Origin of the sequence: Rhodococcus sp. A14 (genome assembly GCF_011603105.1) — a bacterium.
Lineage (GTDB): Bacteria > Actinomycetota > Actinomycetes > Mycobacteriales > Mycobacteriaceae > Rhodococcus_F > Rhodococcus_F opacus.
The window spans coordinates 1-57671 of sequence record NZ_JAAOQS010000025.1; the positions used below are offsets into that span (position 1 = coordinate 1).

At 67.6% G+C, this 57671-nt stretch carries 53 protein-coding genes (1 of these 53 running past the window's edge); 18 read left to right on the forward strand and 35 right to left on the reverse strand.

What is annotated here, in order from left to right; translation table 11 throughout:
• Window positions 1-227 precede the first annotated feature (227 nt).
• A complete protein-coding gene (shiA, locus tag G9373_RS15545; protein ID WP_167115647.1) occupies window positions 228-1586 on the reverse strand; it encodes a shikimate transporter in 1359 nt (452 codons plus the stop codon).
• A gap of 257 nt (window positions 1587-1843) precedes the next feature.
• Here shiA and G9373_RS15550 point away from each other — a divergent pair, with 257 nt between their 5' ends.
• Window positions 1844-3259 (forward strand): amino acid permease, encoded by a 1416-nt coding sequence (locus G9373_RS15550; RefSeq protein ID WP_007297623.1) that lies wholly within the window; start codon window positions 1844-1846, stop codon window positions 3257-3259.
• A 51-nt stretch (window positions 3260-3310) separates the two neighbouring features.
• On the opposite strand, the gene G9373_RS15555 is transcribed toward G9373_RS15550, so the two are convergent.
• From G9373_RS15555 to G9373_RS15595, 9 genes are all read right to left on the reverse strand, one after another.
• Window positions 3311-4846: an alkaline phosphatase family protein gene (locus G9373_RS15555; protein ID WP_054247304.1), complete on the reverse strand. Its 1536-nt coding sequence runs from the start codon at window positions 4844-4846 to the stop codon at window positions 3311-3313.
• Between the two features lie 56 nt (window positions 4847-4902).
• Window positions 4903-5769: a TauD/TfdA family dioxygenase gene (locus G9373_RS15560; RefSeq protein WP_005258949.1), complete on the reverse strand. Its 867-nt coding sequence runs from the start codon at window positions 5767-5769 to the stop codon at window positions 4903-4905.
• Window positions 5770-6039: 270 nt separating this feature from the next.
• Window positions 6040-6801: an SDR family oxidoreductase gene (locus G9373_RS15565; RefSeq protein ID WP_005258951.1), complete on the reverse strand. Its 762-nt coding sequence runs from the start codon at window positions 6799-6801 to the stop codon at window positions 6040-6042.
• Window positions 6801-7283 carry a nuclear transport factor 2 family protein gene (locus tag G9373_RS15570; RefSeq protein WP_005258953.1) on the reverse strand — a complete coding sequence of 161 codons (483 nt, stop codon included), beginning with the start codon at window positions 7281-7283 and terminating at the stop codon, window positions 6801-6803. Before G9373_RS15570 ends, G9373_RS15565 begins: the two co-directional genes overlap by 1 nt.
• Before the next feature lie 103 nt (window positions 7284-7386).
• Complete coding sequence (locus G9373_RS15575) at window positions 7387-8217, reverse strand: mycofactocin-coupled SDR family oxidoreductase (protein ID WP_037204455.1); 831 nt, start codon at window positions 8215-8217, stop codon at window positions 7387-7389.
• Between the two features lie 2 nt (window positions 8218-8219).
• A complete protein-coding gene (locus G9373_RS15580) occupies window positions 8220-9020 on the reverse strand; it encodes a mycofactocin-coupled SDR family oxidoreductase (RefSeq protein WP_167115649.1) in 801 nt (266 codons plus the stop codon).
• Window positions 9021-9032: 12 nt separating this feature from the next.
• A complete protein-coding gene (locus tag G9373_RS15585; protein WP_005251194.1) occupies window positions 9033-9287 on the reverse strand; it encodes a hypothetical protein in 255 nt (84 codons plus the stop codon).
• Window positions 9288-10955, reverse strand: a complete 1668-nt coding sequence (locus G9373_RS15590) for an FAD-binding protein (protein WP_167115651.1) — start codon at window positions 10953-10955, stop codon at window positions 9288-9290.
• A 92-nt stretch (window positions 10956-11047) separates the two neighbouring features.
• Window positions 11048-11563 carry a flavin reductase family protein gene (locus tag G9373_RS15595; protein ID WP_005258963.1) on the reverse strand — a complete coding sequence of 172 codons (516 nt, stop codon included), beginning with the start codon at window positions 11561-11563 and terminating at the stop codon, window positions 11048-11050.
• A gap of 130 nt (window positions 11564-11693) precedes the next feature.
• Here G9373_RS15595 and G9373_RS15600 point away from each other — a divergent pair, with 130 nt between their 5' ends.
• The gene (locus G9373_RS15600; RefSeq protein WP_167115655.1) at window positions 11694-12431 is read left to right on the forward strand and encodes a PadR family transcriptional regulator; all 738 of its coding nucleotides are present in this window, start codon (window positions 11694-11696) and stop codon (window positions 12429-12431) included.
• On the opposite strand, the gene G9373_RS15605 is transcribed toward G9373_RS15600, so the two are convergent.
• From G9373_RS15605 to G9373_RS15625, 5 genes are all read right to left on the reverse strand, one after another.
• Entirely contained in the window at window positions 12428-13381 is a 954-nt protein-coding gene (locus G9373_RS15605) for an alpha/beta hydrolase (RefSeq protein ID WP_167115656.1), read from the reverse strand. The two genes, G9373_RS15600 and G9373_RS15605, sit on opposite strands and share 4 nt — an antisense overlap.
• A gap of 20 nt (window positions 13382-13401) precedes the next feature.
• Window positions 13402-14193, reverse strand: coding sequence for an IclR family transcriptional regulator (locus tag G9373_RS15610; protein ID WP_167115657.1), 792 nt, complete (start codon window positions 14191-14193; stop codon window positions 13402-13404).
• Window positions 14194-14363: 170 nt separating this feature from the next.
• Window positions 14364-15269 carry a biphenyl-2,3-diol 1,2-dioxygenase gene (gene bphC, locus G9373_RS15615; protein ID WP_065492253.1) on the reverse strand — a complete coding sequence of 302 codons (906 nt, stop codon included), beginning with the start codon at window positions 15267-15269 and terminating at the stop codon, window positions 14364-14366.
• Between the two features lie 37 nt (window positions 15270-15306).
• Window positions 15307-16488: an acyl-CoA dehydrogenase family protein gene (locus tag G9373_RS15620; RefSeq protein ID WP_005251181.1), complete on the reverse strand. Its 1182-nt coding sequence runs from the start codon at window positions 16486-16488 to the stop codon at window positions 15307-15309.
• 29 nt (window positions 16489-16517) lie between these two features.
• Complete coding sequence (locus G9373_RS15625; protein ID WP_167115658.1) at window positions 16518-17678, reverse strand: Rieske 2Fe-2S domain-containing protein; 1161 nt, start codon at window positions 17676-17678, stop codon at window positions 16518-16520.
• Window positions 17679-17903: 225 nt separating this feature from the next.
• Here G9373_RS15625 and G9373_RS15630 point away from each other — a divergent pair, with 225 nt between their 5' ends.
• Window positions 17904-18410 carry a hypothetical protein gene (locus tag G9373_RS15630; RefSeq protein ID WP_120660400.1) on the forward strand — a complete coding sequence of 169 codons (507 nt, stop codon included), beginning with the start codon at window positions 17904-17906 and terminating at the stop codon, window positions 18408-18410.
• A gap of 73 nt (window positions 18411-18483) precedes the next feature.
• On the opposite strand, the gene G9373_RS15635 is transcribed toward G9373_RS15630, so the two are convergent.
• The 3 genes from G9373_RS15635 to G9373_RS15645 all read right to left on the reverse strand — a co-directional run bounded on the left by G9373_RS15635 (window position 18484) and on the right by G9373_RS15645 (window position 25611).
• Window positions 18484-20106 (reverse strand): NAD(P)/FAD-dependent oxidoreductase, encoded by a 1623-nt coding sequence (locus tag G9373_RS15635; protein ID WP_346842826.1) that lies wholly within the window; start codon window positions 20104-20106, stop codon window positions 18484-18486.
• 155 nt (window positions 20107-20261) lie between these two features.
• Window positions 20262-21038, reverse strand: a complete 777-nt coding sequence (locus tag G9373_RS15640) for an RsiV family protein (protein ID WP_005258985.1) — start codon at window positions 21036-21038, stop codon at window positions 20262-20264.
• Between the two features lie 31 nt (window positions 21039-21069).
• Complete coding sequence (locus G9373_RS15645) at window positions 21070-25611, reverse strand: non-ribosomal peptide synthetase (protein ID WP_167115660.1); 4542 nt, start codon at window positions 25609-25611, stop codon at window positions 21070-21072.
• Window positions 25612-25810: 199 nt separating this feature from the next.
• Between G9373_RS15645 and G9373_RS15650 the strand changes: the two genes are divergently transcribed.
• Window positions 25811-26794 (forward strand): LLM class F420-dependent oxidoreductase, encoded by a 984-nt coding sequence (locus G9373_RS15650; protein WP_005570385.1) that lies wholly within the window; start codon window positions 25811-25813, stop codon window positions 26792-26794.
• A gap of 109 nt (window positions 26795-26903) precedes the next feature.
• Complete coding sequence (locus G9373_RS15655) at window positions 26904-27908, forward strand: LLM class flavin-dependent oxidoreductase (protein WP_007297605.1); 1005 nt, start codon at window positions 26904-26906, stop codon at window positions 27906-27908.
• Window positions 27909-27942: 34 nt separating this feature from the next.
• Here G9373_RS15655 and G9373_RS15660 read toward each other — a convergent pair whose 3' ends face one another.
• The 6 genes from G9373_RS15660 to G9373_RS15685 form a co-directional block, all read right to left on the reverse strand.
• Window positions 27943-29055 carry an NDMA-dependent alcohol dehydrogenase gene (locus G9373_RS15660; RefSeq protein ID WP_005258992.1) on the reverse strand — a complete coding sequence of 371 codons (1113 nt, stop codon included), beginning with the start codon at window positions 29053-29055 and terminating at the stop codon, window positions 27943-27945.
• 25 nt (window positions 29056-29080) lie between these two features.
• Window positions 29081-30589, reverse strand: coding sequence for an aldehyde dehydrogenase family protein (locus G9373_RS15665; RefSeq protein ID WP_167115663.1), 1509 nt, complete (start codon window positions 30587-30589; stop codon window positions 29081-29083).
• 116 nt (window positions 30590-30705) lie between these two features.
• Window positions 30706-32361 carry a helix-turn-helix domain-containing protein gene (locus G9373_RS15670; protein ID WP_005572316.1) on the reverse strand — a complete coding sequence of 552 codons (1656 nt, stop codon included), beginning with the start codon at window positions 32359-32361 and terminating at the stop codon, window positions 30706-30708.
• Between the two features lie 157 nt (window positions 32362-32518).
• Window positions 32519-33661 carry a lipase family protein gene (locus tag G9373_RS15675; RefSeq protein WP_120660397.1) on the reverse strand — a complete coding sequence of 381 codons (1143 nt, stop codon included), beginning with the start codon at window positions 33659-33661 and terminating at the stop codon, window positions 32519-32521.
• A gap of 93 nt (window positions 33662-33754) precedes the next feature.
• Window positions 33755-35083 carry an MFS transporter gene (locus tag G9373_RS15680; RefSeq protein ID WP_167115666.1) on the reverse strand — a complete coding sequence of 443 codons (1329 nt, stop codon included), beginning with the start codon at window positions 35081-35083 and terminating at the stop codon, window positions 33755-33757.
• Window positions 35080-36324: a M20 family metallopeptidase gene (locus G9373_RS15685; RefSeq protein WP_133985173.1), complete on the reverse strand. Its 1245-nt coding sequence runs from the start codon at window positions 36322-36324 to the stop codon at window positions 35080-35082. Before G9373_RS15685 ends, G9373_RS15680 begins: the two co-directional genes overlap by 4 nt.
• Before the next feature lie 128 nt (window positions 36325-36452).
• Between G9373_RS15685 and G9373_RS15690 the strand changes: the two genes are divergently transcribed.
• Both G9373_RS15690 and G9373_RS15695 read left to right on the forward strand, forming a co-directional pair.
• Window positions 36453-37472: an Lrp/AsnC family transcriptional regulator gene (locus G9373_RS15690; RefSeq protein WP_005572320.1), complete on the forward strand. Its 1020-nt coding sequence runs from the start codon at window positions 36453-36455 to the stop codon at window positions 37470-37472.
• Window positions 37473-37513: 41 nt separating this feature from the next.
• Window positions 37514-38053, forward strand: a complete 540-nt coding sequence (locus G9373_RS15695; protein ID WP_005259007.1) for a DinB family protein — start codon at window positions 37514-37516, stop codon at window positions 38051-38053.
• A 1-nt stretch (window position 38054) separates the two neighbouring features.
• Here G9373_RS15695 and G9373_RS15700 read toward each other — a convergent pair whose 3' ends face one another.
• Entirely contained in the window at window positions 38055-38816 is a 762-nt protein-coding gene (locus tag G9373_RS15700) for a class I SAM-dependent methyltransferase (protein WP_167115669.1), read from the reverse strand.
• An 83-nt stretch (window positions 38817-38899) separates the two neighbouring features.
• Here G9373_RS15700 and G9373_RS15705 point away from each other — a divergent pair, with 83 nt between their 5' ends.
• Window positions 38900-39241, forward strand: a complete 342-nt coding sequence (locus tag G9373_RS15705) for a TraR/DksA C4-type zinc finger protein (RefSeq protein ID WP_005259009.1) — start codon at window positions 38900-38902, stop codon at window positions 39239-39241.
• On the opposite strand, the gene G9373_RS15710 is transcribed toward G9373_RS15705, so the two are convergent.
• Entirely contained in the window at window positions 39238-39522 is a 285-nt protein-coding gene (locus G9373_RS15710; protein ID WP_005259010.1) for an ANTAR domain-containing protein, read from the reverse strand. The genes G9373_RS15705 and G9373_RS15710 overlap by 4 nt on opposite strands.
• A 358-nt stretch (window positions 39523-39880) precedes the next feature.
• Between G9373_RS15710 and G9373_RS15715 the strand changes: the two genes are divergently transcribed.
• Genes G9373_RS15715 through G9373_RS15725 form a run of 3 tightly spaced genes read left to right on the forward strand, consistent with a single transcriptional unit; the run spans window position 39881 to window position 42676 of the window.
• Complete coding sequence (locus G9373_RS15715) at window positions 39881-40099, forward strand: ferredoxin (protein ID WP_005572322.1); 219 nt, start codon at window positions 39881-39883, stop codon at window positions 40097-40099.
• Window positions 40089-41453 (forward strand): FAD/NAD(P)-binding oxidoreductase, encoded by a 1365-nt coding sequence (locus G9373_RS15720; protein ID WP_167115672.1) that lies wholly within the window; start codon window positions 40089-40091, stop codon window positions 41451-41453. Before G9373_RS15715 ends, G9373_RS15720 begins: the two co-directional genes overlap by 11 nt.
• Before the next feature lie 14 nt (window positions 41454-41467).
• Complete coding sequence (locus G9373_RS15725; RefSeq protein WP_167115675.1) at window positions 41468-42676, forward strand: cytochrome P450; 1209 nt, start codon at window positions 41468-41470, stop codon at window positions 42674-42676.
• Here G9373_RS15725 and G9373_RS48185 read toward each other — a convergent pair.
• From G9373_RS48185 to G9373_RS15735, 3 genes are all read right to left on the reverse strand, one after another.
• Complete coding sequence (locus G9373_RS48185; protein WP_346842827.1) at window positions 42573-43556, reverse strand: DUF222 domain-containing protein; 984 nt, start codon at window positions 43554-43556, stop codon at window positions 42573-42575. The genes G9373_RS15725 and G9373_RS48185 overlap by 104 nt on opposite strands.
• Window positions 43469-44101, reverse strand: coding sequence for a DUF222 domain-containing protein (locus G9373_RS46445; protein WP_346842825.1), 633 nt, complete (start codon window positions 44099-44101; stop codon window positions 43469-43471). The genes G9373_RS48185 and G9373_RS46445 overlap by 88 nt, the downstream gene beginning before the upstream one ends.
• Before the next feature lie 66 nt (window positions 44102-44167).
• The gene (locus tag G9373_RS15735) at window positions 44168-45115 is read right to left on the reverse strand and encodes an AraC family transcriptional regulator (protein WP_005566284.1); all 948 of its coding nucleotides are present in this window, start codon (window positions 45113-45115) and stop codon (window positions 44168-44170) included.
• A 239-nt stretch (window positions 45116-45354) separates the two neighbouring features.
• Between G9373_RS15735 and G9373_RS15740 the strand changes: the two genes are divergently transcribed.
• The 4 genes from G9373_RS15740 (at window position 45355) to G9373_RS15755 (ending at window position 49300) form a co-directional block, all read left to right on the forward strand.
• Window positions 45355-45927 (forward strand): flavin reductase family protein, encoded by a 573-nt coding sequence (locus tag G9373_RS15740; RefSeq protein ID WP_167115677.1) that lies wholly within the window; start codon window positions 45355-45357, stop codon window positions 45925-45927.
• A gap of 21 nt (window positions 45928-45948) precedes the next feature.
• Entirely contained in the window at window positions 45949-47565 is a 1617-nt protein-coding gene (locus G9373_RS15745; protein WP_005566288.1) for a 4-hydroxyphenylacetate 3-hydroxylase N-terminal domain-containing protein, read from the forward strand.
• 20 nt (window positions 47566-47585) lie between these two features.
• Entirely contained in the window at window positions 47586-48434 is an 849-nt protein-coding gene (gene catA, locus G9373_RS15750) for a catechol 1,2-dioxygenase (RefSeq protein WP_005566289.1), read from the forward strand.
• Between the two features lie 71 nt (window positions 48435-48505).
• Complete coding sequence (locus G9373_RS15755) at window positions 48506-49300, forward strand: alpha/beta hydrolase (RefSeq protein WP_005566291.1); 795 nt, start codon at window positions 48506-48508, stop codon at window positions 49298-49300.
• A 4-nt stretch (window positions 49301-49304) separates the two neighbouring features.
• Here G9373_RS15755 and G9373_RS15760 read toward each other — a convergent pair whose 3' ends face one another.
• The 6 genes from G9373_RS15760 to G9373_RS15785 all read right to left on the reverse strand — a co-directional run bounded on the left by G9373_RS15760 (window position 49305) and on the right by G9373_RS15785 (window position 55816).
• Window positions 49305-50540, reverse strand: a complete 1236-nt coding sequence (locus tag G9373_RS15760; protein WP_005566293.1) for an acetyl-CoA C-acetyltransferase — start codon at window positions 50538-50540, stop codon at window positions 49305-49307.
• A complete protein-coding gene (locus G9373_RS15765) occupies window positions 50533-52239 on the reverse strand; it encodes an AMP-binding protein (RefSeq protein ID WP_167115679.1) in 1707 nt (568 codons plus the stop codon). The genes G9373_RS15760 and G9373_RS15765 overlap by 8 nt, the downstream gene beginning before the upstream one ends.
• Window positions 52236-53084 (reverse strand): alpha/beta hydrolase, encoded by an 849-nt coding sequence (locus tag G9373_RS15770; RefSeq protein ID WP_043789624.1) that lies wholly within the window; start codon window positions 53082-53084, stop codon window positions 52236-52238. Before G9373_RS15770 ends, G9373_RS15765 begins: the two co-directional genes overlap by 4 nt.
• Window positions 53081-53884, reverse strand: coding sequence for a hypothetical protein (locus G9373_RS15775; RefSeq protein ID WP_065492271.1), 804 nt, complete (start codon window positions 53882-53884; stop codon window positions 53081-53083). The genes G9373_RS15770 and G9373_RS15775 overlap by 4 nt, the downstream gene beginning before the upstream one ends.
• Window positions 53881-55074: an acyl-CoA dehydrogenase family protein gene (locus tag G9373_RS15780; protein ID WP_167115682.1), complete on the reverse strand. Its 1194-nt coding sequence runs from the start codon at window positions 55072-55074 to the stop codon at window positions 53881-53883. The genes G9373_RS15775 and G9373_RS15780 overlap by 4 nt, the downstream gene beginning before the upstream one ends.
• A 136-nt stretch (window positions 55075-55210) precedes the next feature.
• Window positions 55211-55816 (reverse strand): TetR/AcrR family transcriptional regulator, encoded by a 606-nt coding sequence (locus G9373_RS15785; RefSeq protein ID WP_050998621.1) that lies wholly within the window; start codon window positions 55814-55816, stop codon window positions 55211-55213.
• Between the two features lie 203 nt (window positions 55817-56019).
• On the opposite strand from G9373_RS15785, the gene G9373_RS15790 reads away from it, so the two are divergent.
• The 3 genes in view from G9373_RS15790 to G9373_RS15800 are tightly spaced (each overlapping or abutting the next) and all read left to right on the forward strand, a layout consistent with a single transcriptional unit that may run on beyond the window.
• Window positions 56020-56499, forward strand: coding sequence for a nuclear transport factor 2 family protein (locus G9373_RS15790; protein ID WP_005259034.1), 480 nt, complete (start codon window positions 56020-56022; stop codon window positions 56497-56499).
• The gene (locus G9373_RS15795; RefSeq protein WP_005566301.1) at window positions 56496-56849 is read left to right on the forward strand and encodes a DUF485 domain-containing protein; all 354 of its coding nucleotides are present in this window, start codon (window positions 56496-56498) and stop codon (window positions 56847-56849) included. The genes G9373_RS15790 and G9373_RS15795 overlap by 4 nt, the downstream gene beginning before the upstream one ends.
• A protein-coding gene (locus G9373_RS15800; protein ID WP_005566303.1) for a cation acetate symporter crosses the window boundary here: on the forward strand, window positions 56846-57671 show its 5' portion. Its footprint extends 779 nt past the window's final position; only the first 826 of its 1605 coding nucleotides appear in the window; the start codon lies at window positions 56846-56848; its stop codon lies off the right edge, out of view. The genes G9373_RS15795 and G9373_RS15800 overlap by 4 nt, the downstream gene beginning before the upstream one ends.

The window sequence follows — 57671 nt, forward strand, 5'->3', positions numbered from 1 at the left end:
GCCATGAACTGATTTTACTCCACGGCTACCATAGTGGCAATCATTTTAGTGACTACAGAATGGGTGTGTCTCATGCTTCCGCTGCAGCTCAGCCGTAAATACCAGGACAAACCCATCGCAACTTCGGCCTAGGGCGACGGCGACTCCGGCACCACCGGCCCCGACCTGCACGACGCGGTCGAGGCTCGCACCCGGCAACTCCCGGAGCACCGACCGCGCCGCCATGTTCAGTGCGAGTTCTCGAGCTCGGCTCGAGTGGCGGCGTCCGACGCGTCGGCACTCGCATCGGGCTGCAGTCGCCACGCGATCAGGGCGCTGACGATGCAGCCGCCGGCGAGGTACACGGCCACGAGGTGCCAGGACCCGCCGCTGGCGGTGACCAGGGCTGCCGCGATGAACGGGGTGAAGCCGCCGCCGATCGCGCTGGCCACCTGGTAGCCGACGCCCGCGCCGCTGTACCGGTACTCGGCCCCGAACATCTCGGTGAACAGGGGCTGCTGCACGCTGACGACCATGTCGTGCGAGATGTTGACGAGGAGCACGGCGAGGATGACGGTGCCGATCATCGACCCGTTCTCGAGGAAGATGAAGAACGGGAACGCGCACACCGCGCCGATCAGTGCGCCGAGGACGTAGACGCGTCGCCGGCCGTGCTTGTCGGACAGCCACGCGAACAGCGGGATGGTGCCGATACCCACGGCGCCGACGAGCAGACCGACGTTGAGCATGAAGTTGCGCTCCATCCCCAGTTCCTGGGTGGAGTAGCTCAACGCGAACGTGGTCACGATGTACATCGAGAACAGTTCGGCGAAACGCAGGCCGATGATCTGGAGGAATGCCTTCGGGTGGTTGCGCAGTGCTTCGACGAGGGGAATCCGCTTCTTGTCCTGCGCGGTCTGCTCCTCCTCGACCTTCTCGACCTTCTCGACGAACTCGGGGCTCTCCTGCACTCCGGCGCGGATCCACAGGCCGATTCCGACCAGGACGATGCTGGCGACGAACGGAACACGCCAACCCCACTGGCTGAACGCGTCGTCGGTGGTCAGGTTGCTCATGAGCATGACGAATCCGGTGGCGAGGATGAGCCCGACCGAGTAGCCGACCTGCACTCCGCTGCTGTAGAACGCCTTTTTCTTCGGCGGGGCGCTCTCGACGGCCATCAACGCTGCCCCACCCCACTCGCCGCCGACGGCGAAGCCCTGGATGGCGCGCAGCGTGACGAGCAGGACCGGAGCCCACCAGCCGATCGACCCGAACGACGGCAACAGTCCGATCAGGGCGGTGCTCGTTCCCATGATCAGCACGGTGAGGATCAGCATCCGTTTGCGTCCGATGCGGTCGCCGTAGTGGCCGAACACCACACCGCCGAGCGGCCGGAACAGGAATCCGACGCCGAACGTCGCGAACGCGGCGAGCGTTCCGATCGCCGGGGTGACATTCGGGAAGAACTCCGAGTTGAAGACCAGTGCGGCGACCAACCCGTAGAGCAGGAAGTCGTACCAGTCGATGACTGCGCCGACGAAACTGCTCAGCGCTGCTCTTCGCGCCTGCTTCTCGGCTGCCGGGGTGAAGGCGTGATCGCTCATTCCGATGTCCCGTCTAGGTTGGTGCCGGACAGATCCTGTTCGCATACCGAACTCATGTCCGCTGGTTGAATAATGTGACGGTAGCCATAGCGTTTCCGCGTTGTCAAGAAGGCGCAGATTCGTGGTACTGCCGTTTCGTCCATCTCAGCCGCACCAATTTCACCGAATCGGCGATTCCGGAGCCCCCACGCCTCGTACACACTTTTCCGAATCAGCGACGCACATCACACCCGGAGTAGCGCCGAAGGGATTTCTCCATGTCAGGAACCACCGATCCGCAGCTTCAGCACACACTGAAGAAGCGGCACCTCTCGATGATCGCTATCGCGGGGGTGATCGGCGCAGGCCTCTTCGTGGGCTCCGGGGTCGCGATCCGCGAGACGGGCCCCGGCGTACTCGTGGCCTACGCACTCGCGGGCATCGTCGTCATCCTGGTGATGCGCATGCTCGGCGAAATGTCGACCGCCAACCCCGAGACGGGATCGTTCTCGGCGTACGCCGACCGCGCGATCGGCCGATGGGCCGGCTTCAGCATCGGCTGGCTCTACGCGTGGTTCTGGATCATCGTCCTCGGCATCGAGGCGACGGCAGGCGCCGTCATCATGAACCGCTGGATCCCCGACGTCCCGCAGTGGAGTTGGGCACTGATCCTGATGGTGTTGCTCACGCTGACGAACATCGCGTCCGTGAAGTCGTTCGGCGAGTTCGAGTTCTGGTTCGCGTCGATCAAGGTCGCGGCCATCGTCATCTTCCTGGTGCTCGGCGTCCTCGCGATCTGCGGAGCCCTGCCCGGAGTCGAAGCCCCCGGCCTCAGCAACCTCACCGGTCACGGCGGGTTCTTCCCCAACGGGGCAGGTGCCGTGTTCGCGGCGGTCCTCGTCGTCGTGTTCTCCTTCTTCGGCGCCGAGATCGCCACCATCGCCGCCGGTGAATCCGCCAACCCCGTGGCGGCAGTGCGCAACGCGGTGCGTTCCGTCGTGTGGCGCATCCTCATCTTCTACATCGGCTCCATCGCCGTCGTCGTGACGCTGCTCCCCTGGGACGATGCCTCCGTCGCGCTGAGCCCGTACGTCGCCGTCATGGACTCCTTCGGCATCCCGGCAGCCGGCAACATCATGGACGTCGTCGTGCTCACATCGGTGCTGTCCTGCCTGAACTCCGGCCTGTACACGGCGAGCCGCATGATCTTCTCGCTCTCCCGCCGCGGCGACGCCCCGGCCTCGTTGTCGAAGATCGGATCGTCGGGAGTTCCCCGCCAGGCCGTGCTCGTCTCGACGGTCGTGGGATTCCTGACCGTGGGCCTCAACTACCTGTACCCGGACACCGTGTTCCTGTTCCTCGTCAACTCCTCGGGCGCGATCGCCCTGTTCGTGTGGCTGGCGATTTCGGTGTCGCAGCTACGCATGCGGCGCAGCCTCGAGGCGGAGGGCAAGGACCTGTCGCTGAAGATGTGGCTGTTCCCGTACCTGACGTGGTGCACGATCGCCGCCATCATCGCGCTCTGCGTCGGCATGCTCGTGTTGCCGGAGACCAGGAGCCAGATGTACGTCTCGATGGGACTCGCCGTGGTCGTGGTCGGAATCGGGATCTACCGCCAGCGCACGCGCGGGACCACCGACGAGACGCCGGATCCCTCGACCTCCGGCGAAGAGGTCGACGCCCTCCGCCCCTGAGCTCGGATCGGCCGCCGCCGTTCGCTCATCGAGCAGGAGTCAGAGAGTCCGCTACATGATCAGCCCGCTGGGGCGACGCCGCAGCGGCGACTGTTCCTGCACGGGCATCGAATTCGGCGGGACGGGGTAGGGCGTACCGGCGTTGAGCGTCCCCGCGGCCACGTTCGGCCCGCACTGCGCGATCGCCGCCTGCAGGCGTGGCCCGGGGTCCGTCATCACGGGAATGCCGGCGTTCGGCGCCGACGAGAAGTCGAACGCGGACGTCATGTCGCCGACGGCGCCGCGGCGCCAGTCGGTGAGATTGGGGACGGGCACGCCGAATCGCTTCTCCAGCAACCGGAGCTGCGACGTGTGGTCGAACGTGTCGGAGGCGACGAGGCCGCCACGACTGTACGGCGAGACGATCAGCGACGGCACCCGGAAACCGAGGCCGATCGGTCCCGGGTTGTTCTCGCTCTCCGACACGGTGTTCAGCGGAACCGTCAGATACTCGCCCGGGGTGCCCGGCGGCGGCGTGGGCGGGGTGACGTGGTCGAAGAAACCGCCGTTCTCGTCGTAACTGATGATCAGCGCGGTCTTCTCCCAGATCGCCGGGTTCGACGTGAGAATGTCGAGTACCTCGACGATCCCGACCGCGCCCGCGGCCGGGGGCAGCGCCGGATGCTCGCACGTGAAGATGTTGGGCACGATCCAGGACACCGCGGGCAGCGTGCCGTTCGCGACGTCGGCCCGGAAGTCGTTCGGATACGTCGGATCGAGACCGCGGCGAGCGAGTTCCGAATTCGGGTCGCTGTACTGCGTGAAGCAGCCGAGCATCCCGTCGAGTGCGACACTCGACACAGGACCGAGATCCTTGTTGGCGTACACCTTCCAGCTGACGCCGGCCTCCTGCAGGTTCTCCGGATAGGTGCGCCAGGAGTAGACGAACCTGGGGATCACCGTCGGCGTCTCGACCAGCGGCCCACCGGCCAGCCCGTCCGGGTCGATCGTTCCGGTCATCCAGTACAGCCGGTTCGGGTCCGTCGGTCCCAGCACCGAGCAGAAGTAGTGGTCGCAGATCGTGAAGGCGTCGGCGAGGTCGTAGTGCACCGGGATGTCGGCTCGCGTGTAGTAGCCCATCGTCGCGGGACCGTTGAGCGGCCCCTCGTGCGCGATGTGCACCGGCATCCACCGGTCCATCGCGCCACCGTTCCACGCGTCGTGCTGCGGACCCCACGAATGGGTGGGGTCGTTGATGCATTCGCCGTCGAGGTGTGTGCCCTGCGTGGTGTCGAGCCGGAACGGGTTGAGAAACCCGGTCGGGGTGGGCCCGGCACCCGGAGTCCAGCCGTACTGCTGCCACGCCGGTGACGGGTCGTCGAACCCGCGCACCCCCGACAGGGTGCCGTAATAGTGGTCGAACGAGCGGTTCTCCTGCATGAGGTAGACGAAGTGCTCGATGTCGTTCAGCGACCCGCTGCCGCCCGGGTCCTGCGCGTAGGCGCGGTCGATGACCGGGCCCGCCCACGAGCTGAGGAAGGCGGCACCGCCGGCCGCCGCGGCGGAGGCGAGGAACTTGCGTCGTGAGATGTCCGATGCCGGGGTCACGGATCGTGACGGTAGTCGCTGCGGACGCCGCGCGCCCGGCGAATGCGCAGGTTGCTCTATTGCGGGCCGAACGGCACGTCACCTTCCAGCGTGATGCGGTGCATGACGCGGTGCTGGGTTCCGTAGTCGCGGTTGGCGTAGTGCGCGGTGCTGCGGTTGTCCCACAGCACGAGGTCGCCGAGGCGCCAGCGGTGCCGCACGATGTGCTCGGGTTTGGTCAGGTGGGCGTAGAGGAAGTCGAGGATTCCCCGGCTCTCCGCCTCGGACACTCCGGCGATGTGGGACGTGAAGCCCGGGTTCACGAAGATGCCCTTGCGTCCCGTCTCCGGGTGCACCCGCACGACGGGATGCTCGACGGGCACGAGCGCGGTGACTTCCTCACCGTCCCAGACGTTTCCCTTGCCGCCCCGCTTCTGCGCGAGGTAGTACCCGAACTCGCGGTTGCCGTCGTGCACCGCGGTCAGCTGATCGATCATCTGCCGGATCGGCAGCGACAGCGACTCGTACGCGAGTTGACTGTCAGCCCAGTTGGTGTCGCCGCCGTGCGGTGGGAGGACGACGGGGCGGAGAATCGACCCCAGCGGCGGTCGCTTCATGAACGTCACGTCGGTGTGCCACACGTCGGCGAAACCGTTGTCCTGGCTGTCGAGTGCGTACACCTCCTGCGCGACGTCGCCGCTGTCGTGGACGGGGTGCCCCGCGGTCAGCCGGCCGAGCCGGCGACCGAACTCGATGTGACTCGTGTCGTCGAGTGACTGACCCCGCAGGACCAGCACCTTGTGCTCGGTCAACGCCGAACGGATCGCGGCGACCTCGTCGTCGGTGGCGGACGCGACGTCCAGGCCGATGATCTCGGCCCCGAAGTGGGGGCCGAACTTGTCGAGCGTCAGCGACGCAGTTCTGGTTTCGAATGCAGTACTCATGGTGTCTTTCCGCGAAGGTGATGGTGCCTGGGTACGGGCGCACCGGCCCGGACCTGCGAACGCGGAGAATGCGTGAGGAATGACCGGATGCCGGAGGCTACCGAGGAGTGGACAGCACGCGGTACGCGCGCCGGACCATCAGCAACAACAGATGTTGGCGCACGTACGGCACAGGTCGACGGTGAGGCGTCGCACCAGGTGAGTCGTATGCACGACGCAATTCCTACCGGATGGGAGGGAAATGAGCAAGCTCGGGGCAATCGGCGGCGATCAGCTCCAGCGCGCCTGACCACCGTCGAGCGGGATGGTGGCACCCGACAGGTAACCGGCGTCGGGGCCCACGAGGAAGACGACGGCACGTCCGATGTCCTGCTCGCAGTCACCGATCCGGCCGAGCGGGATCGACTTCACGAACTCGGCGGCCTCCTCGGGGTTGTTCTCCGTCCACCATTTCAGGCCCGGTGACAGTGCGTGCGGCGCAATCGCGTTGACGCGGATTCCGTCGGGACCCCATTCGCTGGCCGCGGTCCGGGTGAGCGAGCGCATCGCTTCCTTGGTGGCCGCGTAGAGGCCGTAACCGCTGGTGTCCCACCGCACCGCCGAGGAGCTGACGAGGTTGATGATCGAGCCGCCGCCGCGCGCCTTCAGGTGCGGGTAGCACAGCTGCATGAGGAACAGGGTGGCCACCGGACCGACGGCCATGGCACGGTCCAATAGTTTCGGAGTGATGTCCAGGAGCGGTCCGAGCGCGCTCGCGTTGGCGTTGTTGACGAGGATGTCGATGCCACCGAATGCGTCCACGACTCGGTCGACCATCGGGCCCAGCTGATCGCGTTTGCTGACGTCGCAGACGATCGGCTCGGCGACGCCGCCGAAGTCGGCGATGGCGGCGCACGTGTCGACGAGTTTCGACTCTGTTCGCCCGACCACCGCGATCCGGGCGCCTTCCTTGGCCAGCGCGAACGCCATGCCGGCGCCCACGCCCTGACCGGCGCCGGTGATCAGTGCGACCTTGCCGTCCAGTGTCCCCATCACGAGTCTCCTTTGCCGGGTTCCGTGTCGGCTGCCCACCGGTTGGACGTCAGCCGGAAGCTGGGAATGTCGGCCAGCGACATCACCGCCTCGTATGTGCGCTCGTATCCGGTGTGGGCGATCCGCCATCGGCCGTCCGGTCCGCGGACGTAGCGGTCGGAGTAGAACGCCGCCCCGCGCAGCACCATGTCGTGCTCCGGGATCAGCACGATGTCGGAGAGGTACCAGCGTCCGGTCGCCGTGTCGCCGTCGACGTCGATCTCCGGGTGACCGCAGTGGTGTTCGGTGATGGTCTGCGGCCCCAGATTCGACTTCATGAATTCGACGAGCGCGTCCCGCGACTCGAACGCGAGATGCTCGCCGTAGTTCGCCGTTGCGTCGGGAAGAAGCGTGTCGGCGAACTCGTCCCAGCATTTCGTGTCCAGGGCCCGCAGATACGCGTACTTGAGCCTGCTGATCGCGGCGACGGCCTCGAGATCCACGGAATCACCCTTCGTCCGCCCCCAAAACTGACACCTGTTCTACCACGGATCGTCAGGTGTGGGGGCGGACTCGGAGATTACCGGCCAACGCCGCCCGCGGCGGTCATCGGCTGACGCTGCCCGCGTCGACCGGCAGGGCGACGGACGTGATGTACCGCGCCTCGTCCGAGGCCAGGAACAGCGCGGCATTGGCCACGTCGACCGGCTCGATCCACGGAATCGACAGCATATTCATCGTCACGGCCGCCGCCGCGAACTCTTCGCGGGTGGGGTGCTCGAGGTCGGGCCGGAACGCCCGCCGCACCATGTCGTTCTGGATCATGTCCGTGTCCACGTTCGTGGGATGCACGCTGTTGACCCGCACCCGGTGCGGCGCGAGCTCCTTGGCCAGCGACCGCATCAGGCCCACCACCCCGTGCTTGGCCGCGGTGTAGTGGGCGACGCCGACGAGCCCGCGCAGCCCGGCGATGGAACTCGTCAGGATCATCGCCCCGCCGCCCCGCTCGATCAGGTGCGGCGCCGCCGCCTTGCACGTCTGCCACACCCCCGTCAGATTGACGTCGAGCATCGTCTGCCATGTCTCGGCGTCGAGGTCCAGCGCGGCACCCGAGGACGTGATGCCTGCCGTGGCGCACACGAAGTCCAGCCCGCCCAGTTCGCCGGCCGCCGCGGTGACCGCCTCGGCGAGCACCGTGCCGTCGCGCACGTCCACCTGCGCGGTCACGATCCGGCGGCCGGTGTCCCGGACCAGTTTCGCGGTCTCCTCGAGATCCTCCGGGCTCGCCGGTGGCGTCACCACCGTGCCGACCGGGCCACACAGGTCGACGGCCACGACGTCCGCGCCCTCCTGTGCGAACCGCAACGCCTGCGCCCGGCCGATCCCGCGTGCGGCACCGGTGACCAGGACGACTCTTCCGTCCACTCGACCTGTCATCTCTACACCTTCTGGGTCAGTCCGGCGTCGACCACGAGTTGTGTGCCGGTGATGTATCGCGATTCGTCCGAGGCCAGGAACAGCAGCGCATTGCTGACATCCCGCGAGTCCAGCCACGGAACGGGCAGCATGTGGTTCGCCGCGAGGACGGGGACGACGTCGTCCCGGGTCGGATTCTCGAGGTCCGGCCGCAACCGCGCCATCGTCTCCGGGTTCAGGGTCATGCGGGTGCCGACGGCACCGGGGTGCAGCACATTCACCCGGATGAACTGCGATCCGAGTTCGTTGGCGAGGGTCCGGGCCAACCCGACCACGGCGGTCTTGGACGCCGAATAGTGGGCGGCCCCGGCCACCGCCTTGATGCCGGCGGTCGAACTGACGATCACGACGGAACCGCCGCCGTCCCGCATCGCCGGGACCGCGGCCTTCGCCGTGTTCCAGACGCCGGTGAGGTTGACGTCGAGCGATCGGTGCCAGACCGCGTCGTCGATCGACCACGCCGGGCCGGGGTTGTCGCAGACACCCGCGTTCGCGACGACGACGTCGAGGGGCCCCAATTCCGCGACTCCGGCGTCGACGGCCGCCCGCAACGCGGACGGGTCACGCACATCGGCGTGGGCGACGACTGCGCGCCGGCCGAGTTCGCCGACCAGCCTTCCGGTTTCGGCGAGATCCGCTTCGGCCGACGACAGATCGACGACGACGACGTCGGCGCCCTCCTCCGCGAGCCGGACCGCGTGACTGCGTCCCATGCCGTTCCCGGCACCGGTGATGAAGGCGACCTTGCCCGCCATCCGTGACATCGGTTGTCCTCTCTAGTCCAGGCGGCCGGGAGTCGGGTAGCTGCGCAGGGAAAGCCCCACCCGCCCGTCCTCCACCGCGTCGTCGATCGATCCGCGCAGCGCGCCGCAGGTGGGGACGAACATCGAGTGCTCCCCCTCCTGCGCACGCAGTGCGAACTCCGGGCAGGTCTGCTCGGCGTCGCCCAGCCACTGCACACTCGTGTGCGCCTCGCTGTATTTCTCCACGAGCACCGCGTTACCGCAGCGCCGGCATTCGACCGGAAGCACTCAGCTCACCGCCCCGGCTGCATGCCGAGCGCCCACCCAGCCGAACACCATCGCGGGACCGATCGTCGCGCCTGCACCGGCATAGTCGTTGCCCATCACGGACGCCGACGTGTTGCCGGTGGCGTAGAGCCCGGGGATCGGTTCGCCGCTGCTGCGGCACACCTGGCTGTGCTCGTTGCACACGAGCCCGCCCTTGGTGCCGAGGTCGCCGGCTTCCATCCGCACCGCGTAATACGGAGCCCGGTCCACCTCGTCCATGGTCGGGTTGGGCAGTCGCGGGTCGCCGTAGTACCGGTCGTAGGCGCTGTCGCCGCGGCCGAAGTCGGCGTCGACCCCCGCACGGGCGAAACCGTTGAACCGGGCGATCTCCGCGGACAGCGACTCCGCGGGAACGCCGACCTTCTGCGCGAGCTCGCCGACGGATGCGGCGCGTTGCATCAGCCCCGTCTCGAACCATTCCGCGGGGAACTTCTGCCCGGGCATCACCCCACCGAACTGGTAGCGGCTCTTGGCCTTCGAGTCGAACACGAACCACACCGGGTCGTGACCACCGGCGATCTGGTCGTGGACGAACGACACGTACGGGGACGCCTCGTTGGTGAACCTCTTGCCGTTCTGGTCGACGATCAGCGACGGCGGAATCGACCGCTCCGACACCAGGACGTGCATGATGCCGTCCGGCCGCCGGAACGACGGCATCCACCACGCGTCGTCCATCAGATCGACGGCCGCGCCGACCTGCTCGCCGGCGACGATTCCGTCTCCGGTGTTGTCGGGTGAGCCGGCGCTGTAGTTGTCCTTGCCGCCTTCCCGGAGGAACCGCTTGCGCATCTCCTCGCTCTGCTCGAACCCGCCGGTGGCCATCATGACGCCGCGGCGGGCGCGCACGCGCAGTTCCCGTCCCCCGGACTCGACCACCGCGCCCGTGACGGCTCCGGATTCGTCGGTGACCAGACCCTTCAGCGGGGAATTCAGCCACAGCGGAACCTCGGCCTCCTGGAGCGTGAGCCGCAGACGCCCGACGAGGGCCTGCCCCAGAGTCTCCATCCGCCTGCGCCGCAGCAACGCCACGACCGAACGCCAGCCGACACCCAGCGCGGTCCTGCGTCCGGCCCAGGTGCGGAAGACCATGTTGAGGTGACGGAACTCGGTGGACGTCATGTACAGCCCACCCGGCATCGCGAGGGAGTTCGGCCGCTGCAGGTCGCCGTCGGCGCCGAGCTGGTTCATGTCGAACGGCAGCGGTTCGACCGTCCGCCCTTTCGGCCGTCCGCCCACGTTCTCGGGGTGGTAGTCGGAATAGTCCTCGCACCAGGAGAACCGGAGATGCGGGCAGTTCTGTTCGAAGAACCGCATCATGGCCGGCCCCTGCTCGATGTACGCGTCGAGGCGCTCGGCCGGCACGCTGTTGCCGACGATCGACTCCAGGTACTTCCGGACGTCGTCGGGGTCGTCGGCGCGGCCTTCACGGACGAGGATCGGCGAGTTGGGAATCCACAGGGCGCCACCCGACAGTGCCGTCGAACCGCCGTACACCCCGGACTTTTCGACGACGAGGGTGTCGAGCCCTCGCTCGGCCCCGGCGAGGGCGGCGGTCATGCCACCGGCACCGCTGCCGATCACCAGGAGATCTACCTCCCGGTCCCAGTTCTGCTCGTCTACGCTCATCGTGCACACCTTCCGAAGTGGTCTCGATCACACTCTGCCGGTGTCAATTGCTGTTTCCCACAGCCCTTCCCGCGGAGCGGGAGACAGCGCGGCTAGGTGGCCGCGGTGAAGATGCCGAGCCCGCCGCGGTACACCAGGAGCGGCGGCGCATCCCTGAGCACGTCCAGACCGGTGACGCGCGCGACGACGATGGTGTGGTCACCGGCGTCGTGCTCGAATTCGACGGTGGCCTGCACCTGGGCCAGCACACCGTCCAGCGCCGGGGCACCGTTGCGGGCGTGCGACCACCCGACGTCGGCGAACTTGTCGGCGCCGCTGGTCGCGAACGTCCCGCACACGTCGCGCTGGTCGTGAGCGAGAACGTTGACGCAGACGTGTTCGCTCGCCCGCAGCCGCGGCCAGCTGGTCGACGTCCGTGCGGGGCTGAACGACACGTACGGCGGGTCCAGCGACAGCGACACGAAGGACTGGCATGTGAAGCCGTGTGGGCTCTCGCCGTCGTGTGCGGTGATCACCGTGACTCCGGTGCAGAAGTGCCCGAGCACCGACTTGAGCTCGGCGGGGTCGATGCGTCGTGCCACCGGCACGGGTTCTTCGGTTCGGGTCATCGTGTCTCCTCGGATCGACGGGTTGCGTTCAGCCTGGCCGCGGCGCCTTCCGGCGGGGAATGCCTCGTCCCGCCCAGCGGCAGGGTTTCGCGCTGTCCGGCCGGCGGCGCACGGTTGATAGGCTCGGGAAATGCCATCGTCCGACCCCACACAGAGTTCCGGGTTCGCCGGCCTTCGATCCACGAGCTGGCCGGTACTCGGCATCCTGGCGTTCGGCGAGGAGCTGTCCGGCTACGACCTGAAGAAGTGGGCGTCGTACAGTGTGCGGTTCTTCTACTGGAGCCCGTCCTTCAGCCAGGTGTACTCGGAGCTGAAGAAGCTCGAGGACCTGGGATATGTGACGTCGCGGACCGTCGTGGACGACGAGGCACGGGTGAAACCCAAGCGCCTGTACAAGATCACGGACGCGGGCATGGCCGTCATGCGCAGCTGGGCGCGGGAGGCGCCGATCGATCCACCCGTCCTCAAACACGGTGTGATGCTGCGCATGTGGCTCGGTCACCTCACCGAGCCGGAGCAGCTCAAAGATGCCCTGAAGGAGCACATCTCGTACGTGGAGGGGATGAGCAGGCAGGCCGCGCTCGACGCCCGCGATTCCGACGTCGAACCCACGTGGGCGTTCGCGCACATGGTCAACAAGTGGTCCGAGCGCTACTACGCGGCCGAGAGCGAGCTCGCGAAGCAGATGCTCGCCGACATCGACGAAGCCGTCGAGCGGATGCACGGCGCAGGGACGCCGGAGCATCCCGGTGTGCCGAAACCGACCGCATCACATTCGATCCGGCGCTCCCGCGCGGCGCAGCAGGAGTACCAGGCCGCGATGAAGGCGGCACGGGACGCGGACGACGAGGCGGAGCACGAAGACTAGTCGGACGGAGTCCGCACCGGTTCGGCCACCAGATTCCGGAGCCGAGGCCACAGCTCCCGCCGCGCGGTCTGCGCCGCGGCCAGCGCGTCGATCGTCAAGAATCCGTGGAACATTCCCTCCACCCGCCGGCACTGCACGGGAACACCGGCGTCGGCGAGCGCCGCGGCGTACTTCTCCCCCTCGGATCGGAGGGGATCGCGTTCGGCGGTGATCACGATCGCGGGTGGGAGCCCGCCGAGATTCTCCGCCCGGACCGGGGCGGCATAGGCGGGTACGGTCTCGCGGTGCGTCGGCAGGTACTGATCCCAATACCATTGCATCGCAAAGCGGGTGAGGAAGTGATCCTCCGCGAATTCCTCGTAGGACTCGGTGTCGAAGACCGGTTCGATGACGGGGTACATCAGTAGCTGTCCGGCGACCGCGGGGGCCTCCCGGTCCCGGGCCATCAGCGCCGCGACGGCCGCGAGGTTGCCCCCGCTGCTGTCGCCGGCGACGAGGAGCCGGTCCGGATCTCCGCCCAACGCGCGGGCGTGCTGCGCGACCCAGCACGTCGCGGCGTAGGCGTCGTCCGCTGCGGCGGGCCACTGCGATTCCGGGGCGAGTCGGTAGTCGACGGAGACGACGACGGCTCCGATCCCGTTGCACATCGCGCGGCAGAAGCCGTCGTGGCTGTCGAGGTCGCAGATCACGAACCCGCCGCCGTGGAAGAAGACGACGACGGGCAGGGACTCCGCGGGGTCCCCCGCGGGCGAATAGATGCGTGCCGCAATCGGTCCGGCCCCGCCGGGGATCTCCCGGTCGCGCACACTGCCGACCGGCTCGGGGTCGGCGACGGCCTTGCGTCCCGCCTTCGTCGCCGCCCGCGCCTGCGCGCCCGTCATGGTCTCCACCCGGGGAAAGTTCTCGTTCAGTCCCCGGAGGATGGTCTCGGCCTGCTCGTCGAACGGCATTCGTGCTCCTTCGCCCCGCCTCAGGCGGAGTATCGGTCGGCGCGTCCGGCGGCCGGCGTCGCGGTCGACATGTACCTGCGCCAGGTGCCCTTGGCGGACATGCGAATCGGCGCGGTCAGACGGTGATCGAGTTTGATCTGACTGCTGGGACCGCACACGGAGATGGCCGCGACCACGTTGTCCTCGGTGCCCACCGGCACGGCGACGCAGCTGACGCCGACGAGATCCTCTTCCCGGTCGTAGGCCGCTCCGCGTTCGCGGGTCTTCTGCAACTCGGCGCGGAACGCCGCGGGTGAGTCGATGCTGAAACGTGTGCTGCGGGGCAGACCCGCTTCGACGACGCGGTCGACCACGGACTCGGGCGAATGGGCCAGCAGCACCTTGCCGACACTCGTACAGTGCGCAGGCTGGCGGCCGCCGACGCGGGACGGCAACCCGACGCCGAACCGTCCGGCGATCTTCTCCAGGTAGACGACGTCGATCCCCTCGAGTACCGCGAGGTGCACGGCGTGCCCGGTGAGCCGGTGGAGTTCGTGCAGGAAGGGTAGGGCGGCCCGGTGCAGACGGTCCTGGTGCACGGCCAGCGACCCGAGTTCGAACAGTCGCATCCCGAGTTCGTAGTCCCGGCCTTCCCTGCGGAGCCACCGCAGCTGGACGAGACGTTCGAGCATCCGGTGCGCGGAGGAGCGCGGAAGCCCCGTGCGGCGCACGATCTGCGCGAGCGTGAGCCTGCCCGGGCCGTCGAACGCGTCGAGGAGAAGGGCGGCGCGATCGAGGCCGGCGGTGGGGGTGGGGCTGAGTGTCGTCGTCATGGGGACCTCCGTAGCGGCGCTGCTCGGTGCGGCGACGCGGTGTGTGACTGGCGACACTTACTATAAATAGGCATATACCTATTTGCAATAGTGCTGGGCGAACGGCCCCGAACAGCCCAAAGGCCCGGCACATGCATCGAGTGGATGCGTGCACCGGGCCCGGACACCCGTCACATGGCCGCCAGCGGCTCGCTTCCGGACCAGTCGTGGCCCCAGTAGCTGTCGGCGGTGATCTCCTCCGCGGAGTAGTACTTCTCGTCCACCTTCATCCCCTCGGTGCCGAACTCGATGTCCCAGCCGCCGGGGGCACGCACGTAGAACGACACCATCTTGTCGTTGGTGTGGCGGCCGAGGGTCGAGGAGACCGAGAACCCGTCCTTGACGACGCGGTCGAGCGCCTGGCCGACGGCGTCGAGCGTGTCGACCTCCACCATGATGTGCACCAGTCCCGGTGCACCGCCGTGCGGTGCCGGGCACAGCGCCAGGCTGTGGTGCCGCTCGTTGACCCCCAGGAAGCGCACCCGCATCGGACCGAACTCCGGCGGCGCCGGGATGCGGAAGGCGCCGCGGGGCAGGAAGCCGAGCACCTCGGTGTAGAAGTCGAACGCGCCGCCGAAATCCATCACCGGCAGCACCACGTGGCCGAGACCCTGCGCCCCCGTGACGAACTTCGCGCCGAACGGGGTCACCACCGGACTGTGGTCGAGGACGGCGCCGTGGAAGATCTCGATCGTCGCACCGGTCGGATCCTGGAACGTGACGACCTCTTCGACGCGGCGGGCGTCGGCCTCTTCCACCGACAGTGGTTTGACGGCGATCCCGGCGCCCTCGACCGCCTCCTGGACGCGGACCAGACCTGCATGGTCGCGGACCTCCCACCCGATGGTTACGACCTCGTCCGTCTCGCCCGGCACGATCACGATGCGGGCCGCGCGCTCGTCCATCCGGAGGTACAGGGCGTTCTCGTCCGGGCCCGTGCCCTGGGCGAATCCGAGCACGTCGAAAGCGAACGTGCGCCACCGCTCCAGGTCGTTGGTCTGGATCTTGACGTAGCCAAGCCCCTTGATGTCTGTCATGTGTTGTCCTTCTGCTGTTTTCGAGGTCCGACGGCGGTCAGATCATCGACTTGAGGTTGTCGGCCGGGTCGAGGCCGAGCGAGCTGAGCGCGGAGGCGTGGTAGACGGTGCTCGGCACGTGGATGGCGTGCGCCAGGCCGGCGTGCGCGTCCCGCCAGTACCGCTGCAGCGGCTTGTCCATGCGCAGCGCGTTGCCGCCGGAGCGGGCGAAGATCTGGTCGACGGCGGTGACCGCACGCCACGCGGCACGCACCTGCGTCCGGCGCCCGGCCGCGCGGTCCTCGAACGTGACCTCCCTGCCCGACTCGACGAGGTCCCAGATCCTGTCGACGTTGGCGAGGAGTTCCTGGCGGGCGGCATTGATGTCGGCCGCGGCCTCGCCGACCGCGAAGAGCACGTAGGGGTCGTCCTTGATCGCGGTGCCCTGCGCGCCGACGCGGTCGCGCTGGTAGTCGAGGTGAGCGGCCAGAGCGCCCTCGGCGATTCCCACCACGGCGGAGGAGATTCCGAGCGGGAACATCGTCGACCACGGCATGTTGTACAGCGTCTCGGTGCGCCCGAACTTCTGTACCGCGGTGCCGTTCATGACCTCGTCGGCGTCCATCACCCGGTAGTCGGGGACGAAGGCGTTCCGGACGACGATGTCCTTGGAACCGGTGCCCTTGAGACCGACGACGTTCCACGAGTCCTCGACGATCTCGTAATCGCTGCGCGGCAGGATCATGTGCAACATCTTCGGCGGCAGGGCCATCGCGCCGTCCTTGTCGCCGAGCATCGCGCCGAGGAAGATCCAGTCGCAGTGATCGGTTCCCGACGAGAACTGCCAGCGACCGCTGAAGAGGTAGCCGCCGTCGACGGGCGTCGCGATCCCGGTCGGGGCGTACGGCGAGGCCATCCAAGTGTCGGAGTCGGCCGCCCACACCTCGTCCTGCACCTTCGGGTCGGCGAATGCCAGCTGCCAGGGGTGCACGCCGACGATGCCGCACACCCAGCCCGTGGCCGGGTCGAGGGACGCCGCGGCCATCACCGTCTCCGCGAACTCGCGCGGATGAGCCTCGTAGCCGCCGTACTTGCCGGGCTGGAGAAGCTTGATCGGCCCGGCCTCACGGAGCTTCTTCGCCGTGTCGTCGGGCAGCCGGCCGATCCGCTCGGCCTCGGGCGCCTGATCGCGGAGCTGATCCGCGATCGCCATGATGTTGTCGAGAACCTCGTGGGTCATCTGTCGTGTCCTTCTTTTCCGATCCGGCTTCAGGCGTTGGTGTCGAGCGGCACGACGCCGTTGGCGAGGTTGTCGGCAACCTCCGCCTCCCAGCTCTGCACCGCCCTGGTGGTGTCGATCTCGAATTCGAAGCGCTTGGTCATGTCGTCGGTGATGTCCTCGACGTCCACGTAGAACTGCTGGTACCAGCGACGCAGCTGGTACACCGGCCCGTCCTCCTCCGACAGCAGCGGGTTGTCGATGCGCGACTTGTTCAGCCAGATGTCGACGTCCTGCTTGAATCCGAGTTCCACGCCCTCGGCGAACTGCGCCGCCATGCCGTTCGCCACCTCGTCGGACAGCCCCTCGGGCTTCTTCACCATGGCGCCCCACTGCAGGACGAACGAATTCGCGGTGACCGGGTAGTGGCAGTTGATCAGCACCGTCTCGATCATCATGCCGTTCGCTTCGCTCCACAGCTTGTCGATCATGTAGGACGGGCCGAAGTACGACGCGTCCGAACGCAGCGTCGAATTGGGGTCGTCGTAGCTGGTGCCCACCGAGATGTCGTGGCGGGGTGTCGACTGCATGTACTGGGTGGCCACGTGCCCTTCGAAGACGTTCTTGAAGTAGCGCGGGAACGAGAAGTGGACGTAGTAGAAGTGCGCCATGTCGACCACGTTGTCGACGATCTCGCGGCAGTGCGAGCCCTCGACGAGCAGCGAATTCCAGGTCCAGTCGGTCCATTCCGGGGAGCCGAATCCCTCGATCTCGGGAATCGTCACGTCGGCGGGCGGCGGGTTGCCCTGCGGGTCGTTCCAGACGTAGAGCTGCCCGTTGCGCTCGATGGTCGTCCAGGCCCGGGTCCGCGCCAGCGGCGGGACACGTCGCGCGTACGGGATTCCCGTGCACTTGCCGTTGCCGCCCCAGCGCCAGTCGTGGAACGGACACGCGATGGAATCGCCCTTCACGGTGCCGTGCGCCAGGTTGCCACCCATGTGACGGCAGTAGGCGTCGAGCACACTGAGGGTCCCGTCGGACGTCTCGAACACCACCAGCGACGTGCCGAACGCATCGATCTGATGCGGGGCGCCGTCCTTGAAGGTCTTCGCCAGACCCAGGCAATGCCACCCCCGCGCGAAACGCGTTGGTGCCGATCCCACTTCGATCATCCGGACTTCGTCGCCGTCAACGGCACTGTTGCACGCCATGTCTACCTCCGCCTCGCTGTACGTCAAGAACACCCTCGGGGTGTGGTGTAGCTCATAGTCGGCGCGACGGGTCCGCAGCGGTACCCGACTCTCCCACTCAGCGAGAGGCTTTCGCATCCACCCACTTCGGCGGAACGTCGGCGTCCCGATCACAGGGACCACACCCCCGTTTACGGGCCGCGACGACTACCGTGCGGATCACATACCCGTGAATTGGGAGGAACGATGGCCGCACTCATCTCGTCGCAGCCGTGCACAGCGGAGGTTCGCCGGCTCTGCGCCGACGCCGTCCCGAGCGGGGTGGTCGTCGCACCCGAGCCGGAGGCGGCCGTCGAACAGGACTTCCTCCTGCTGCGACCGCACCGGACGTCGGACGACGCCCTGTCCGCGCAGGTCCGGAGGGTGGGCGACCACGACCTGCTCGTCCGCTTCCGCAACCGCGACGAGCAGCTGGTCTTCGAGTTCTGGACGAACAGCTTCACCGGGACCGTTACGCCCGACGACCAGACGGTGGACCTGCTGGAGCGCTACTGCGCCGAGCAGTTCCCCGGTGCGCTCCGCAGGTTCCGCACCCGCATCCGGCGGGCCGTGCCGTCCGGTGCGGACTTCACGTCGTCGCTTCAGCAGACGTACGTCCAGGACGGCACACGCATGGCGGACGTCGCCGTCACGTGCACGCGGGACGGTGACGTGCTCGCGCAGGCGTGGGCCACGTACGCACTCCCCGACTGAACTCGCCCCGTTCTCCCACGAAATGGTCAGCCGCGCAGGCAATTGCCTGCGCGGCTGACCAATGTCCGGGAAACTATCCCACCGGGTCGGCCAGCCTCGTCCGGGATCGGCTGAACTCGAAACCGCGGAACCCCTCCTCCGCGGCGTCCGCGCAGATCCGCCCGTACGCGCCGAAGCCCCCGAGGTACGGCATGAACACGCGGGGCTTGCCCGGAATGTTGGCGCCCATGTACCAGGAGTTCGCCAACGGGAACAGGGTCTGCGCGGCGAGCTCACGGCAGTGCTCCACCCACTGCTCGGTGGCGGGGACGGACGCCTCGATCGCGTCGTGGCCCTTCTCCCACAGGTGCTCGATGCAGTCCGCGATCCAGTCGACGTGCTGTTCGGCGCCGAGCACCATGTTCGCCAGCACGGACGGGCTGCCCGGTCCCGTCACGACGAACAGGTTCGGGAACCCCGGAACACCCAGACCGAGATAGGTTTTCGGTCCCTCACTCCAGTACTCGGAAAGCGACACACCACCGCGCCCGACGATCCGCATGCGGTCGAGGGCGCCGGTCATGGCGTCGAATCCGGTGGCGAACACCAGCGTGTCCAGGGCGTAGTCGGCGTCGGCGGTGGTGATCCCCGACGGGCTGATCGATTCGATCGGCGCCGCCTTCAGATCCACCAGGGTGACGTTCGGCCGGTTGTACGTTTCGAAGTAGTGGGTGTCGGTGACGATCCGCTTGGTCCCGATGGGGTGATCGTTCGGGATCAGCTTGTCCGCGACGGCGGGGTCGTCGACGAGCAGGCGGATCTTCTCCTCGGCGAACTGGCGTGCCGTCGCGTTCGCGGCCTCGGTCTTCGTCTGGTCCGGAAAGGTTTTCGCGAACAGCACCCCGCCGAGCTTCCATCGCGTCTCATAGGCGTCGCGACGTTCCTCGTCGGAGACCTCCAGCGCGGACTTCGGATGCGCGTTGTACGGCGAACCGCCACCGCTCTCCCGGGACAGCCGTCGGCGCTCGTCGTATCCCGCCTTGATCGCGCGCCGCATCTCGTCGTCCCACGTCTGGTTGCCCGCCGGGACGCTGTAGTTGGCGCTGCGCTGGAACACGTACAGGTGCTCGGCCTGCTCGGCGATGAGGGGAATCGACTGAATTCCCGAGGAACCGGTGCCGATGATCCCGACCCGTCTGCCGGTGAAGTCGACACCCTCCTGCGGCCACTGACCGGTGTGATGAGTGTCGCCGGTGAACGATTCGCGGCCCGGGATGTTCGGCGTGTTCGCGGTGGACAGCGCACCGGTCGCGAAGATGCAGTACCGGGCGGACAGGACGTCGCCGCGGTCGGTGCGCACCTCCCACCGGAGCGTCTCCTCGTCCAGTTCCGCGGAGGTCACCCGGGTACCGAACAGGAAACGGTCACGCAGGTCGAACCGGTCCGCGACGTGATTGATGTATGCCAGGATCTCGGGCTGGGTAGCGTACTTCTCGCTCCAATCCCACTCCTGCTCGAGTTCCCGCGAGAACGAGTACGAGTAGTCGACGCTTTCCACGTCGCACCGGGCGCCGGGATAGCGGTTCCAGAACCACGTTCCGCCGACGCCTCCCGCCGCCTCCACACCCTGGACGGTCAGACCCAGGCTCCGCAACTTGTGGACGGCGTACAGACCCGCGAATCCCGCGCCGACGACAACCGCGTCCACGTCGCCGATCCGATTCGCACGAGCATCAACTTCGGTGCGTGCACTCACGGGCGCGCTCCTCTCCCATTCGACAGACACATTCGGCAGCAAAGGCCTGTCTGGGACGGTAGGTCGCGGCACCGGGGCAGCCACAGGTTCGTTCCCGGTGAGCGGTCGGGCAGCGCCTAACTGGACACGACGGGAGCGAGAGCGGGGTCGATCACGTCGGCCAGGGCGTCCCACGGCACGGTGACGGTGACGAGTCCGATGGCGTGCGGTCCCACCTGATAATCGTTGAAATGGATCTCCATGCCTGCCGGGGTGGCCAGCCAGTTGGCGAAGTTCGCCTCGGTCGGTTCGATGCCGCTGCGCTCGAAATCCGGTCCCGCGACCGTCGCGGGGAGCAGACGCGCGGATTCGTCCGACAGCGCCTGCAGTCCCGCCGGCAGGTCGGGGAAGAGATCGGCGAGCGTGATCGGCGCGGCCGTATCGGCATTCACCACCACCGTCGCGACGATCGGGGTGGGATGCGCACCTGGCGGATCGGCGTTCCACGACGTCACCAGCAGACCGCTGATCACATGCTCGCCGATGTGCGCGACGCTGTGCTCCTGGCTGCTCAACGTGAAGGCGTCGGTGCCCGAGCCGTCGATCTGGTCCTGGAGTGCGGCCCGCATCGATTCGTTGAACTCGGCGGTGACCGCCGGATTTCCACCCTCGATCTGCGGGATGAGGACGTCGTAGCCGACACGGCCGGTGGAACCCGTGACCTGCAACTCCGTCTCCGTGTACGGCAGGCTCGCGGGTGTGGTCGCCTCGGCGCTGGACGTGTCCGCGGCGGACACGGTCGTCGTTGTCGACGGCTCGCTCACTGCGGTGCCGGCTTGGTCGGAGCAGGCGGCCAGTGCGAGGACGACCGCGACGAGCGCCGCTGCCCGACCAGATCTCCGGATGCCGCTCATGAGCTATCTCTACCACGTCGATTCCGCGGGGTCACCTACCGATCGGGTCGACGATGGTGTGCAGCGTGTCGACGAAACCCTGTGCGGTGGATGCGTCGTAGAGGTCGGCGGAATACACCAGTTCGGCATCGATACCGTCGGGCCGCCCGTCGACGTCGTGACGTTCGGTGAAGTGGAAATGCAGATCGCACTTGGCGATGTCGAGTGGACGGGGTGTGACCTCGAAGTCGAGCCCGGACACGTTCAGGGCTGCGGGAGCGAAGTTGTTCAGCGACAGCGCGACTTGGAACAGCGGGTGCAGGGACGGTGACCTCGGCGGATCGAGCACCTGGACGAGTCGCTCGAACTGCACGTCGGCATTTGCCAGAGCGCGAAGCTCCACGCCGCGTGACCGATCGACGATGTCGCACAGCGTCATCGTCGGGTCTACCCGGGTGCGCAGAACGAGCGTGTTGACGAACATTCCCACCACGTCGTCGAGCGCCGGGTCTCCCCGGCCCGCGATCGGAGTTCCGATCGCGATGTCGGGGTCGCCGCTGACGCGGGCGAGCAGGACCGCCACTGCCGACCTGAGCGCCGTGAACAGGCTGGCGTGGTGCTCGTGCGCGGTGGCCAGCAGGCCTCGGTGCGCATGCTCGTCGAGCGAGAACGGAAGTCGTCCCGCTCGATAGGTCCACCGGCGGGGCCTGGGGCGATCGGTGGGCAGCGCGAGCTCCCCCCGAAGTCCCGACAGTTCCTTCGTCCAGTGGGCGATCTGCTGGGAGGCGATGCTGTCCGGGTCGTTCTCGTCGCCGAGCAAGGCCCGACGCCACACCGTGTAGTCGGCGTAGTGCACGACCGGCGGCTCCGACGCGGGCTCGCTGCCGGTCGACCGGGCACGGTAGGAGTCGACGAGATCTCGCGCCAAGGGTGCGAGCGACCAGCCGTCGGCGGCGATGTGGTGGACGACGCAGGACAGAAGGTGGTCGCCGTCGCCGAGCCGGAACAGCCGGGCGCGCAGAGGAGGCTCGCGCCGCACGTCGAATCCCGCGGACAGCAGTTCCGACGTCTGCGCTTCCACGTCCGCGGCGCCGGTCTCGACCGGAGTCAGGTCGGGCAACGCATCGGCCACGTCGAGCACATGCTGGTACGGCCCCGACGGCGAGTCGGGAAACACCGTCCGCAGTGAGCGGTGCCGGCCCAGCACATCCGCCATCGCCGAGCGCAGCGCGTCGACGTCGAATCCGCCGCGCACTCGTACCGTGAACGGGATGTTGTGGAGAGCGGGTTGCACGACGGTGCGGTCGATGAAGTACTGCGACGGGGACAGCGGCACCAGGTCCGGCAGTGGTGCGGCGCCCAACGTCGGCCCGTGGGGGCGCCCCGCGTTCTGCGGGTGTGCGCCGGCCTCCGCGATCGTCCGTGCGAGTGCCGCGACCGTCGGTGCGTCGAAGAGTTCACGCACGCCCAGAGTGGTGCCCAACTCGGCGTTGATCGTCGCGACCACCCGGATGGCCGACAGTGAATCGCCGCTGAGATCGAAGAAGGAATCGTCGGCGCCGACCGAATCCACGCCGAGCACCTGGGCGAATACCCGTGCGATGCGGCGCTCGGCCGGGGTCTCGGGGTCACGATGAAGCACCGAATCCGAGCCGAACTCCGGCAGCGGGAGCGCCGCCCGGTCGAGCTTTCCCGTCGGAGTCAACGGGATCGAGTTCACGAGCATGATCGATTTCGGAACCATGTATTCCGGCAGGAACCGTGCCAGGTGCGCCTTCAACGCTTCGCGATCGATCGACGCGTCCCCGTCGGCCATGATGTAGGACACCAGGTTCGGGTCGCCGGCCGGATTCCGTTGCACCACCGTCGCGGCGAAGGCGACGCCCGGATGCGTGTTCAGCGTGGCGTTGATCTCGCCCAGCTCCACACGGAACCCTCGGATCTTGATCTGGTCGTCCGCTCGGTCCAGGAACTCGAGCGTCCCTGCCGCCGTCCACCGCACCACGTCCCCGGTGCGGAACATCCGGGATCCGCTGCGGCCGAACGGGTCGGCGACGAACCGGGCAGCGGTCAGCCCGTGGCGCCGATGGTAGCCGCGGGCGAGTGCCGGGGTGGCGAGGTACAGCTCACCGACAGCGCCCGGCGGAAGCGGACGTAGACGGCGATCCAGAACCACCGCGTCCACACCGCGCATCAGAGCGCCGATCGTCATCCGCTCGTCCGGTGACACCGGATCCGTGAGAGTGACGCTGCACGTCGTCTCCGTCGGACCGTACGCGTTCCGCATGGTCCGGCCGCCGGCCCACCGCCGCGCCAGCGCCTGAGGACACACCTCCCCTCCGACCAGCACCAACTCCAGTTCGTCCATCGCGCAGGGATCGATGGCGGCCAGGGCGGACGGCGTCATCAGGAGGTGAGTGACGTGTTCGTCGCGCAACAGTCGTGACAGTTCCTCACCGCCGAACACCCCGGGCGGGGTCACGACGAGCGTCGCGCCGCCGACACAGGCCGCGAATACTTCGACGAGAGCGGTGTCGAAGCTCGGTGAGGCGAAATGCAGGACACGAGAACGCGCGGACACCGCGTACTTGTCCCGAATCTCCTGGGCGAGGTTGGCAAGGCCGCGATGGGTGACGACGACGCCCTTCGGCGCTCCCGTCGACCCGGACGTGTAGATCAGATACGCGGGATGGTCCACGAGCAGCGGACGGGTCCGTTCCGTATCGTGAAATGTCTCGGAATATGTTTCTCCGCAGAGGTTTTCGAGATCGTCGATATCTGTGGTCAGCCATGCGACGGTGCCGGGCAGTCGGGAACGCTCCGAGCGGACGGTCAGCCCGACCGTCGCGCCGCAATCGTCCAGGGTGTACGCGATGCGAGCGCTCGGGTGTGAGGGATCGATCGGCACGTAGGCCGCGCCGGCCTTCGCGACGGCCCACAACGCCAGCACCGACTCGAGCGACCGCGGGATGGAGACCGCGACGATGCTCTCGGGGCCGATGCCCCGGCCGGTCAGGACGCGGGCGAGCCGGCCGGCGAGCCGGTCCAGGTCGCCGTAGGACAGTTCCCGCCCGCGGTCGCGGATCGCGATCGCCCCCGGGGCGTCCGCGACGGTCCCCGCGAGGAGGCGGTCGAGTGTGATCGGGTCGGCATCCGGAAGTCCCTGCGCGGGAGCGAAATCTTCGCGCTCGCCGGCGAAGAAGACGTCGAGGTCGGCGACCGGTCGTTCCGACTCGACCGATGTGGTGAACCTGTCGAGGTAGGCGAGGAAACGCGCGTGATGTCCGGTCAGTTCGGCGTGGTCGTACAGTGCCGGGTTTCCCTCGAAGTCGATGCGGGCGGCACTGCCCTCGGCCCCCGGATAGATGTTGACGGCGAGGTCGGCGACGGGACCGGTGGTGAGCACCCGAACCGTCCCGTTCACGGAGCCTAGCGTGATCTCCTTCGTGAACATCATGACGTTGACCACCGGACCGAAATGCATGAGTTCGACACCGCCCGTGGCGAGGTCCCGGCCGATGTCCTCGCGGCGGTAGCGTTGATGCCGCAGTGCCGCTGTCAACGCCGTCTCGGCGGTTCCGACCGCCTGACTTACGGTGGCAGAGCCGATTCCCTTCAGCCGCAACGGAATCACATTGGACACCGAACCGCCCGAATACCTGAGGCGGGCCGTCGTTCTCGCCGACACCGGCAACGAGAGGACGACGTCGTCGACGCCGGTCATCCTGGCGAGGTAGGCGGCGAAGGCGGCGACCGTCACGGCCGTCGAATTCCGTGAGTTCCCGCTCGGGCTCGTGTGCCCGGTCGCCGTCCGGGCGTCGGTGCCCGGTCGCGCCGTGCGGCCGCTGAGGCTGAGGACCGACGCCAGGTCGCCGCCGGAGTCGCGCCAGTAGTCGCGGTCCCGGGCGAACCGGGTCGAGGCACGGTAGGTCGCGTCCTCCCGCACGAGACGTTCCGGCCCCACGATCCGGCTGTCCGGCGGCTCCCTGCCCTCGATGGCGGCGACATACAGTTCGGCCGTGCGGCTCATCAGCATCATCGCGGCGTACCCGTCCGACACGATGTGGTGAGCGCGGGAGTACCAGTAGTAGTGATCGTCGCCCAGCTGCAGAATGTGCGAGACGAGGAGCGGTCCGTCGTACATGTCGGTGCGAGCGCTCCGGTCGTTCCGCATCCAGCGATGGGCAGCGTCCAAGGGATCGTCCTCGCCGCGAAGGTCCGTGGTGAGCACCCGGTCGTCGACGGTCGGGTCCACGACCTGATGCGGCTGCCCGTCGATGTCCAGCAGGCGCACCGCTCCCCAGCCGAATTCGCGATTGGCGCGCCGGGTGGCTTCAGACAGAACGATAAGGTCGACCGGACCGCGCAGATCGACGTAGTGGGCGATGACGTACGGAATCTCCGGCATGAGCTGTTGAGCGAACCAGATGGATCGCTGCGCCGCGGTCAGCGGGAAGGCGCCCACGGCCGCTCGCGCCGGGCGCCCGAGCGGGCGCTCCACGATGGCGACGTCGGGCCGGACAGGCGCGGGCCTTTCCGGGCAGGCGCACGCCGTGCCGCCGGATTGCTGCTGCGAATCGAAATCGAAATTCATCTTTCCCCCTCAGGCTGCGCTCTGCACTCCATCACCCCACTGCGCAGAGTCGTCGCGGATGTCGGATCGGCGACTGCTATGGCACCAACCGTCAGCCTGCTCGACACGCACCGCCTCCACCAGGCACCCCAGGGTGCGCACCCGCCTACCCTCGAATTCAGGGAGGTGCCGCAGCCGCCATCCGAGTAGCGTCGAACGGGTGACTATTCGCCTTGGATATCAGATGCCGAATTTCAGTTACTCCACCCCCGTCGCGGACCTGTTCCCGACCGTTATCGCGCAGGCCCGTGAGGCCGAATCCGCGGGCTTCGACACCGCATTCGTGATGGACCACTTCTATCAACTGCCGGGCATCGGTGCGCCCGACGAACCGATGCTCGAGGCGTACACCGCCCTCGGCGCCCTCGCCACGGCCACCGACAACATCCAGCTGTCCGCGCTGGTCACCGGCAACACCTACCGGAACCCTCCCATGCTCGCCAAGGCGGTGACCACCCTGGACGTCGCCAGCGGCGGACGGGCCGTCCTCGGAATCGGCGCCGGCTGGTTCGAACTCGAGCACAAGCAGTACGGCTACGAGTTCGGCACGTTCACCGACCGATTCGAACGACTCGACGAGGCACTGCAGATCATCGCGCCGATGCTGCACGGCGAACGTCCCACGTTCGACGGCAAGTGGTATCACGTCGAGAACGCGATCAACGAGCCACGGATCCGCGACAACCTGCCGATCATGCTCGGAGGTGGCGGTGAGAAGAAGACGTTCGGTCTCGCCGCCCGGTTCGCGGACCACCTGAACATCATCTGCAACGCCCGCGAACTGCCGCGCAAGCTCGAGGCCCTCGATGCCCGGTGCTCGGAGATCGGTCGCGACCGGTCCACGCTGGAGACCAGCTACCTCGCCTTCGTCATCATCGACGAGGACGGCGACCGCGCCCGGCAGCTCCAGCACGACTTCCTGCTCACGCAGGGTGTCGACCTGTCGAAGGCGTCGGACGAGGAACGCGCCGCCGCCACCGACCGGCAGTTCTGCGGCGCCCCCGACGAGGTGGCCGAACAGCTGAAGGCCCGTGTCCTCGACGCGGGAATCGACGGCATCGTCCTCAATCTCGTCGCCAACGGGCACGAACCCGGCATCGTCGAACTCACCGGGCGCACGTTGCGTCCCCTCGTCGACGCCTGACCGTTCCGGCCGCCCGGAATACGCGCACTACCTCTGCGGTTGCACCCAGAGGTAGTGCGCGAGGCTGACCTCTCGCGCCTGTTCTTGGTGACGAAAGGTAACGAATCCCGTGAGCGCTGTTCTGTCGATTCTCGATCTGGCCTACATCCGCGAGGGCGACACGGCGCGGGACAGTTTCGATGCGAGCGTGAAGCTCGCGCAACTCGCGGAGACCCGCGGGTACCGCCGCATCTGGTACGCGGAGCACCACAACATGCCGTCGATCGGCTCATCCGCGACGAGCGTCCTCATCGCGCACGTTGCCGCGCACACCGAGAGCATCCGGCTCGGCGCCGGCGGCATCATGCTGCCCAACCACGCGCCGCTGACGATTGCGGAGCAGTTCGGCACCCTCGAGACACTGCACCCCGGTCGCATCGACCTCGGACTCGGACGCGCCCCGGGCAGTGATCAGAAGACGATGTATGCGCTGCGCCGCGACCCGGCGTCCGCGGACCGCTTCCCGCAGGACGTGCTGGAACTCCAGGCATACCTCCGCGGTGTGTCACGGGTTCCCGGCGTCGACGCGATCCCCGGCAAGGGTACGAACGTTCCCCTCTACATCCTCGGGTCCTCGACGTTCGGCGCACAGCTCGCCGCGAAGCTCGGACTCCCCTACGCCAACGCGTCCCACTTTTCCCCCGACTCGCTCGTCGACGCCGTCACGCTGTACCGGGAGCGGTTCGAGCCGTCCGAGGATCTGTCCGAGCCGTACGTCATCGCCGGCGTCAACGCCATCGCCGCGGACACCACCGAGGACGCGCACCGGCAGTTCGAAGCGTCCCTGCGGCGGCGGGTGGTGCAGATGGTCGGTCGCGGGCAGAAGTTCACCCCCGAGGAGGTCGACCTCATCATGACGTCCCCGGCGGGTCAGCAGGTCGCGCAGATGGTGCGCTACTCGGCCGTCGGCACCCCCACCGAGGTCAAGACGTACCTCGACGAATTCGCCGAGCACGCGCAGGCCGACGAGCTGATCGTCGCCTCCCATGCCGAGAACACCGAGTCCTGGCTGAAGACGTACGACCTGCTCGCCGACGTGTGGCGCGGAGCGCCCGTGCGCCTTTCTGGTAGCTAGCACAACCAGAAAGGCGCACGGGCGGCGAAGCCGCCTACTGCTGGTGGACGATCACGCCACGCAGGTTCTTTCCGTCCCGCAGATCCTGGTAGCCCTCGTTCACCTGCTCGAGCGTGTACTTGGTGGTGATCAGCTCGTCGAGCTTGAGCTGACCCGCGTCGTACAGGCGTAGCAGTCGGACGATGTCGTACTGCGGGTTGGCCGAGCCGAACAGCGAACCCTTGATCGTCTTCTGGTTCAGGGTCAGGTCGGTTCCCGAGATGTGCACGGTGAGCTTGGCAGGGTCGGCGAGGCCGGTGATGACGACGGTGCCGCCCTTGCCGATGACGGCGGTCGCGTTCTGCACCACCTCTTCGTCGACGGTGCCCACCAGGATGAGGGCCTGATCGGCGCCCTGTCCCCAGGTCAGTTCGTTGACCTTCTCTGCCGCGGTCGCGGCGTCCGCGAACGCGTGGGTGGCGCCGAACTTCAGCGCGGCCTCCCGCTTCATGGCCACCGGATCCACCACCACGACGTACTTGGCGCCGGCGCTGACCGCGCCCTGCACGGCGTTGATACCGAGTCCGCCGATGCCGTAGATGACGACGGTGTCACCGGCGCGAACTCCGCCGGCGTACACCGCGGTGCCCCAACCGGACGGCACACCGCAGCCGACGAGGACGGCGGTCTCGAGCGGGAGCCAGTCGTCCACCTTCACCACCGAGTGCTGCGAGATGGTGGCGCGCTCCGCGAACGTGCCGAGCATGCACATGGCACCGAAATCCTGCTTGCCCGAGTGGAACCGGAACGATCCGTCGGGCATCGACCCCTCGAGGATCGTGGCGCCCATGTCACACAGGTTCTGGCGGCCGGTGGCACAGTACCGACACGTGCCGCAGTTCGGGATGAAGCTGCAGACCACGTGGTCGCCGGGCTTCACCTTGGTGACACCGGGGCCGACTTCCTCGATGATGCCGGAACCCTCGTGCCCGCCGACGATGGGGAAACGCGGCGGCAGATCGCCGTCGGTGAGGTGCAGGTCCGAGTGGCACAGGCCTGCCGCGACGTACTTGATGAGCACTTCGCCGGGACCCGGGCCGTCCAGATCGAGTTCGATGATCTCGAACGGCTTGTGCGTCTCGAACAGAACCGCTGCTTTGGTCTTCATGTCTTCTCTCCTCGTTGAGTGACGGTCAGAGTGCGATGTTGACGGCTTTGGTCTGGGTGTAGAGATCGATGGCGGTGGCCCCGAGCTCACGTCCCCACCCGGACTGCTTGTATCCGCCGAACGGCATGGCGGTGTCGAACCCGTTGTAAAGGTTGATCCACACCGAACCGGCCTTGAGCTGACGGGCCGTGAGGTGGGCCTTGGACAGGTCCTTGGTCCAGATTCCGGCGGCGAGGCCGTAGATGCTGCTATTCGCCGCCTTTGCGACTCCCTCCTCTGCGTTGAACGGGAGCGCTGCGACGACGGGGCCGAAGATCTCCTCCTCGACGATGCTGAACTCGGGCTTCACGTCCACGAACACCGTCGGCTCGACGTAGAAGCCGGTGTCGCCCCAGCGCTTTCCGCCGGTGAGGGCGCGGGCGCCGTCGGCGAGTCCGGCGGCCAGGTAGCCGGTGACCTTGTCGAACTGTTCCTGCGACACCAGCGGTCCGAGTTGGGTGGTGGGGTCGAGTCCGGGGCCGATCTTGACCTGGCCGGCGGCCTCGGCGACCGCTGCGGTGAAGTCGTCGAAGATGCTGTCCTCGACGAACATCCGGGTGCCTGCGACGCAGCACTGGCCGTGGTTGAACAGCCAGGCGTTGAGCGATCCGGTGACGGCGGCGTCGAAGTCCGCATCCGCGAACACGACGTTGGCGCTCTTGCCGCCGAGTTCGAGCGACACCTTCTTCAGGTTGCCCCTGGCGGCGTCGACGATCTTCTTCCCGACCTCGGTGGAGCCGGTGAACGCGATCTTGTCGACGTCGTCGTGGGCCGACAGTGCCGCGCCCGCGTCTCCGTAGCCGGTGACGATGTTGACGACGCCGGGCGGGAAGCCGGCCTCCTCGAACACCTCGCCGAGCAGGATCGCGGTGAGCGGGGTCTGCTCCGCGGGCTTGAGGATCACCGTGTTGCCTGCGGCGAGCGCGGGGGCCAGCTTGAATGCGGCCATCAGCAACGGGAAGTTCCAGGGAACGATCAGACCGCAGACGCCGACGGGTTCACGCAGCGTGTACGCATGGAACTGGCCACCGGGGACGAACGGCATGCTCACGTTGACCGTGCTGCCCTCGATCTTGGTGGCCCAGCCCGCGAAGTAGCGGAAGATGTCGGCCGACCAGGCGACGTCGACAGCGGCCGCGATGCCCGCCGACTTGCCGTTGTCCAGCGCCTCGAGCTGGCCGAATTCCTCGGCGCGCTCCGAGAGGATGTCGCCGACCCGCCAGATCAGCCGTTCCCGCTCGTTGGGCTTCATGGTCGCCCACGGGCCCTCGTCGAATGCCGTGCGTGCGGCCCGGACCGCGCGGTCGACGTCTTCGGCGCCACCGCGCGCGACGGTGGTCAGCACCTGCCCGGTGGCCGGGTCGATCGTCTCGAACGTCTCGCCGCTCGCCGATTCCACCCACTGCCCTCCGACGAGGAATCGCTTGGTGCCGGACAGAAAGTTCCGTACCGACGGCAAGAGTTCCGCTTGGCTGGGTTCGATCGTCGCTGTCATCAAAACCTCCGAAGTTGTGAATGTGACGTGGCTCATAGTGCACTGGTTGCCATATCACTAACTGTCCTGACTTCGGACACCTCCGGACGGTCGCGGATCGGTGGATGAAACTGCAGCTAGACGGTGATATCGAGGGCTCGGATCCGGACGTAGAGCGTGCTGCGGCTGATGCCGAGCGCGGCCGCGGCGTGCACCTTGTTGCCGCCACATTCCTGCAGTGCGTCGACGATGGCCTGGCGTTCGGCGCGCTCGCGGCCGGCCAGCCGGGACACCCGCGTCGGCGTCCGATACTGGTCGGGCAGATCCGCGACAGCGATGTTCGCGCTGCTGCGTCTGCCCGCGGCGGCCTGCAGCACGACGGACAGTTCCGCGATGTTGCCCGGCCAGTCGCGGGCGATCAGAGCGTCGAGCGCGCTCGCCGTGAGCCGGAGACCGGGACGGACCGAATCGAGGATCCCCTGCGCTATGTCCGCGAATTCGCGGCTGCGTTGCCGCAGCGGCGGAAGCACCACCTGTCCGGGACAGCGGCCCACCAGACCCGCCACGCCCGGCGGCAGGTCACCCAGAGGAGAACTCGTCATCACGATGCGTGGCCCCGCGTCGGCCGCCAGCATCTTCACGACCAGCGGCAGCATCGACTCGGGCAACAGTTGCACTTCCTCGATCACCAGGACCGCGGAGGGTCCCGCCGCCAGCGAGAGAAGTCGGTCGATCCAGGCCTCGGCGCCGTCGAGAGCGATGGCGGTGGCGTCCATACATACGAGCGACCGGTCGCCGGCCAGGTCGCGGACCGCCGTCGTCCTGCCGGTTCCCGGTTCGCCGCTGATCACCACCGGATCCCGGGTCCCGCGCAGCCGCGACAACTCCGACCTGCTGCGTTCGACGACGGAACTCGACGGGGACTTGCCGCGCCGGATGGGGGTGCTGGTCCGGCGGTCCGGCCGGACGACGAACACGGCCCCGCCGTCCGTGCCTGCCACGCGGTCGGCGCGGACCAACGCCGGTTCGCCCGAGGACAGTTGGATGCGCACCGTCTTCGACTGCTCCGGACGCAGGTCCGCGGCAAGCCCCCGCAGCGTCGCGTGATCGGACACCTGGAGCAGGTCGAGCGCCACCCGATTGCTGAGCAGGATGTCCTCGCCGATCGCGGTGACCGCCATCTGATTCTGCGGCGAGACCCGCTGAAACGCGTCCACGAGCCGCTGCTGAGACACCCTGGACCCTTCGAGCAGCCGTCGTTCGATGTCCCCCGCCGCGCGGGCCAGGAACGGGGCGAACAGCGGGTTGGCACGCGACGCGACGCCCGTCATGTCGAGGATGCCCTCGACGCGGCGCGTCACCGGATGCACGATCGGGTGTCCGTAACAGCTGAGGTCCTTGAACCGCTCGAGGTAATGCTCCTCGCCGTGGATCACGACTCCACGCCGGACCTCCATCGGAGTCCCCAGCGCGGTGGTCCCGACGCAGTCCTCGCCGAACCTCGACCCCAGCACCGCCCCGGCGCCGTCGATCAGACGCTCGAGTCGGGGGCCGTCGAAGAGCCGGGCGACGATGCGGCAGTCGCGGTCGGCGAGCAGGACACAGAATCCGGTGCCCTGGATCTGCTGTTCCATCTCGTCGAGGACGGGCCGGGCCGCCTGCAACAGCCGGCTGGACTCGTCCAGGTCGGAGCAGGAGTCACCGGTCGGCGTCGAACTCGGTTCCAGGCCGCTGAGCGCCGAACGCTTCCAGGACAACGCGATCTCCGGCCGCATCGCCGCGTGCCCGGTCATGCCGCCAAACTCCAACCTCGACTCCTTGCCGCGCGGGGGTCAGGTCGTGCACCGGTGCACGACTCACACCCGAACGTACCCACCCAGTGTGACCCACGCCATAGTGCCTGCGGGCGCGGCGAGCAACTGTCCGGAATCTGGACAGTGCCGCGTTAACTCAGTCGAACAGCCCCCGCACGAACGGGATGGTGTCGGCCTGCGAATCGACGAGCGTGCCGCTGTGGTCGGTGGGATAGGTCTTGAACGTGACCGGCTCACCGTTGGCGGTCAGCGCCGCGACCAGCGAGAACGCCGAGGGCGCGGGCACGTCGATGTCGGTGAGCCCCTGCCCGATGAACAGGGGACGGTCGTACCCGCTCGTCGGGACGCCCATGTAGTCCACGAGCAGTCCGTGGAAGTTCGGGATCTGGTTCAGCGGCTTGCCGAACAGGTCGCCGACCACCACACCCTCCGCGGCGTCGTGGAGGTCGTTGACGCACAGCTGCTCCGCGGCGTTCACGTAGTGGGCGCCGAGCGGGGTGAGATACGAGTCGAGGTCGATCTCGGGGTGCGCCGACCGCAGTCCCGCGAGGATGTAGAACAGGTACGACGTGAGGCCGGCGGGGATCGCCGTGGGCGGCACTCCCGGGCCGAGCGGCAGCAGTGTCAGCTCGATGTTCGCGGGCACACCCGTTCCCACGGCCCCGCGGTAGTCGAGCGTCTCGCCGCCGTACTCGGTGGCGTAGCGGGCGGTGGTGATCGCGGCGCCGCCGCCCTGCGACTGGCCGACCACGACCCACTTGTTCGACAGGGACTCGTCGACGGCGCGGGCGGCCTTCACCGAGTCGACGACGCTGTGCGCCTCGACCTTTCCGTCGAGGTACGGCATCACACCGGGTGTGCCGAGGCCGACGTAGTCGGTGGAGACGACGGCGTATCCCTGGTCGAGCCAGCGTCCGAGGTACGGGTAGTCCCGCTCGGGGAGCGCGGGCCCGACGAGCGAGGGCGCACAGTCGTCCGCGAGACCGGACGTGCCGTGCGCCCACGCGACCACCGGCCATCCCCCGTCGGGCGCCTCCCCCGGCGGCACGTACAGGGCGCCGCTGCTGAGTGCGGGGCTCCCGTCGGACCCGATCGACCAGTAGGTGATTCGCTGCGCGTCGGCGGCGCCGGGGATCCAGAGGTCGACGGGCAGAGGCTCGACCTCCACGACGCTCCCCGGCGCGCGTTCGGCCTCGTCCGCGAACGCGGCCGGGGAGGCGAGGCAGGTGCCGCCCACCGTCAGCGATGCGATCGCGACGCTTGCCGCGGCTCGCGCCATCCGTACCGAGTGTGTCTTCACCGCTTCAAGATAGAGCCTCCCCCGCACGTGAGTGGCAAAGCGTACGGGAGCACGCTTTGCCACTCACGTGCGCTACGTCTGGGACGCGAGATCCCGTCCCCGGGTCTCGGGGATCGTGAACAGTGCGGCGATCGAGACCGCGACCAGCGCGAGCGCGTACCACTCGAAGAGGTCCGGCGTGCCGCGGTCGGCGAAGTACGTCTGGACGTACGCGGCCGTTCCGCCGAACGCGGCCACACCGATCGAGTACGGCACGCCGACACCGGCGGCACGCAACCCGGTCGGGAACAGTTCGGCCATCATTGCCGGCATGACCGACAGGATCGCGCCCATCACGAACAGGGCGATCGCCATCGCGACGAACAGCGTGACCGCGCTGTGCCCGATCATGGCGTTGAGCGGGAACAGCAGGGCAGCGATACCGACGTTGCCGATGTATAGCACCGGCTTGCGTCCGATCCGGTCCGACAACGCACCCCAGAACGGCAGCGACGCAATCAGTACGAGGTTCGCGCCGACCCCCGCCCACAGTGCGCCGGACGGATCGATGCCCCGGACGGTGATCGCGTACGCCGGCGCCGACACGGCCCACACGTAGTAGACGACGGTGCCGCCGACCGTGAAGAACAGGATCTGGAACACCTGCCGCCGGTGCGCCAGGAACAGCTGCCACATCGACTGCTTCGCCGTCTCGTCACCCGACTCCTCGTAGACTTCGGTCTCCTTCATCCGGGACCGCATCCACAGCACGAACAGCCCGAGCACGCCGCCCAGCAGGAACGGCACCCGCCAGCCCCAGTCTGCCATCTGCTCCGAACTCAGCGTCGTCGTGAGCAGTGCGCCGAGAAGCGTGCCGACGACGACTCCGGTGGTGTTGGAGATGTAGATGAGACTCGACCACAGTCCACGCCGGGCCGTCGGCGCGAATTCGACGATGTAGGTCTGCGCGGAGGGCAATTCACCGCCGTGCGCGACGCCCTGCGCGAGGCGCGCCACGACGAGGACCACCGCCGCCGCGACACCGATCGTCTGGTGGGTCGGGGTCAGACCGATGATCAGGCTGCCGACCGCGGCCAGTCCGACGGCGAGCGTCATCGACAGCTTGCGTCCCCGCCGATCCGACAGCCAGCCGAACAGCAGACCGCCGAACGGCCTGGCGACGAATCCGACGGCGAAGACGCCGAACGACGCGAGCAGGTCGGAGACCGCGGAGCCGGTGTGGAAGAACTGCGGGGCGAAGAACGCGGCGAACGTCGCGTAGACGGTCCAGTCGAAGTACTCGATCCCGTTGCCCGTGCCCACGCCGACGATCGCGCGGGCCTTCTCCCAGCGCTCGGACCTCTGCCGGCCGGTGTGCGGGCCGGCGTTCACGGTCCCTCTCTCGGTGGCGATCTCGGTCATCGTGCGTCGCTCCCCGCCGCCACAGCAGCATTGTCGGATCGGGCCTTGTCCAGCCGTCGAACGGCCAGTCCGGCGTAGATGGTGGCGGCGTCGGCGAGTACCGCGTCGTCGAATTGCGCTCGGGGCGAATGGTTCATGGGAGCGGCAGCGGGATCGGCACCGGGCATGCACGCGCCCAGTCCGATGAACGCACCGGGCACTTCCTGCAGGACGTAGGAGAAGTCCTCGGACCCTGCCATCGGATGGGTGACCGTCTCGTATCGGTCCTCGCCCATGAGGTCGCTGACCACTTCGGCACCGAACGCGACCTCGTCCACGTCATTGATTGTCATCGGGAACTCGGGGGCCACGGCGACGTCGACCTCGACGCGTTGCGCGGACGCCACCCCCTCCAGCACCCGGCGCAGCGCCGCCGGGACCTTCTCGTACGTGGTGGGCGAATAGCACCGCACCGTCGCCTCGAACCGCGCATCGTCGGGAATGATGTTGTGCCGCGACCCGGCCTGCACGTTCGCGACCGTCACCACGACGGGGTCGAACACGTCGAACGTCCGGGTGACCATCGTCTGCAGCGACGTGATCATCTCGGCCATCGCGGTGATCGGATCCCGGGCAGTCGACGGGGACGATCCGTGGCCGCCCGCCCCGCGCACCGTGACGGTCAGCTTGTACGACGCCGCGAGCAGCGTGCCCGCCTTGGAGAAGAACCGCCCCTGCGGCTTCTGGCAGGAGAAGACGTGCATGCCGTAGGCGGTGTCGGCGCGGCGCCCGGCGGCGTCGAGCACACCCTCGTCCACCATGACCTTGGCGCCGTCCCACCCCTCCTCGCCGGGCTGGAACATCAGGACGACGTCACCCGCCAAGTGGTCGCGATGACGGCTGAGCAGGTGCGCCGCGCCGACCAGCGCAGCGGTGTGCAGATCATGTCCGCATCCGTGCATGGCGCCGTTCTGCGCAGCGAAGTCGAGTCCTGTCTGTTCGGTGACCGGGAGTCCGTCCATGTCGGCGCGCAGCAGCACCGTCTGCGCGGCGTCGATCGAGCGCCTGCCGCCGCGGAGCACCGCGGTCACCGACGTCGTGTTCGTTCCCGTCGAGATCTCGAGCGGAAGGCCGTCCAACGCCTCGAGGACACGTTCCTGCGTGCGCGGCAGGTCCAGTCCGACCTCCGGTTCGCGGTGCAATACGCGACGCAATTGCACGAGGTCACCCTGGAGGGCGCGGGCGTCGTCCACGAGATTCATTGCTCTCCCTTATGTCGGTGGTCACTTTCTCGACCGAATGCGTCGGTGGTCATATGCTGTGATCCGCGCAGCGACGGACTGCCGAGATCGTCGAAAACGATCATCTGCGCCGAGTCAGGGAAGGTTATATGAGCGAATTGCTGACTGAATCGGAGCTTTCGCTCATTCATGCACTGCAGATCCGTCCACGCGCGACGTGGTCCGAGCTCGCCCCGATCCTGCGGACGACGTCCGCGACGCTGGCAAGGCGATGGGAGTCGATCACCGAGCGCGGACTGGCCTGGATCACCGCGTACCCCGCGCCGATGACGGGCGCCGGTGCATTCACCGCCATGATCGAGGTGACGTGCGATCTCAGCGGCACGAAGGCGCTGGTCGAGGCCCTCACTCGCGACCCGCGGGTGGCGTCCATCGAGCATGCCGCGCGCGGGCGGGATCTCATTCTGACCGTGCAGACGGGGTCCCTGCACGAGTTGTCGGACCTGGTGCTCGAGGAACTGCCCGGCCACCCGAGCGTCAATTCGACCCGGACCCACACGTGCACCGCACTCCACGCGGAGGGCAGTCGCTGGCGCCTCGATTCCCTGGACACGGCACAGTCCGCCGCGATCGCCGCGCTGGAGAGCACCCCTCCGCAGTCCGGATCGGCTCGGCCGGAAAGCCTGACGGACGAGGTCGCCCGCGCGCTCGTCCGCGAACTCACCCGGAACGGCCGGGCGTCCGCGCGCGAGATCGCCTCGGTCATCGACCGGCCGGCATCGTCGGTTCGCAGGCAGCTCGCGGGGTTGCTGCGCTCCCGTGCGGTGGTGCTGCGCTGCGACGTGGCCCAGGACGCGACGCGGTGGCCCATCACCGTCACGTGGTGGTGCCGCCTGCCCGTGCGCGCACACCGGGAAGTCGTGGAGATCGTCAACACCCGGCCCGAACTAAGGTTGTGCATGTCGCTCACCGGACCCGCGAACTTCCTCGTCAGCATGTGGGTGCCCTCGCTGCCCGACCTGTTGCGGGTTCAGGAGTGGCTGGAGAGCCGAGCCCCCAGCCTCGAGATCATCGACTCGTCGGTCACGCTCCGGTCCCGGAAGCGGATGGGGTGGGAACTCGACACCCACGGCCGCGCGACCGGTTATGTCACCGCGCACGGCGGCTGACCGCTACGGTCGAATGGGCATCATCGGACCGGCTGGAGCAGGTGATCACCGTGACCTCTACCGCGAAAACGTCGACGACCGGCGAGCGTGCCGATTTGCTGGAGTCGCTGGCGAAGCACCGCTACTTCCTCCGCTACACCGTCCGGGACCTCACCGACGAGCAGGCGGCCCAGCGCACGACGGCGAGCGAACTGTGCCTGGGCGGACTCGTCAAACACGTGTCGGACGTCGAACGGGTGTGGGCCGACTTCATCGTGCGCGGCACCGACGCCGTTCGGGGCGGTCCCGCGGACGGCACCGGCACCGACAATCGCGAGAAGGAGTTCACACTCCGCGACGACGAGACGCTGGCCGACGTCCTCGACCGGTACGCGAAGGTGGCGCACCGGACCGACGAGATCGTGGCCTCGCTGCCCGACCTCGACATCTCGCATCCGCTGCCGAAAGCGCCGTGGTTCGAACCGGGATCACGCTGGTCCGCCCGCCGTGTCCTGCTCCACATCATCGGCGAGACCGCCCAGCACGCCGGGCACGCCGACATCATCCGGGAGGCTCTCGACGGGTCGAAGTCGATGGGCTGAGTCAGCCGCGGGTGCGAGCCTCGATGAGGAAGCGGGTCGAGTGCGCCACGAACGGCCCCTCCGCCTCGATCAGCTCATGGAGCTCCCGCAGCCGCTCGAGGTACCGCTGGACGGTGAAGCCGGGCACCATCCAGATCACTTTGCGCAGGAAGTAGATGACGGCGCCGATGTCGAAGAACTCGATCCGCAGGGATTCGAAGCGGAGATCGACGACGTCGAGACCGGCGGCCTGCGCGTCCGCACTCTCGTCCTCGTAGTGGCGGCCGCGCCGCACCTTCTCCGGTTGCGGCCCCAGGAAGTACTCGACGAGTTCGAAGACACTCGCATGCCCGACGTGCTGCGAGAAGTACGTACCTCCGGGTTGCAGGACGCGGGCGATCTCGTCCCACCACACCGTGGCGGGGTGCCTGCTCGTCATCAGGTCGAAGGCGCCGTCGGCGAAGGGCAGCGGCGGCTCGTCCGCGTCGGCCACCACCACCGCACCGAGCGGGTGCAGCAGCGCCGTGGCCTTCGCGACATTGGGCGGCCACGATTCCGTCGCCACCATCACGGGAGGCATCTTCGCCGCACCGGCGAGGACCTCCCCGCCCCCGGTCTGGATGTCCAGGGCGGCATTCGCGCGCGCGAGCCGTTCACCCATCAGGCGCTGGTATCCCCACGACGGCCGCTGTTCGGTGGCCCGGCCGTCCAGCCAGGAGAAATCCCAGCCGTCCACCGACACGGATTCCGCCTCGGCCACCAGTTCCTCGAATGTGCGTCCCATGCCGGAAGCCTGACAGAAAATTCCGGGTCGATCGAGCGGATTACGTGGGGAAGCACCGGGCCGCCGGCGATGTTGACCCAGACATGACCGTCCCGGAACACCACACCCGAATCGCCGAGGAACGCGCCGACACAGAACGCCGGATCGCATCGCTGACCGGCCGTTTCACTGCGATCGTGGAGGGTTCGGAATTCACCACGGACGACGACGAACACGACCCCGAGGGTTCGACCATCGCGTTCGAGCGGGCCCAGGTGTCGGCGCTACTGGCCGACGCGCGGCGCGAGTTGGAGGATCTGGCGGCGGCGCAGCAGCGGCTCGACGACGGGACGTACGGCCTCTGCACGCGGTGCGGCCTGCCGATCGCCGACGTCCGGCTCGACGCGCTACCTGCCGCGCAGACGTGTATCGACTGCGCCGGTTAGCCGGTGTTACCGGACAGGAGGGCTCCCCATTCCCGGGTGGCCACGTCCCGTGCCCGTCGATGGTCGTCTGCGGCGGGGTGCACGCCGTCGGCGAGGTCGGCGAGGGCTTCCGCCAGATCACCGACATCGACCTGATGCCGCATGGAGGAATCGAGTAGTTCGTCGAAGGCCTGGTCCGCGCTGTACGAGCTACCGCGCGCGGTGGTCAGGATCTGTACTGCAGCGTCCAAAGCGGACAGGTGCCGTGTCGCGCGGGTGTCGCGGTGAGCTTCGATCGTCAATCTTCCGCCTCTGAGGTGTCGCCACTGGGCGTTGCCGGTCTCTTGTCACCACATCACATCACGATCGGGGCGTCCGTGTTGCCGAATCGAGACCGTGTCCGAAAGTTGTTTCTCGCCAGCAGGATACGAACGCCGGCAAGATACTTGTAACTCTCGTTACTACTTCAGGGTACTACCCGTCGGTAGGGGCGGACGGCGCCACATTTCTGAATGGCTCCAGAACAGCGGATCCAAACCGAACAGTTCGGCCATTCCGGAATACTGGTTTCCGGGTGGAGGTCTCCGCCCGACGCGATCGGACGGCCGTGCGCCGCGCAGTCCCTGTGGACCCGTGTGACCAGAACTGTTCAGAATCGGGATGATTGACGTGAAACTCGTCGTCGACCTCAATCGGTGCCAGGGTTACGCGCAGTGCGTGTTCCTCGCACCCGGCGTCTTCACCCTGCACGGAGAAGAGGCACTTCTCTACGACGCGGGCCCCACCGACGACGAACGCGACCATGTGGCGCAAGCCGCCGCCGCGTGCCCGGTGCATGCCATCACCACGGACATCCCCGCCCGACACGATGGGCAGTGACGTGCGGATCGTCATCGTCGGCGCGTCGCTCGCGGGCCTGCGCGCCGCGGAGGCACTGCGGGGGCAGGGCTTCGACGGTTCCCTCACCCTGATCGGCGACGAACCCTACGAGCCGTACGACAGGCCCCCGCTGTCGAAGGCAGTGCTCCTCGGAATCATGCCGCCCGACCACGCGGCGCTGCCCTTCCGCCCGGACCTCGACGCGCAGTGGCGGCTCGGTGTGCGGGCCACCCGGCTCGATCTGGAGAACAACCGGGTTGTTCTCAGCGACGGCGACACCGTCGAGTTCGACAAGGTGCTGATCTCGACCGGCGTCCGCGCCAGGCCGTGGTCGAACTCGTCCGAGGCCGCACTCGACGGCGTCTTCACCATCCGAACCTGCGACGACTCACGCCGGCTGAACGAGCGACTGTCCGCCGGACCACGTCATGTCCTGGTGATCGGGGCCGGGTTCACCGGATCGGAGATCGCGTCGGTGTGCCGGGAGCGCGGGCTGTCCGTGACGGTCACCGAACGCGGCCCGGCACCGCTGGTCGGCGCGCTCGGCGGAGTGGTGGCGGCGGTCGCGGCCGACATGCAACGCGCCCACGGCGTCGACCTGCGCACCGGGGTCACGGTGACCGGGCTCGACGGGGACGGCAACGGGCAGCTGTGCCGTGCGCATCTGTCGGACGGGACCACACTCGACGTCGACGTGGCGATCGTCGCGCAGGGCAGTATCCGCAACACCGACTGGCTGTTCGGCTCCGGTCTCGCCGCGGGACCCCGCGGGGTCACGTGCGACGCCGGTTGCCGGGCATTCGACATCAACGGCATCGTCACCGACAACGTGTTCGTCGCCGGTGACGTTGCGCGGCAACCACATCCGCTCTACGACTACCAGTTGCTGGCACTGGAGCACTGGGGCAACGCGATCGGTCAGGCCGAGGTGGCGGCGCACAACATGATCCACGACGGTCTCCGCCGGCGGCCGCACCTCGAGATTCCGGCGTTCTGGTCCAGCCAGTTCGGCGTCAACATCAAGTCCGTGGGTATCCCCACCTACTCCGATCAGGTGGTAATCACGCAGGGTTCCGTCGCCGACCGGCGATTCGTGGCGGCGTACGGCTTCCGCGGACGCGTCACGGCGGCTGTGGCGTTCAATCAGGGTAAGTGGCTCGACTTCTACCGGGGCTTGATCGAGTCGGCGGCCGCGTTCCCCCCGGACTTCGACGTCATGGACCGGGCGGAGCCGTTCGAGGTGCGTGCGTCGGAGTTGCCGGACCCGGCCGTTCTCAGCCACGGACCCACCGTCGCGGTGACCGGCCATCTGCCGACCGAACGTCGCGTCGAGTTCGTCTCGCTACCGAAGTAACAGGGAGAGTGTCCATGTCGCGTGCGCAGCTGTTCCAGCGGATCACCGACCAGGCGAGCCGGCCGAATCCGTATCCGCTGTACGAGGAACTTCGTGAGACCCGGGTGGCGCCGCAGGACAACGGCTCCTACCTCGTCGGACGGTACTACGACGTCATGGCGCTCCTGCACGACCCGCGGATCAGCTCCGACCTGCACAACCGTGGTCCGGGACTTCCCGGATCGGATCGTGCCGGCGACGGGCCGGAGTCGTTCCTCAAACTCGATCCGCCCGAGCACGATCGGTTACGGAGACTGACGACGCGACAGTTCGGCCCGCCGCACAGCCCCGACCGAATCGACTCCATGCGTGGCGAACTCGCCACACTCGTCACGAAACTGGTCGACGGGCTGGACGGTAAGGAGCGCATCGACATCGTCGACGACTTCGCCTACCCCTTCCCCGTCACCGTGATCTGCCGACTGCTCGGAGTACCCCACGAGGAACCCAGGTTCCACGCCTGGGCCGACGCGTTGGTGGCAGCCATCGACCCGCGTCGCACCAGCGCCGACAACGAGCAGGTGAAAGTGGCGCAGAAGGCCCAGATGGAGATGGCCATGTTCATGGCAGGTCTCATCGAGGACCGTCGCCGCGATCCCGGTGACGACATGCTGTCGGGGCTGGCCAACGATTCGGGTCCCGACGGTCAGTTGAACACCGTCGAGTTGGTCACCAATTCCATCCTGCTGTTCATCGCCGGGCACGAGACCACCGTCAACCTCATCACCAACGGCATGCTGACCTTGCTGCGCAATCCCGACGTTCTCGAACGTCTTCGCGCCGAACCGCAGTTGATGCCGCAGGCCGTGGAGGAACTGCTCCGCTTCGAACCGCCCGTGCATCTCCTGGGTCAGCGAACGCCGATCGTGGACATCGAAATCGACGGTGTCACGGTCCCGAAGGGTTCGCCGCTCGTACTGGCATTGGCATCGGCCAATCGTGATCCCGAACGATTCGTCGACGCCGACAAGTTCGTCCCGAACCGCGCGGACAACCAGCACGTGGGTCTGGGCAGCGGCATCCACAGTTGCTTCGGCGCACCCCTCGCCCGCCTCGAGGGGCAGATGGCGCTCGCCGAACTCATCCGCCGCCTCCCCAATCCGCGCCTCGTCGAGGACCCGCCGCCCTACCGGCCCAACCCGGTGCTGCGAGGCCCACGGCACCTGCTGGTGGACTGTGGGTGAGCTGCCGCCGCGCATCCTCGATCAACTCACCGGGGTGATGTCGGTGATTGATTCGCGGTCTTCGGGTGGGGTCGATGTGTGGTGGCGGAATCCATTCGGTCCGGCCCGCGTATGCGGAATGGTGGGGCGCAGACCTCGTCGCCCATCCGGCCGGACCGTCGTTGACCTGAGCATGGCAGGCGTCGCAAACCAGGGCGAGACCCTCGATGTCGGTGTGCCCACCCTTGTGCCAGTCCGTGACATGGTGAACCGCACACAGACTCGCCGGTGACGAGCACCCCGGCCGGGTGCAACCCCCATCTGCGGCGATCAGCGCGAGCCGTTGGTCGGCGTTGGCCAGACGACGTCGCCGACCAAGGTGCAGTGGACGACCCGCATGGTCGAATAGCGCGAGCACCGGATGCGCCTCCTCGGCCAATGCTAATGCGTCCGCGATCGGGAGCAACCCACCGGTGGCGGTCGTGGCCAGACCACCGACCGCCTGCTCCAGCTGCTCGAGTGTCATAGTGACGATCACCGTGGCAGGGAGGCCCCGGTGCCGGCCGAGCACCCCCGACTCGAGCAGCGCCCGGAACACTGTGCTGAACGCATCGTGATTGCGCTGCGCTGCGGTGCGGGTATCGCGGACGGCCGCCGCCGCCAACAGGTCACGATCGATCGACGGGTCTTCGCCGTCGCCGGCCGGCGAGGCGGGATCGTCCGGATTGTTCATTCCGGGCCGCGCCCATTTGGCGAGGATCGGATCGAGCATCGCCCGCGCTACGGGATCGAGCTCACCGGAGATTCTCGACATCAGCTCGGTGTCCTGCCGACCGATCGAGATGCCCCGTCGGCGTTTCCGTCGCGGTCGTCGCCGAGGTTCCCGTCCGGATTCAGGTATGCCAGCAACCGGTGCCCGGCCTGCTCCACATCCTCCGGGGTTCCGCTTCTCGCCAAGTTCGCGAGCACGGCCTCGGCGTCGGCGACCGCGTCGTTGTCGACGGCGTGGGGAATCTTGCGCATCACCTTCGCAATCGCCCGCACATGATCCGTGCCGATGTCACCGTCGCTCTGTGCCGCAGCGGTTTCCGGCAACACCGGTGGCATCGGTTCGCCGGCCATGGTGTGCCACACGCCCAGCTCGCGGGCAGCGGTGAGGCGGGCGGACGCGTCCGCGCCCGAGATCCGGAGTACGTCGATCAGGAGCTTCTTCGGCGACGAATACCCCAGACTTGCCGGGACCGAACGTTCCACGCTCTCCACGACCAAACGGTGTGAGACCGCCTCCGCGCGGCGAAGCCACTGCTCCACCCCGCGCATCACCTCGACGAGATCAGAGTCCGACAACTCGGCCAGCCCGGCATCGAGCAACCCGTCCACCGCGGCATCGAGCATCGACATATGCTCCGCCACCCGGCTACCCGCCGACCCTCCAGTCGAACTCATGTGCGAATACTACCGCGAGGGTCCGACACGTTTCGGAGGCGAAACCGAGCCTCCCCACCGGACCGATCAGACCCCGCGATCGCGCAGTGACTCGGACGGCGTCACGCCGTACTTGCGGCGGTAGGCGGCGGCGAATCTTCCGGTATGCATGATTCCCCAGCGTGTCGCGACTTCGGAAACGGTAGCGCAGGAGCCGATTCCGGTGAGGTCGGCGTGGACACGCTCGAGGCGCACGTCGACGAGGTACTCCATCGGAGTCATACCCACGTATTCGCGGAACCCCTGCTGCATGCGCCGGACGCTCACTCCGACGAGTTCGGCCATCTCCCCCGCGCTCCACGGGCGGGCCGGGTCCTGCTGGATCGCGTCGATTACTCGCTTGACGATGCGCGGCCGGATTCCCGCGGCACCTGTGTCGTCGTCCGGCATCGCGGTGAGCACGAGCGCAGTGGTCAACGCTCCGCACAGTTGTTGCGACACCTGATCGCTGTGTAGGAGAACGCTGTCGCGCAACGCCTGGTCGGCGATGGAGCGGACGAACCTCAGCCAGTCGGCGCCTGCGCCGGTGCGCAGGTCGAGTTGCCGCGGCAACTCCTGGCCGGGCCGTGCGAGCACGCGGTCCATTTCGCGCTGCAGGTAGTCTCGGTCCACCTTGAATCCGATGATCTCGCAGGAACTGCTCCAGTTGGTGATGACGGTGCGGGTGTCGGGCGGGCAGATGGTGGCCAGCCCAGGCGTCGAGGTCACTTCCGTCCCGCCGGTGACGGAGACGATGCGGCCGGCCAGGGGGATGTTGATGCCGTACGCACCGGGATGGTCGGACTCGATCGACACGGGCGCGCCGAAACCGATCCGGGCGAGCCTGGACGGGCCCATCTGCGAGGACTCCAGGGAAGACCGCGCAGCGGTGTCCCGTGACAGCGGACGCAGCTCGTGAGGGAAGTACGCGTCCGCGACCACCTCGTGAACCTCGTCCCAGTCGGTGAAACCGGGACCTTCCAACCGTCCTCGCATGCGTACGTCCAGACCTCTCACCTCGCGCCACGACCGCGCATGGGCAACTCCCGACCCTAGCATCGCCTGTGACTCACGTCACTGCAAGCGCCGGCGACTCACGTCCGGCAAACCCGTTTCGCGTTCCGGATCGCGCCTTCGCAATGCGGATCGACGGACTGTGACGCCCGTCATACGTTGTGCAGGTCCCCAATCGCAGGGGTAATCGCACGAATCGTGCAGAAAGGCGGTCAGGAGAAATGGACCAGCGCACTCTGCGTAACATTTTCGGCCAGTTCGCCAGTGGCGTCACCGTGATCACGTGCGCCAATGCCGCCGGTGAGCCGCACGGCGCGACCGTCACCGCCTTCACCGCCGTCTCGATAGAGCCGCGGCTGTGCCAGGTGACGTTGACCCGGAAGTCGAAGGCATGCAGCTACCTCGGTGATGCGCCGTTCGCGGTGAACATTCTGGCCGCCGATCAGCTCGACACGGCCATGCACTTCGCGGGCAAACCGCAACGGACGGAACCGGTGTGGGACTCCGCTGGCATCGCTCCCGCGCTGTCCGGCAACGCGGCCACGCTCACGTGCTCACCCTGGGCTTCCTACGACGGCGGTGACCACATCATCTTCATCGGCGAGATCGTCGACGCGACCGTCGACGCGACCAAGGACCCACTGCTGTTCTACCGCAGCACCTTCCACGACCTCGGTGCCACCTCGGGCACCACGGCGTGGAACGGCTGCCTCGACGACCCCCACAGCGGATGGTTCGATGCCGCCGCGTCGATTACTCCGCTCCACCTGCAGCTCGCTCAGGCTGCCTCGTAATCCCGACCGAAAGGGAACACCATGACCACCACCGAAGCTGCCCCCGATACCGACGTCGACCGCACGAAGGTCAATGTCGCCGCCGACTGTGAAGCGAACCGGACCGCGAACTTCGCCACCCGTCCGATGACGGGTGACGAGTACATCGAGTCGCTGCGCGACGACCGCGAGATCTACCTGCACGGCGAGCGTGTCAAGGATGTCACGACGCATCCGGCGTTCCGTAACCCGATCCGGATGACCGCCCGCCTCTACGACGCGATGCATACCGGCGAGCACGTCGACACCCTGACCACACCGACGGACACCGGCAGCGGGGGTGTGACGATGCCGTTCTTCCGGGCGCCGAAGAACTCCGACGATCTGCTGAAGGATCGTGACGCGATCGCCACCTGGGCGCGGATGACGTACGGCTGGATGGGCCGTAGTCCCGACTACAAGGCGTCCTTCCTCGGCACCCTGCACGCGAACAAGGAGCTGTACTCGCCGTTCCAGGACAACGCCGAGCGCTGGTACAAGGAATCGCAGGAAAAGGTCCTGTACTGGAACCACGCGATCATCAACCCGCCCGTCGACCGGCAGCTCCCGCCCGACGAGGTCGGTGACGTGTTCATGAAGGTCGAGAAGGAAACCGACGCCGGACTCATCGTCAGTGGCGCCAAGGTCGTGGCCACCGGCTCGGCCATTACCAACTATAACTTCATCGCCCACTACGGCCTGCCGATCAAGAAGAAGCAATTCGCGCTGATCTGCACCGTCCCGATGGACGCACCGGGCGTGAAGCTGATCTGCCGCACCTCCTACACCCAGCAGGCCGCGGTGATGGGCTCCCCGTTCGACTACCCCCTGTCGTCGCGGATGGACGAGAACGACACGATCTTCGTCTTCGACAAGGTGCTCGTGCCGTGGGAAAACGTGTTCATGTACGGCGACGTGGACAAGATCAACGCGTTCTTCCCGCAGTCCGGATTCCTGCCGCGTTTCACCCTGCAGGGCTGCACCCGCCTGGCCGTGAAGCTGGACTTCATCGCCGGCCTGCTGATGAAGGCCCTCGACGCCACCGGAGCCGGCGGGTTCCGTGGGGTGCAGACCCGCGTCGGTGAGGTCATCGGCTGGCGGAACCTGTTCTGGTCGTTGACCGAATCGATGGTCCGCGACCCGGAACCGTGGGTGGGCGACACCGTCATCCCGAAGCTCGAGTACGGGCTGACGTACCGGATGTTCATGCAGCAGGGCTACCCGCGGATCAAGGAGATCATCGAACAGGACGTCGCGTCCGGGCTGATCTACCTGCCGTCCTCGTCCGCCGACTTCAAGAGCCCCGACGTCCGCCCGTACCTGGACAAGTATGTCCGCGGTTCGGAGGGGATGACCGCGGTCGAACGCGTCAAGATCATGAAGGCGCTGTGGGATTCGATCGGCAGCGAGTTCGGTGGCCGCCACGAGTTGTACGAACGGAACTACGCCGGCAACCACGAGGGCGTGAAGGCGGAACTGCTGATGTTCGCCGAGAACCGGGGCACGGTCAGCTCGATGAAGGGTCTGGCCGAGCAGTGCCTGGCCGAGTACGACCTCGACGGGTGGACCGTGCCCGACCTGATCGGCAACGACGACGTGTCCTACTTCGGCCGCAGCTAATCGCGCAGACCAGGAGAAACATGACCACCATCGACAGCCCTACCGCGGTCGGCTCCGGCAACGCCGCCACCGACAAGTTCAAGGGCGCAAGGTTCACCGCCGACACGTCCCCGGAACGCCTGTCCGCGATCGCCACCGAGGCGCTCGCCGGGCTGAGCGCCCTGATCCACAAGCACGCCGTCACCTACCCGGAGTACCGGGTCCTCAAGCAGTGGCTCATCGATGTCGGTGAGGGCGGCGAGTGGCCGCTGCTGCTCGACGTGTTCGTCGAGCACGACATCGAGGAGGTGAACTCCACCAGGTTCCGGGGCACCAAGGGCAGCATCGAGGGACCGTACTACGTGCCCGGGGCACCGGAACTGCCCGCGCGGTGCACCCTGCCGATGCGCGACGAGGACCGGGCCCACCCCGCGCTTGTCCTCCGCGGCCGGGTGACCGACCTCGACGGGGCCGGCCTCGGCGGTGCGATCATCGAATTGTGGCACGCCGACGACGAGGGCTATTACTCGCAGTTCGCGCCGCACCTACCGGAATGGAACCTGCGCGGCACCATCGTCACCGACCCGGAGGGGCGGTACGAGATCACCACCATCGAGCCTGCCCCGTACCAGATCCCGACCGACGGCCCGACCGGTCAGTTCATCGAGGGGGCCGGCTGGCACCCGTGGCGGCCGGCGCACCTGCACCTGCGGGTGACGTCCCCGGGCAAGCAGCCGATCATCACCCAACTGTACTTCGCCGGCGGCGACTGGATCGACGACGACGTCGCCACCGCAACGAAACCCGAACTCCTCCTCGATCCGCAACTCGACGACGCCGGGCGTAAGGTTGTCAGCTACGACTTCGCGCTCGATCCCGCCGCGGACTGAGACACCACCCTCCCCCGGGCGACGCGAAAGATCGTGTCGCCCGGGGGATCGACGTTTGTGGAGGAATCATCATGCCGAGCACATCACCGGTGCGGTCAACGGAGTTCGTGCACACCGCGACGGCCGTGATCGAGGTCGTCGTCGAGGGCAGCGGTCCGTCGGTGATCCTGCTGCCTTCGCTCGGGCGCGAGTCGTACGACTACGACGACGTCGCGAGTGGACTCGCGCAGAACGGCTTCCGGGTCTCCCGACCCCAGCCGCGTGGCATCGGCCGGAGCACGGGACCATTGGAGAACATCACGTTGCGCGACCTGGCCGCCGACATCGGAGCGGTGATCGAGGCGCAGGACAACGGTGCGGCCGTCGTTCTCGGTCATGCCTTCGGGCACTACGTCGCCCGGATGCTCGCCGCCGACCGGCCCGACCTGGTGCGCGGCGTCGTCGTGGCTGCGGCGGGCGCCCGCAACTACCCGGCCGCACTGACGGCGCTGGCGGTCAAATGCTCCGATTCCTCACTGCCCGACGAAGAGCGGATCGGCTACCTGCAGATCGGATTCTTCGCCCCCGGCAACGATCCGAGGGAGTGGCTCACCGGTTGGTATCCGGAGGTGTCGAAGCGGCAGCTCGCCGCCTCGTCCGCCACACCCAAGGAGGAGTGGTGGGATGTCGCGCACCAGCCGATCCTGGATCTGCAGTCCGCTCTCGATCCGTTCCGCCCGCGTGAGACGGAGAACGAATTGCGGGATCGGTTCGGCGAATTGGTTACCGTGACCGTCGTGCCGAACGCGAGCCATGCGCTGATGCCGGAAGCGCCCGCACAGGTTGTGCGGGCGCTCACCGACTGGATTCGGGCTCTCGACAGCTGAGCTGTCAGACCCTTTCGAAGATGGCGGTCAGCCCCTGGCCACCGCCGATGCACATAGTCTCCAGGCCGTAACGGACTCCGCGACGGTCCATCTCGCGCAGCAGTGTGGTGAGGATCCGCACTCCCGTCGCGCCGACGGGGTGCCCGAGCGAGATTCCCGAGCCGTTGACATTGGTGCGGTCGAAATCCTGTGCACCGAAGTTCCATTCGCGCGTGACAGCCAGCGCCTGTGCGGCAAAGGCCTCGTTCAGTTCGATGAGGTCGATGTCGGCGAGGGTCAGCCCGGCGCGTTTCAGGGCCCGTTCGGTGGACGGCACCGGTCCGATGCCCATCTCGGACGGCTCCACCCCCGCGACCGCCCAGGTGACCAGGCGTGCGAGGGGCCGGAGCCCCAGACGCTCCGCCTCCGCCCGGGTGGTGACGAGGCATGCTGCCGCACCGTCGTTCTGCCCGCTGGCGTTGCCGGCGGTGACGGTCGCGTCGGGGTCGGTGGCGCCCATGATGGGCCGCAACCGAGCGAGCGACTCGATTGTCGTGTCGGCACGGGGGTGCTCGTCCCGATCGACGACCTGCGGATCGCCCTTCCGGACGGGAACTTCCACCGGCACGATCTCCTCGGCAAACTTTCCCGAGTCGATCGCGGCGACCGCCCGCCGGTGGGAACTCACCGCGAGCTCGTCCTGCTCTCGACGGCTGATGTCGTACTTGCGGCGCAGGTTCTCCGCCGTCTCGAGCATGCCGCCCGGCACCGGATAGTTGCGTCCGCCTGCGGTGACACGACCGCGGGCGAGCCTGTCGAGGAGCGCTGCCGGCGCACCTTTGGCTCCCCAGCGCATCGACTCCGTGTAGTACTCGGCGCGGCTCATCGATTCCACGCCGCCGGCGATCACCAGCTCGGCGATCCCCGTCTGCACCCGCATCGCCGCGTCGAGCACGGCCTGCAGACCGGATCCGCAACGACGGTCGAGTTGCTGACCGGGAACCGTCACCGGCATTCCCGCGTCCAGGGCCACGACGCGGCCGATGGCAGGCGCCTCACCGTTCGGGTAGCACTGACCGAAGATCACGTCGTCGACGCGGCCCGGATCCACCTTCGTCCGCGTGAGCAGTTCGGACACCACCCGAGCGCCGAGGTCGGCGGCGGGCGCGTCCTTGAACTGCCCGCCGTATCGGCCGACGGGGGTGCGCAGGGGCTCGCAGACGACGACGTCGTCCGCCTGGGCATTCGTACTTTCAGGCACTGCGGAAATCCCTTTCGTGATCGGTCCAGCGCTGCGCCCATTCACGCAGTTCGACCGCTCGGATCTTGGCTCCGTTGCCGCCCACGGTGGTCGGCATTTCCTCGATCACGTGCACCGCGGCGGGAACCTTGAACGCCGCCAGCGACTCTGCGCACCAGGCCCTGAGCTCGGCGGCGCCGGCCGACGTGTCTTCGGTGGGAACGACGAACGCCACGGCCTCGGTGTATCCGCCGGTGCCGGTGATGCCCACGACCTTCGTCAGGTGGACGGCGTCGTGTTCCGCCAGCCGGTGCTCGATCTCGGCGGGGTCCACCAGGAACCCGCGTAGCCGGAGCACGTCCCCCATTCGGCATACATACGTATAGCCTCCGTCGCCGGTCGCGACGGCGAGGTCGCCGCTGCGGAACCACCCGTCCCTCGTGAACGCCCGTGCGGCCGCATCCGGATTGCCGAGGTAGGCGTCGACGACGTTCGGTCCGCGCACCTGAAGCTCACCCTGCTCACCGTCCGGAAGGACCGAGTCGTCGAGCGGATCGACGATGCGAACCTCGATGCCGGATTCGACCGGGCGCCCACCGCCGTTCCAGCGCAGGGATTCCGGGTCCGCGGCATCCCACAGCAGCATCAGGGCGAACACCTCGGACGACCCGAAGACGCCCGTGGTGACGGCACCGAACTCGTCACGCACCCACGCGGCCACCTCGTGCGAGCGGCCGAGGAAGTCGGCGATGCCGAGGCGCTTCAACGACGACAGGTCGGCACGGTTACCCGCGTGCCACGTGTCGTGGAGCCGGGTGAAGAGATCGTCGCCGCCGACGACGTGCGTGACCTTCAGCGACTCCATCCGGGCCAGCGTGACCGCGGCGTCGAAGACGGGCTCCATCAGCAGCGTACCGCCGCCTGCGAGAGTGGCCAGGGCAGTGCTGTATCCGAACACCCCCGACACCGGCAGCACGCACAGGGTGACGTCTCCCGGTTCGACGGCAAGGACGACGGCGTCGGCTCGCGCGTGCCGGACCACCGCCGATTCGCGATGGGCTGCGAGTTTGGGAACACCGGTGGATCCGGATGTCGTGAACGCGACCGCGAGCACGTCGTCCGGGGCAGCCCGCTCACCCGCAGCGGTGATGGTCGCCATGTCGGGTGTCACCGGCACCTGGACGGTGCCGGTGTCCGCGCTGCCCGCTGTCCAGGCGCCACCGCCGAGGTCGAATCGCGCCGGGTCGGGGGCGTCGCCCGTCGTTCCGGGACCGCGCACGACGGCGACTGCCGGCGCCGGGAGGTCGAGGGAGTGCTGTGCCTCTCCGAGTCGTCCGAACAGGTCGAGACCGTGGAAGTGATCGGCCACGGCGACCACCGCGGGGCGCGCCGAGGTGAGGATGTGTGCGATCTCGTGGGTGTTGTACCGGGTGTTGACGCCGATGACGTGTGCACCCACGGCGGACGCGGCGAGTTGCCAGACGATCGCGTCCGACCAGTTCGGCAGCAGGACGGCCACACACTGGCCGCGCCGGACGCCGACGCGCAGGAGTTCCGACTTCAGGCCGTCGACGCGGGCTCGGAGTTCGCTGCGGCTGGTGACGATCGGCTCGCCGTCGACGACGTCGAGGGCGGCAGCGGCACCCGGGTCGGCGGTCACGAGTTCCTCGAGCAGCGAGGCGAGTGTGTCACGACGCGTCGCCGTGTCGTGCGCCGTCACGAGAGCACCACCGCCGCACGCAGATCGGTCAACCACTCGTCCGCCATCGAGGCGAAATCGTCGATCTCCTCCATGGGGTAGTGGCCGATGCCCTCGAGCAGAGTGAACGACGCAAGTCCGGGACGGGCGGCGTCGAGTGCCGACACGGTTTGCTCGACGCGTCCGGCGTCGATCCACGGATCCTGCGCTCCGGCGACGAGTCTGAGAGGACAGGTGATCTCGGCGATCCGGTCGCGCACGTCGTGCGTGCCCCAGCCGATCAGGTCGGAGGACGAGATCTCCGGGTCCTCACGCTTGTGCATCGTGGCGATCAGGTGCGCCTTCGCCTCGGGCACGGTATGTCCGACGGAGGCGAGCGTGCCCAGGTAGGTGCGGTCGGCGCGGCTGGGCCCGGCGACATCCTCGAGTTCGCGGCGCAGCCCACCCACGTTGACGCGGCCGGGACCGGCCTCCGCTGCCATCGCAATCGCTCCGGCCAGCGGCCTCGACGACCGCGTGGCGAGCTCGAGTGTCAGCTTGCCACCGATGGAACACCCGACGACGAAGGGCCGTTCGACGGCGAGCGCATCGAGGACCTTCCCGAGCCAGTCTCCGAACGTGACGATGCTGGTGACGGGACCGTCGACCGCGGGCTCGGAACGTCCGTGCCCCGGAAGGTCGGGGACGATCACCCGGTAGCCCCGGCTTGCCAGTTCGGACGCGACGCGCCGCCACTGGACTCCGCTCTGGCCTGCGGTGTGCAGGCACAGAACTGTGGGCGCCTCGGTGTCCGGCTGATTGTCGGGGGTGATGATCTCGACGAAGCCGAGCGCTCCGTCGATCTCCAGGTATCGGGCCTCGATCATGGCCGGGCCTCCCTTCCGCACGTGAGTGGCAAAGAGTGCCCCGACACGCTTTGCCACTCACGTGCGGCGCTGCGGGCATGGGCGATGATGATGTCGAGTGGTTTGGTCAGGCGCAGGTACTCGTACCCGTCACCGCTGGAGGAGAATTCACCACTGATGGCGCGGCGCATGAAATCGTTCCGTTCGGCGAACACGAGGTCGACCCAGGTGACAGCCGGGGCGATGAGCGTGAACGTGGCCCCACCCGGGACGCGGCGGGCGACGTCGATGATCGTTCCGCGGTAGATCCGCAGCTGCAGTTCGCGGGCCCGGCCCGAGGAGTCGGTGCAACGCAGACCCACGGTGCCATCCCACGTCGACAGTGAGGACGCGAAGGCTGTATCGGTGGAGAGAGATTCGCGGAGACGCTCTCCCCAGGCCGGTGTGCAGAAGTCGACACCGGGATCGAATCGCACCTCGGACGGTTCGGGCGAACGCCACGTCTCGATTCCCTCCTCGCGAATCGACCCGGCCTCGTCGACGAGCCGCACGTGGCGATCGAACTCGGCTCCGGTCTCGGACTGTTCGACGCGCGTGACGACGGACTCGACGTGGACGACGTCGTCGCCCGCCACCGCGTACTGCGAATTCCATTGCAGTCCGGTGCGTGTGGCACCGGACGTCGTCGCCGGAGCGAGTACTCCCGCCACGACGATTCCCGTCAACGACGCCTCCGGCCATGACAGTCCGAGTTCGGAGACTCGCCGGGCGTCGCTCACAGTGCGATCGCCGACGGCGATGCTCGTGGTGAGTGTGCTCATTCGTCCGCCCTTCCCAGGAGTTCGTCGGAGATGATCCGCATCTGGATCTCGCTGGTGCCCTCGAAGATCTTCGTCAACCGCGCATCGCGCCAATGCCGTTCGACCTGGAAGTCGGTGGTGTACCCGGCGCCGCCGTGAATCTGCACCGCCTCACTCGTCACCCGCTCGGCCATCTCCGTCGCCACCAACTTGCACATCGACGCCTCCAGCGAACACCGCCGGCCGGTGTCGATATCGGTGGCCACCGAGTACATCAATTGCCGGGCGGCCTCGATGTCGGCGGCCATCGTCGCGACCTTGAACCGCAGATGCTGAAAATCGGCCAACTCGTGCCCGAACTGCCTGCGGGTGTGCAGATACGCGATCGAATCCTCCAACGCGCCCCGCGCCAGACCGATCGCGCGGGCCGCGGTATGCGCCCGCCCCACCTCGAGACCGGACACCGCCAGGTAGAAGCCCTTACCCTCCTCACCGAGCATGGCCGTGGCGGGCACCCGGAAATTGTCGAACGAGAGCTCCCACGTGCTCCACCCGAAATATCCGATCTTGCGGATCTTCGTCCCGCTGATCCCTTCGGGGAACCCGCCGCGCTGCTTCTCGATCAGGAACGCGCTGATCCCGCGGTGCGGTTTCGCCGGATCTTTGTTCGGATCGGTGCGCGCGAACAGCACCAGGTAGTCGGCCTCGTCGGCGTACGTGCACCACATCTTGGTGCCGCTGATCACCCAGTCGTCGCCGTCGCGGGTCGCGCGGCACGAAATGTTCGCCACATCTGATCCGGCCTCGGCCTCCGACAGGGCGTACGCACCGAGGTACTCACCGCGGGCGACCTTCGGCAGCAACGCCGCCTCCTGCTCCGGGGTGAACCCGCCGCCCATCCCGTTACCGCGGGCCAGCAGCCCCGACACGCTCATCCACGCCCGGGACAACTCCTCCGCGACCAGGCAGTACTCGAACACCCCGAGACCGAGACCGCCGTGCTCCTCGGGGATCATGATCCCGAAGAACCCGACCTCGGCCATCGCCTTCTTCAACGTGTCCGGGATGGTGCCCTGCACCGGGTCGAGTTCGTTCGCGACCGGGAGCACCTGCTTCATCGCGAAATCGCGTGCCAGGTCGCGGATCGCCACCCGGTCCTCGGTCAGATACCGCGGTGAGTCGGTACGCGGCTGTGACGGCCGGTGAGTCATGGACACTCCTCATCCACTCGAACTACGGGGCGCGTGACTCGGGAGAACTCGCGGTTCCACACTCGGATCACATTAACGCTTGTTCACCCAGTACAGCACGGACGGGAACGCACCGTCAATGCCGAATCTCCCCGATTCAGGCGGGACGGTATCCGACCAGGTTGAGCGCATAGACGCCGTACGAGTCCGCGACCGCCTGCGCGGACAACGGTCCGTCCGGGCGGTACCAGAGCGCGATTCCCGCGCACATGGTGAGCACCGCGGTCACCGCCTGGTGAACATGGGGGACGTCGAAGTCGCCGCCGGCCACCCCCGCCTCCGCGATGGTGACGAACAAATGCTCCTGCGCGTCGCGCGAGCCCACGACCCGTTTGCGGTCCACCTCGTCGAGGTACCGCAGTTCGGTGTTCGCCACCAGGCAGGCTTGCTGGTTGCGGGCGGTGTACAGCGAATGCGCGACCACCGCAGCCGTCCACTGCTCCGCCGGTGCGGACCCTGCCCTCCGCAGTGCGGTCCGGGTGGCGGTGAACTGCTCATCACTGGCCGACCGCAGAATCTCGACCAGGAGCTCGTCCTTGTTCTCGAAGTGGTTGTACACGTTGGCGGCGCTGCAGCCAGCACGTTTGGCGATGGTGCGCATGGTCGCCGCGTGAAAGCCGGCGGTATAGAACTCCTCCAGCGCCGCGTCCAGGATCCGCTGCCGGACGGAGGGAATCACTGCACCGCTTGACCGAGTGTTCATCCCTCGGAGGGTAGGTGCCACGCGAGGCGCGGGCAATACAACCTGAAGAAAATGCAGCTCACCACGCATCACGCACGGCGGACAGGGCGAGCGGCGCACGGTGTTGACCGACGGTAGCGCGTCCGTTATGGTCCAGATCACGTGAACGATTGTTAATTACCGGTTCGCGCATTCCGCTCCTCACACCGTGGAGGTATGCCACCTTGAGCACCCTCGAAGAACGAATCCGCCGCCTCGAAGACCTGGAGGCCATCCGGTACCTCGACGCGCAGTACTGCCGCCATCTCGACGACGGCAACTGGGACGCCCTGATGGATCTGTTCACCGACGACGGCGAATTCGACGGGCTGTCCAACCCGAAGGGCAAGAGCGAGATGCGGGCGTTCTTCGCCGGCCTCGCACCCGGCGGGCTCACCGCGTTCTGGCACTTCATCACCAACCTGGAGATCGACCTCGACGGCGATCGCGCCACCGTCCGCTCGTTCCTGTGGCAGCCCTGCGTGTCCGACGGCAACGCTTCGATCGCCGCCGGCCGCTACACGGACGAGGCCGTCAAAGTCGACGGCCGCTGGCTGTACCGCGTCAAGCAGGTGCGCTTCCACTACTTCGGTCCGCTCACGGAGGGCTGGGACGAGAACCAGTTCGCGCTCGACTCGGCGCGACGTGCGGCGGTGAACGCGTGACCACCGAGTCCCCCGCCACCGCGGCGAGCGCAGCCGTCTGGTCACCGATCCTCGCATTGCCGGAGTTCGTCGAACTGCGGCGACGACGCCGGGCCGTCACCACCGGACTCGGCCTGATCGCGATCGCACTGTTCTCGGGGTTTCTCGTCGGATTCGCCTTCTTCCCCGAATCCCTCGGCGACAACACGGCATTCGGCATTCCACTGTCTCTGTGGGTGGTGTTCTCCCAGTTCGCCGGCACCTGGGTGCTCGTGTACGCGTACTTCCGCCTCTCCCGTACCTTCATCCAACCCGCCGCCGATGCCGCCGTCCGGGCCATCGCGCAACGTGATCAGGAGCGTGCCTCATGACCGGCGACGCCGATTTCCTCGCCATCGGCATCTGTGCCGCCGTCATCTCGCTCACGCTGTGGGTGACGTTCGCCGCATCGCGCCGAAGCCGTAGCGCCACCGGATTCTTCGCTGCGGGACGCTCGATCACCGGCTGGCAGAACGGTTTCGCGATCGCCGGCGAATTCATCTCCGCGGGCAGTTTCCTGGGCACCACGGGCTTGATCTTCTACAAGGGCGTCGACGGCGCCGTCATTCTGTGCACGTCGGTGGTCTCCTTCCTCCCCGTCCTCTTCCTCCTCGCCGAGAAGATGCGGAACGTCGGAAAGTTCACGCTCGCCGATGTTCTGGTGTTCCGGACCGGCGCACGTCGCGTCCGGGTGGTGGTTGCACTCAGCACCATCGTCACCGGCACGTTCGTGCTGCTCGCCCAACTCGTGGCGGCCGGCGTACTGCTCGAGTCCGTCTCGGGGATCCCGTTCGGCCTGTCCGTCGTGGTCGCCGGATCACTCATGGGCATCTACGTCTTCGTCGGCGGAATGCTGGCGACCACGTGGGTTCAAGTGATCAAGTCGTCCATCCTGTCGATCCTGGCGATCGTGGTGTGCCTCGGGATCCTCGCGAAGTTCGGCTTCAGCGTCCCCGGCATGCTCGGGGCGGCAACCTCGAACGCCGCGGCCGGAGATGCCATCCTCTCGCCGGGCCTGATCTTCGGGCAGACCGGTGCGATCAACCTGATCTCGTACTCCCTGGCGTTCGCGCTCGGCACGGCCGGCATGGCCCACATCCTGATTCGCTTCTTCACCGTCCCCGAGGCTGCGACGGCACGAAAGTCGCTCGGCT

Excerpts from the sequence above, each read along its gene's own strand:
- shiA (WP_167115647.1), bottom strand. The coding sequence starts at position 1,586 with ATGAGCGATCACGCCTTCACCCCGGCAGCCGAGAAGCAGGCGCGAAGA.
- G9373_RS15550 (WP_007297623.1), top strand. The coding sequence starts at position 1,844 with ATGTCAGGAACCACCGATCCGCAGCTTCAGCACACACTGAAGAAGCGG.
- G9373_RS15560 (WP_005258949.1), bottom strand. The coding sequence starts at position 5,769 with ATGAGTACTGCATTCGAAACCAGAACTGCGTCGCTGACGCTCGACAAG.
- G9373_RS15565 (WP_005258951.1), bottom strand. The coding sequence starts at position 6,801 with ATGGGGACACTGGACGGCAAGGTCGCACTGATCACCGGCGCCGGTCAG.
- G9373_RS15575 (WP_037204455.1), bottom strand. The coding sequence starts at position 8,217 with ATGACAGGTCGAGTGGACGGAAGAGTCGTCCTGGTCACCGGTGCCGCA.
- G9373_RS15580 (WP_167115649.1), bottom strand. The coding sequence starts at position 9,020 with ATGTCACGGATGGCGGGCAAGGTCGCCTTCATCACCGGTGCCGGGAAC.
- G9373_RS15590 (WP_167115651.1), bottom strand. The coding sequence starts at position 10,955 with ATGAGCGTAGACGAGCAGAACTGGGACCGGGAGGTAGATCTCCTGGTG.
- G9373_RS15595 (WP_005258963.1), bottom strand. The coding sequence starts at position 11,563 with ATGACCCGAACCGAAGAACCCGTGCCGGTGGCACGACGCATCGACCCC.
- G9373_RS15600 (WP_167115655.1), top strand. The coding sequence starts at position 11,694 with ATGCCATCGTCCGACCCCACACAGAGTTCCGGGTTCGCCGGCCTTCGA.
- G9373_RS15605 (WP_167115656.1), bottom strand. The coding sequence starts at position 13,381 with ATGCCGTTCGACGAGCAGGCCGAGACCATCCTCCGGGGACTGAACGAG.
- G9373_RS15610 (WP_167115657.1), bottom strand. The coding sequence starts at position 14,193 with ATGACGACGACACTCAGCCCCACCCCCACCGCCGGCCTCGATCGCGCC.
- bphC (WP_065492253.1), bottom strand. The coding sequence starts at position 15,269 with ATGACAGACATCAAGGGGCTTGGCTACGTCAAGATCCAGACCAACGAC.
- G9373_RS15620 (WP_005251181.1), bottom strand. The coding sequence starts at position 16,488 with ATGACCCACGAGGTTCTCGACAACATCATGGCGATCGCGGATCAGCTC.
- G9373_RS15625 (WP_167115658.1), bottom strand. The coding sequence starts at position 17,678 with ATGGCGTGCAACAGTGCCGTTGACGGCGACGAAGTCCGGATGATCGAA.
- G9373_RS15630 (WP_120660400.1), top strand. The coding sequence starts at position 17,904 with ATGGCCGCACTCATCTCGTCGCAGCCGTGCACAGCGGAGGTTCGCCGG.
- G9373_RS15640 (WP_005258985.1), bottom strand. The coding sequence starts at position 21,038 with ATGAGCGGCATCCGGAGATCTGGTCGGGCAGCGGCGCTCGTCGCGGTC.
- G9373_RS15645 (WP_167115660.1), bottom strand. The coding sequence starts at position 25,611 with ATGAATTTCGATTTCGATTCGCAGCAGCAATCCGGCGGCACGGCGTGC.
- G9373_RS15660 (WP_005258992.1), bottom strand. The coding sequence starts at position 29,055 with ATGAAGACCAAAGCAGCGGTTCTGTTCGAGACGCACAAGCCGTTCGAG.
- G9373_RS15665 (WP_167115663.1), bottom strand. The coding sequence starts at position 30,589 with ATGACAGCGACGATCGAACCCAGCCAAGCGGAACTCTTGCCGTCGGTA.
- G9373_RS15670 (WP_005572316.1), bottom strand. The coding sequence starts at position 32,361 with ATGACCGGGCACGCGGCGATGCGGCCGGAGATCGCGTTGTCCTGGAAG.
- G9373_RS15675 (WP_120660397.1), bottom strand. The coding sequence starts at position 33,661 with ATGGCGCGAGCCGCGGCAAGCGTCGCGATCGCATCGCTGACGGTGGGC.
- G9373_RS15680 (WP_167115666.1), bottom strand. The coding sequence starts at position 35,083 with ATGACCGAGATCGCCACCGAGAGAGGGACCGTGAACGCCGGCCCGCAC.
- G9373_RS15685 (WP_133985173.1), bottom strand. The coding sequence starts at position 36,324 with ATGAATCTCGTGGACGACGCCCGCGCCCTCCAGGGTGACCTCGTGCAA.
- G9373_RS15690 (WP_005572320.1), top strand. The coding sequence starts at position 36,453 with ATGAGCGAATTGCTGACTGAATCGGAGCTTTCGCTCATTCATGCACTG.
- G9373_RS15700 (WP_167115669.1), bottom strand. The coding sequence starts at position 38,816 with ATGGGACGCACATTCGAGGAACTGGTGGCCGAGGCGGAATCCGTGTCG.
- G9373_RS15705 (WP_005259009.1), top strand. The coding sequence starts at position 38,900 with ATGACCGTCCCGGAACACCACACCCGAATCGCCGAGGAACGCGCCGAC.
- G9373_RS15715 (WP_005572322.1), top strand. The coding sequence starts at position 39,881 with ATGATTGACGTGAAACTCGTCGTCGACCTCAATCGGTGCCAGGGTTAC.
- G9373_RS15720 (WP_167115672.1), top strand. The coding sequence starts at position 40,089 with ATGGGCAGTGACGTGCGGATCGTCATCGTCGGCGCGTCGCTCGCGGGC.
- G9373_RS15725 (WP_167115675.1), top strand. The coding sequence starts at position 41,468 with ATGTCGCGTGCGCAGCTGTTCCAGCGGATCACCGACCAGGCGAGCCGG.
- G9373_RS46445 (WP_346842825.1), bottom strand. The coding sequence starts at position 44,101 with ATGAGTTCGACTGGAGGGTCGGCGGGTAGCCGGGTGGCGGAGCATATG.
- G9373_RS15735 (WP_005566284.1), bottom strand. The coding sequence starts at position 45,115 with ATGCGAGGACGGTTGGAAGGTCCCGGTTTCACCGACTGGGACGAGGTT.
- G9373_RS15740 (WP_167115677.1), top strand. The coding sequence starts at position 45,355 with ATGGACCAGCGCACTCTGCGTAACATTTTCGGCCAGTTCGCCAGTGGC.
- G9373_RS15745 (WP_005566288.1), top strand. The coding sequence starts at position 45,949 with ATGACCACCACCGAAGCTGCCCCCGATACCGACGTCGACCGCACGAAG.
- catA (WP_005566289.1), top strand. The coding sequence starts at position 47,586 with ATGACCACCATCGACAGCCCTACCGCGGTCGGCTCCGGCAACGCCGCC.
- G9373_RS15755 (WP_005566291.1), top strand. The coding sequence starts at position 48,506 with ATGCCGAGCACATCACCGGTGCGGTCAACGGAGTTCGTGCACACCGCG.
- G9373_RS15770 (WP_043789624.1), bottom strand. The coding sequence starts at position 53,084 with ATGATCGAGGCCCGATACCTGGAGATCGACGGAGCGCTCGGCTTCGTC.
- G9373_RS15775 (WP_065492271.1), bottom strand. The coding sequence starts at position 53,884 with ATGAGCACACTCACCACGAGCATCGCCGTCGGCGATCGCACTGTGAGC.
- G9373_RS15780 (WP_167115682.1), bottom strand. The coding sequence starts at position 55,074 with ATGACTCACCGGCCGTCACAGCCGCGTACCGACTCACCGCGGTATCTG.
- G9373_RS15785 (WP_050998621.1), bottom strand. The coding sequence starts at position 55,816 with ATGAACACTCGGTCAAGCGGTGCAGTGATTCCCTCCGTCCGGCAGCGG.